Origin of the sequence: Brenneria alni, assembly GCF_003666245.1 — a bacterium.
Classification (GTDB): domain Bacteria; phylum Pseudomonadota; class Gammaproteobacteria; order Enterobacterales; family Enterobacteriaceae; genus Brenneria; species Brenneria alni.
Genome location: NZ_MJLZ01000008.1, coordinates 1 through 57,671 on the forward strand (window position 1 = coordinate 1; position 57,671 = coordinate 57,671).

Here is a 57,671-nt window from a genome sequence, read left to right on the forward strand (position 1 = left end):
CTGTAATACTGTGCCGCTTCACTTTAACGAAAATAGTAAACTCGTTCCCTAAAGAGTTGATGATAATAATTCTACTCTTTATTATGACTTTATCATTGTTTCTTATGAATTTTGTTAATTCAAATTCATTTTATGTTATCCCTTCGGCTTTGCTTGGTCTTTCCTATGGTCTTGTTTACCCTCTTATTCAAAATGCTTCTGTGAGAAATGCGGATACTGAAAGTGAAAGAAAAAGGAACTTAACCTTGTTTAGCCTGTTTTACTTTATCGGAGTTTACGCTTTTCCTTATGTTTTTTCTTTGATTGTGACAAGATACGGGTTTTATTATTGATGACGGTTGGTTTAAGGGCCGCAACAACGATCTCAGTTCCCGCAGTAAACTAACCAATGAAAGCACGCTGGCCGTCACCATAACCTGACGGCCAGCAATCTTATTTGTACATTCGGTTACACGCCGAAACCAATCACTTACGGAACGCGCTTCACCTTTTCCCTATGCTCTCCTCACCGGCCCGGCTCAGGGTCCGAAACGTGAACAGGAAATGAGGAAATGATGATGAATAAAGTATTAGTGATGATCGCAGGTGCAGCTTTGGGTCTCTCCTCTGTAGCATTTGCCGCGGATACCGCCCCCACCACCCCGGTACAAACGGCTGCTACGGCAACAACGTCTGCGCCAGCTAAAGTTATCCACAATAAAAGACAGGTAAAAAAGACCAATACGACAGAGCAAAAAGCACAAGCGACCAAAAAGCATGTGAAAAAAGCTAAACCTGCCGACCAAAAAGCACAGGCAGCGAAAAAACACGTGAAAAAAGCAAAAACGGTAAAACCGGCCCCTACCACACCGGCGGCTTGATAAGCGTTTACCTGATGCAGGTGCGGCGGCATAGAGGGCAGGATAACAACAATGGCCAGATTTTGTCGTCAATGCTAAACACCCGGTCAACCGAGTGTGAGGTTGCTGACAAAGTCGCTTGTAAGCCTGCGATACACGGGCCTAGCGTACCGAGTGGCCATTATGGGACACATCCTTGTGTCCCACCCTGCGGGTCAGCATAAATGCTGTTCAAATTTTGCTCCCGGCAAATTTGTCGGCGGCTTACGCCGCCACCCCCCCTCAGTACGCTCTCCCTAATAAGGAACTTTGTTAATGGTCTGACACCCGGTCAACCGGATGTTTATTTCATGGGAGTTCGGATGATGCCGTATCGTTACTCATTTGAAATCATGCTATCCCTGGTACTCATCTGTGGGATCGTCACCCTGCTCTTTTTTCTATAACTCACAGGTCAGTCCCTCTTGAATGTTAAAAAACATTATCAGTCCTAACCTCTTCCCGGCAAAAATGCATCTATAGTTATTTCAGTTAACCTGGTTAACAAATTGCTGACTTTTAACCTAAGGCACTATATTACATGCGCATATCAGCCTGGTTGCTATGTTCATTGTTCTTTCCCCCTCCTTTCAGTTGGGCTGAAGACGCCGTTTCCGAAGCCGCAAAACAGCAGATCTTATTTTTTAACCACGATGATCGGGATAGCGTTCCTGACGCAACACAATGGCCGTGGCAAGCTATCGGGCAACTTGAAACCGCCAGCGGGAATCTGTGTACCGCAACGCTTATTTCCCCACACCTGGCGCTCACCGCCGGGCATTGCGTGTTGACGCCACCTGACGGCCAGATTGACCCGCCAGTCGAACTACGTTTTTTGCCAACAGAGACTGGCTGGGGGTATGAGACAAAAGAGGTTGAGGCACTGGTAAATAAGAAACTCAGTAAAAGGCTGGAAGCCGATGGCGAAGGCTGGATTATTCCCTCTGCCGCAGCGCAGTGGGATTATGCACTCATTCGATTAAAGCAGACTCCGCCGGGGATAGCACCGCTGCCCATATGGCAAAAGAGTCGTCAGGCGTTAATACAATCACTCGCGCAAAATGGACAGCGTATTACTCAGGCAGGCTACCCTGAAGATCATCAAAATACGCTTTACCGCCATCAGGACTGCCTTATTACGGGCTGGATTCATTCTGCGGTGTTATCGCATCAGTGCGACACCTTGCCCGGTGACAGCGGTTCGCCATTACTCCTGCACACAGCCTCCGGATGGGTATTAATTGGCATTCAAAGCTCTGCGCCCGCCGCCAGCAACCGTGACAAAGCAGATAATCGTGCGGTTTCCGTTACGGCGATCCGTCAGGCGCTGGAAGCATTGGCTAAGAAATCGAAATCGTTACTGCCAATGCCTTAGTTTGCCGCATCATCACACGGTACTTTAAGCATTAGATTATATTAATTGTATGATACTAATTACTACGAGAAAGGGGGAGCCAGCATGTTAAGACATTTAAACCAGGATGAAAAAAAGCGTATGCAAACGCTGGATTTATTACAACTAATTGATATATCTCAAGATAATATTCTTAATAAGATCACCTCGCTGACTTGCCAGTTACTAAATATGCCAACCGCGTTGGTGACGCTGAGTGGCTCACAGAAACAGCACGTCAGGGCAAAAACCAATTTTGCCTTGAAGGAAATGGAAAAAATAGGCTCATTCGATCAATTCACTGTGCAGACTGGCTGTTTTCTTATCTGTCAGGATGCATTGCAGGATGAAAGATTTAAAGATAGCCCTTACGTTTCTGGTGCGCCATATATTCGCTTTTATGCTGGAATTCCGCTCTTTACCGATGAAGGTTATGCCATCGGTACGCTGTGTGTCATTGATTATACGCCCCGCACTTTCAGCATGAGCCAATTGCATACGCTACAGAATTTGGCCACTGTCGCTATGTCATTGATTAAATACCGTAATGCCATAGGCTTAATCGATGCGGTCACCATGCTGCCAAACCGCCAGCGCTTAATAGAGGATATTAATCAAATGACTGATATCCATGAAAACTATCTGCTTATACTTATCGACAGCATTAATATTTCTTACGCTTACGAAATGGGGCGCGCACTTGGTATGCCGACAGTCGAAAGTGTGCTGAAAGATATTGGCATGTTTCTGCGCCTGACCTTTCATTCACATGAAAATATTTATTGTGTTGCCGTGGGCCGCTTTGCCTTGCTGGTCAAAACCGATAGAAAAGAGCAGGTTTTGGCTAAACTAATGACCTGTGCCGACCGCATTCCGGAAAGTATTACCAGCCATGTGCCATTAAAATTGGAATTATTTGTCGGCTATACGGAATTTCAGATTCCCGTGAATGACCCACAGCGCATACTGCGTGAGTCAATGAGCGCACTGCATGATGCCATTAAGAATAATATCCCTCAGAGTGCTTACCACGAAGATAGCGATAAGGCGCAACAAACAGCCTTTGCCCTACTCAACGAACTTTCCGATACATTGCAGCATAACAAACCTGGCCTGTATTTGGTTTATCAGCCCAAACTGAATATCAAGACCAGAAAAATCATTGGTGCGGAAGCACTTATTCGCTGGCATCATCCCGATCTGGGTGAAATTTTCCCCGACAGTTTTATTCCTTTGGCAGAGGGAACTACGCTGATGCGTCCGCTTACCGAGTGGGTCATTCAGCAAGCTGCTCAACAGGCAAAGCTCTGGCGACAGGCAGGAATATTATTTCCGATATCCATTAACATCGCCGCCAGTAATTTCGCTGAAGATAATTTTATTACCCGGCTGATTACCATCCTCAATAACCACGGGCTGACGACTTCTGATATTGAAATTGAATGTGTGGAAACGCAAAAAATAGTGGAAAGCTCTGAGACGCTCGCCACTATTGTGGAGTTAAAGCACCGGGGCTTCACTATTTCACTGGATGATTTTGGTACTGGTTATAGCAATTTGAGTTACCTGAAAAATATTCCGGCAAGCATAATAAAGCTGGATAGATCGCTGATCAAAGATATTGATACCGATAAAGATGGTCGAACTATCGTGGAATCGGTCATCAGCATGTTGCATAAACTTGATTATGATGTTCTGGCTGAAGGCGTTGAAAATAAGGAAACGCTGGATTACCTTGCCCAATTTGAATGTGATGAAGTTCAGGGCTATTATTTCTCGCGCCCGCTCTTGCCTGCGGATTTCACTATCTGGATGAATAAGCATGAAACCTGTTGACGTATTTCGTATGATTTTAACCTTCATAACGGGTTTGTTTTAATTCATCGTAATCACATTGCATATCTTCCCATCATTCACTACTACTTAAGTATCCCTTTCTCACTTAACGTTGCAGCGTAGTTAGCGGGGCTCACTTAACCGGCCTGACAAGCAGCGTTCCAATCTGCCCCAGGCAGATTTGTCACTCGAATCACTAATAAAGGCCGATGCATTTTTATGACCATTTTTGATGACCGACAAGACATGAATGATATCAGGCAAGCCATTACTCTGCTGGAAGCCCCTTCAATTACGATACAACTGGCGAATCTGGTTGGCGGGCCAATTGAGTGGAGCATGTCTAAACTGCCTAAGTGGGTAAAAAACAAGATACAGGATGTGGTTCAGGCCGCTTTGCACAAATCCGTTGATGCCGCGCTGTATACCCTGAATGACGACCCGAAAAGGGCATCATCGCCTAAAACACATAAGCTGGCGGCGGCCACTTCCGGAGCAGTCAGTGGTTTTTTTGGCGCGGCAGGATTAATCGTCGAGCTTCCCATCAGCACCACGATTATGATGCGCTCAGTCGCTGATATCGCCCGCAGTGAAGGTTTTTCGCTGGCCGATTTTTCCGTCAAGGCCGCCTGTGTTGAGGTTTTCGCGCTCGGCGGCCGCACCAAAAGCGATGATGCGGCAGATTCCGCCTATTATGCTTCCCGCACGGTACTGACCGACATTACCAAACATACCACGCGTGAATTAATCGACATAGCCAGTAAGAAGAGCGCGGAAAAAGCCTCGGCGAGGATCACATCCTCACAGGCAGGAAGAACGCTGGCAAAGCTGATTGATGCCGTGGCTACACGGCTGGGCATTACTATTACGGAAAAAATGGCTGCCCAAATCGTCCCGGTTATCGGTGCGGCAAGTGGTGCGGCAATTAATACGTTGTTCATCAACCATTATCAAAATATGGCGAAAGGCCACTTTATTATCAAACGTCTGGAACAAAAATATGGTGAAGATGAAATCAAGTCGGTTTATGTCCGGCTAAAAGATGAAATTAAACCAGCCGGGTCTGTCATTTAAATCTGAATCAGGACGTACTCCGAAAGCTATCGCTGCAAAATAGCTTTCCGAAACGGTAATATCCCTTTGACTAAAAATAGCGCCTTTCGATTGTAAGATTTTGGGTGTTTTTTATTGGTGATTTAATACCGGAACCCGTATCAGACTTCGATACAGAGGTTATTAGCGGAATCATCCAGGCCCATTAAACAACGCCCCTGACAGCAGGCCGGTTTTTTAATTCGTCTGACGGTAACACGGCATAACCAGGTTACCGTCACATCTATCCTCTCACATCATCATATTGATCTGTTGTTTGTTACCTGGGCCCCGGTCTTGCCTGATGCCCCAGACTAAACGAGCCTGAGTAGTCAAAAGCGTTATACGATTCGCTGCCACTGGTTCTGGCTGCACCGCTTGATTCGCCCCTCTCGTAAGTTGGATTAACGATATCCTCCGCATCTTTTTTGATTTCATTTAGTTCATGCCAGGACTCAATCAGTGGAGCTGTTCTCCTATCACAGAGTTGAAGCTGTAAGTCAATGGCTCTCCGCCTCAATTGATCCGTCGCCGGGGTTCTGAGTCTCTTATCCAGATCTTGCATCTGAGAGACTAATCTAGAACATTCCTTATACAACTGTTTCCGCTCCTCCTGTTTCGCCTGATTGTTTCGGGGCTGCGCTGTTGCTCTGGTTGGTGTATTATCCGGCGACGGAGGGCTGTTTGGTCGTAAACATCTCATAACTCTCTCCTGTTTTTATTAAGAAAAAGGTATCCATATCCACAGCAAAGCGCCTCCTCAGTGCAGTCTACCCAATAGATTTCAGGCGGCAACTGAGCGAATCCCCAGGAGCTTACAGTAGCAAGTGACTAGGGGGAGTGAGGGAAGCCAACACACCTGCAACTTGAAAGATGACGGGTATACATTGAATCAGCGGGTAATCATGCCTGAACCTATGAATATGGATTTATCATTAACCTCACTTAATATGTGGACTCAGGCTCTGTTTAGTTGCCAAACCAACAATATTTTTTATCCCCGCCCCTAAAAAGCCAACCTGAAACCTATTGGCGAGAGAAAATAATCACGATGCAACCTGTTCCATCGCCTGCAATATCCGCTTGTCCGAGATCGGAAATGGGGTTCCCAACTGTTGGGCGAAATAGCTCACCCGCAGTTCTTCAATCATCCAGCGAACCGCTTTCACCTCATCGTCGTCACGGCGCTCGGCTGGCAGTTTATTCCACCACTGCCGCCACGCCTGCTGCACGTGTTCCACCTTCAGCATTTGCGCCCGATCGCGGTGTACATCCTGCGCCAATTTTTCCAGCCGACGATCAATGGCCTGTAAATAACGCATTACATCCGGCAACCGCTGCCAGCCATTGGCGGTGACAAAACCCCGGAACACCAAACCACCGAGCTGGCTTTTAATATCGCTTAACGCTAACGCCATCGCCATATCCACCCGGCCTTTCAGTCGTTTATTGATGGCAAACACCGCCGTCAGGATCTGCTCTACCTGCCTGGCAATATCGACAACCGACGCATTGAGTTCTGCCCGCACTTTTTCATGCAGGCGCCGGAACGCCTCCTCCTGCCAAACGGGGCCGCAAAACTCGGAAATCAGCTTATCTACCGCGCAGGCAATGCAGTCATCAATCAGATCGAGTACTTTGCCGTAAGGGTTAAAATAGAGACCCAGTTTCGCCTTATTTGGCAACTTCTCATGCAGATACTTAATCGGTGACGGAATATTCAACAATAGTAAACGCCGTAGACCCTGTCGCATAACCTGCTGTTGCTGATGCGGCGTATCAAATAAACGGATCGCCACGCTGTCTTTTTCATCCACCAATGCCGGATAGGCCTTCACTGAATAGCCGCCGCGTTTCTGCTCATAGCAGTCCGGCAGGGAGCCGAAACTCCAGACATGTAAACCGCGCTGTTCCAGCCCACTGTCGGCCACCGCCGATAACGTCTGCTGCACGTTGTCTTTAAGCCGCTCTTTCAGCGCATTGAGATCTTTACCTTCCCGCAGGGTACGGTTTTTCTCATCCAGCACCCGGAATGTGATTTTAAGATGATCGGGAACCTGTTCCCACTGCCATTCATCACGCGGCACCGTGACGCCGGTCATCAACCGTAATTCCCGCTCTAATGCGTCCAATAGCCCTCTTTCCAGCGGCGTGGCCCGTGCCAGAAACGCTTCAGCATAATTGGGCGCCGGCACAAAATTACGGCGCATCGGTTTAGGTAATGATTTGATCAACGCAATAATCAGTTCACGACGCACGCCGGGTATCTGCCATTCAAACCCCGCTTCCCGTACCTGATTAAGAATAGGCAGCGGGATATGCACCGTTACGCCATCAGCATCCGTTCCCGGTTCAAACTGATATGACAGACGCAGTTTCAGGTTCCCCTGATGCCAGAAATTGGGATAATCCAACGCACTGACGTTATCTGCGCCGTCCTTAATCAGCATACTTTTTTCAAAGTTCAGCAGATCGGCATCCTGACGGCTGGCGGTTTTCCACCAGTTATCAAAATGACGGGCAGAAATAATATCGTGCGGCAAACGCTGATCGTAGAATGCGAATAGCGTTTCATCGTCCACCAGAATGTCACGGCGGCGGGATTTATTTTCCAGTTCCTCAACTTCGGCCAGCAGCTTCAGATTGGCGCGGAAAAAGGCGTGCTGCGTTTGCCAGTCACCTTCCACCAGCGCATGGCGAATAAAAAGCTCACGCGCCAGTACCGGGTCTACCTGGCTGTAATTCACCTTGCGCGCCGCCACAATCGGCAGGCCGAACAGGGTGACTTTTTCCTGCGCCATCACCGTACCCTGCGCTTTTTCCCAGTGAGGATCGCTGTAACTGCGCTTAATCAGGTGCTGGGCCAGCGGCTCAACCCATTCAGGATCGATGCGGGCGGCAATACGCCCCCATAGCCGGCTGGTTTCCACCAGTTCGGCAACCATCGTCCATTTCGGTGGTTTTTTAAATAAACCGGAACCGGGGAAAATCGCAAAACGGGCATTGCGCGCCCCACTGAACTCTTGCTTTTCAATATCTTTCTGGCCGATATGCGACAGCAATCCGGTCAGCAATGCGCAGTGGATGCTGCGATAATCGGCAGGCTCGCTGTTAACCGGCAGCCCCAACTCTTTCACCACCTGACGCAGTTGGGTGTAGATATCCTGCCACTCGCGCACCCGCAGGTAATTCAGGTAATCAGTGCGGCATAACCGACGGAACTGACTGGATGACAAGGCTTTTTGCTGTTCATGCAGATAGTCCCACAAATTGACGAACGCCATAAAATCGGACTCTTTGTCGGCAAAACGCCGATGCTTTTCATCCGATGCCTGTTTTTTATCCATTGGCCGTTCTCGCGGGTCCTGAATGGACAGCGCCGCGGTAATCACCATCACCTCGCGCACGCAACCGGAGTGACGCGCCTCCAGCACCATGCGCGCCAGGCGCGGATCGATAGGCAACTGAGCCAGTTGCCGTCCCATAGGCGTTAACTGATAGTGACCATTTTCTGCCAGTTGGATGGCACTCAGTTCTTCCAGCAGCCGTACACCATCCTGAATATTGCGCTTATCCGGCGCTTCCACAAACGGGAACGCCGCAATATCGCCTAACCCCAGCGCCGTCATTTGCAGAATGACGGACGCCAAATTGGTACGCAGAATTTCAGGATCGGTAAACTCAGGGCGGGACAAAAAATCCTGCTCGGAATACAGCCGGATACACACCCCGGCGGCGACACGTCCACAGCGTCCTTTGCGCTGATTGGCCGACGCCTGCGAAATGGCTTCAATCGGCAAACGCTGTACTTTGGTGCGGAAACTGTAACGGCTGATACGTGCGGTGCCGGGATCGATAACATAGCGGATACCCGGTACAGTCAGCGAGGTTTCCGCCACGTTGGTCGCCAGTACGATGCGGCGACCGTGGTGCGACTGAAATACCCGGTTCTGTTCCTGATTCGACAAGCGGGCATATAGCGGCAGGATCTCGGTGTGGGGTAAATCCAACCTGGCCAGGGCATCCGCTGTATCGCGGATTTCCCGCTCACCGCTCATAAAGATCAGGATATCGCCCGGCCCTTCGCGCCCCAGCTCCTCCACTGCATCAAAAATAGCCTGTAGCTGATCGCGGTCGCTGTCTTCAGCATCCTCCACCACCTGACGATAACGTACATCAACCGGGTAAGTGCGCCCGGAAACCTCAATGATGGGCGCATGATCAAAATGGCGCGAAAAACGCTGGGGATCGATGGTGGCAGAGGTGATAATCACTTTTAAATCAGGACGTTTTGGCAACAATTGACGCAAATAGCCCAGAATAAAATCGATATTCAAACTGCGCTCGTGCGCCTCATCGATAATCAGGGTGTCGTACTGCATCAACAGGCGATCCTGCTGAATTTCCGCCAGCAGAATACCGTCGGTCATCAGCTTCACCAACGTGTTGTCACCCACCTGATCATTAAAGCGAACCTTGTAACCCACGCACCCGCCCAGCGGCGTATCCAATTCCGCCGCAATGCGATCGGCTACCGTTCTGGCGGCCAGCCGGCGCGGCTGGGTATGGCCGATCAGCCCACGGACGCCCCGCCCTAATTCCAGACAGATCTTCGGTAGCTGTGTGGTCTTACCCGAACCGGTTTCCCCGGCGACGATGATCACCTGATGGTCGCACAGCGCCTTGAGGATATCGTCTTTTTTCTGGCTGACCGGCAGTTGTTCAGGGTAATTGATCGACGGGCAGCTCGCACGCCGGTTTTCCACTTTCTGGCGGGCAACGGCGATCTCACCTTCAATGTCTTGTGCGATAGCGGTTTGCGCCTGTGGGTTGCCAACTTTCGCTGCCCCTTGTAAACGACGGCGCAGACGTTGCTGATCGCGGAGCATTAACTCATTTAACTGCGAAGATAATGCGTTGAGAGGTGATTTCACGTTGCTATTCCTTAATACTTTTTGCTATGGCGGAATGTCGGCACGCCCTTATTTTTCGGCGGGCATGGTAGCACATCGACGGTCGCGGCTCTAACCAGCGATACCGAATCCTTGTTCAATAAAATCGAACAATGTGCTCGAAATATTGCACTTTCAACCGACTTATCAGGCGAATAAGATGTGACTCATCAGGGGGGCGACTCATCAATCTGTCCCAATCTCAATAAATAAGGAATTGGCATGAGCAAAGTATTGGTTCTGAAATCAAGCATCCTGGCAGATTTTTCTCAGTCAAATCAACTGGCTGACTACTTCAGTTCGCAATGGACGTCTGCCCATCCCGGCGATAGCGTTACCGTTCGTGATTTAGCCGCACAGCCTATTCCGGTTCTTGATGGCGAATTAGTCGCGGCGCTGCGCCCCTCTGATGCGCCGCTGACACCGCGTCAGCAGGAAGCATTAAGCCTGTCTGATGAGCTGATTGCAGAATTGCAGGCGCATGACGTTATTGCGATTGCCGCCCCCATGTACAACTTTAACATTCCGACGCAGTTGAAAAACTATTTTGACCTGATTGCCCGCGCCGGGGTGACATTCCGCTATACCGAGCAAGGCCCTGAAGGTCTGGTTAAAGGCAAGCGCGCTATCGTGCTCACCAGCCGCGGCGGTATTCATAAAGGTACGCCAAGTGACCTGCTGGAACCCTATCTGCGGCTGTTCCTGGGTTTCATTGGTATTACCGATGTTGAATTTGTTTTTGCCGAAGGCATTGCTTACGGCCCGGATATGGCGAAAAAAGCCGCTGAAGACGCTAAAACAAAGTTATCTCAGTTGGCTGCCGCTTAACCTAAAAGAGTCATCATTACTACCTTGGTATTAATTTTTGTGTCTGGCTGTTTATTGCGCGCCCTGCGGCGCGCTTTTCTTTATCGCTTCACCTGTCGCGTTTTCTGATTTTTCCAGCAGTTGTGTAGCATCTTTATCCGCCTTGATATAAATCTCATGATCGATTTTGACATTCATATTGATGGTTATCGGCTCTTTGGACGCGGCCACTTCTATTCGCGGTACACATCCTGCCAGTAAAAACACAGCGCCGAGCGTTGCCTTCGATGCATACAGATTTTTCATCATCCTATCCTGCCTTTATTCATTCGCCTGCTGCTCCAGCGTATCCTGCAAATTATCGCCAAAACGTAAACTGCGCCATAGCTGGAAGATATTCTCCTGATGACTGTAATTGAGTATCACCTGCGTGTCGGCACTGAGTGTAGGATTTTTCCCCTGAATCTGCGAGGTAAGCGATAACGTCCCCTGATTATTCAGCTCAACCGTTGCATAGGAACGGCCAATTTCCAGATAACGCAGCCAGTTGATTGCCGCTCCGCTGGCCATATTTTTACCTTCGAGATCATCGGCCATTTGTTTGTCCAGCCGCAACGTCAGGAAGCGATCGTTGCTAAACCGACCGCCCTGAATCAACATTTGCCGGTGGTTAAAATTCAGCGGTAATACCCCGCTCACCCGTCCAGATATCGCAAGTTGTTTCAATTTCAATAACGTCAACAGTTCGCTGAGTTCCACGCTTTCCACATTTAATAATGCCGCCTCCCGCTGTGGCCAGCGCAATGCGGAAAGGCTGATATGCCCGCGTAATACATCCATACTGGCCTGCGACATCGTCAGTGGCTGTCTTTCGCTGTAAGGATAAAACCCATGCAGATCGACACGGATATTGGTCATGGTGAACAGGTTATCCAGGCTCTCAATGCGCAGCGTGGCTGGCTGTTTCACGCCTAATTGCCAATGTTGATCCTGAAGACGATAAGGAAGAATAAAGTTAACCCCGCTGACCTCACCGTCCTGCAACCACAGGCCGCCATTTTTCACTACCCAGTGTCCGCCTGCGCGGAAGCCTTCCCCGCGGGCCGCAGAAAAAGCCGATTGGGCGTAAAACTGCCCGGCACGGATATTCATTTTCAATCGGGGAGACAGTAGCGGCTGAAATACTTTCAACGGTTGTTGCGGCCACCATGCGCCACCCCGCAGGCGCTCCCCATCCCAGCGTCCGCGCAGCGCAACCGGGCCAATATCCTGCGCCCGCAGTTGTCCTTGCCATAGAAAATCGCCGGGATCGCGCCCTTGCAGCTTAAGCGTCAACAGTGACGGCGGAAGATAACCACCGTTACTGAAATCCACCTGTTGCGCCGCAAGCTGTAAGGCCCCCTGAAAATTTGCCCCCGATCGGTCACGCTGCCAGCGCACGGGTTCGGCGATCGAAAGCCGTGGCCGATGCACCCTCACTAACCCATAGCGCAGTTGATCCAGCCCGCTGGAAAGCTGGTCGATCTCAATAAGGGTATCCTGCCAGCGACCACGGCCGGCAACATCCCATTTCCCTTTTAGTGGCGGCAGTTGTCCACTGCCCCAGTAGCGCCATTGCCACTGTCCTTTATCCGGCCAGAAGTCTTGCGCCTTGCCATCAAGATGCAGATTAAATCGCCCCCAATAGACGTCCCGCGCTTTAACAATTGCCTGTAAACGACCATTAACCCCCGTGGCGCCGACCCGTAACCCGGCCAACGGCCAGCGGGCTTCTTCAAGCCGTAGCTGTGGCGTCAGCCTTCCCCAGGCCCGTAACAACGCGCCCGGTAAAATAGACAATTCAGGATTTAACACCGAGCCTTGGATCATGCCCGGGAGTGATGCCGTCAACGAAACATCCGACAGGTTAGCCTGGCCGGTCAACTGGAATCGCAACGCGCTGTTTATCAGCCCCAGATTGCCCGGCCCCAATACCAGCACCGCGTTGGCTTTACCGTTATGCCCCTGCGTTAACATGTTCATACGCGCATCAATACGGGTTTTATCCAGCCCATTGCGCCAGTTTTGCAGTGTGATGGATACCTGTCCGGAGAGGGGTTGCGTGGCATAAGGCCAGCGCCAGAAACCATCATTCACCTGAATGGTTTCGTCAGTTAGCCGCCACGGTAACGACACCAAAGGTTGGTTGTCGCCGTCTGCATTCAGCGAAAATTCACCCTGCTTGCCTTGCCAGCGTAATAGCACAGAGAGAGGTTCCTGGGTTTGCCCGCTATCAAGATGACCTGTTAATCTTCCCTGTACGGGTGGCTGCGACAACGTATCAGCCAAATCCATCTCCCCGCTGACCTGTAACCGGGAATAACCTGCCGGGGTAGCCAACATACCGTCTCGCAATACCAGGTGCTGATTTTTCAATTCGGCCTGAAAAGCCAGCTGATCGCCCTGATAATGGAGTATTTGTTGCCTGTGACCATCGGTACTTAACTGCACCTGCCCGGCATAATCCTGCCAGGGTTGCAGGATAAATTGATCGATGGTGATATCTGCCGCAGGCAGACGCTGTTGCCACTGAGAGAGTTGCGCGGGTGCAGCGTGATTATTTGCAGGCAATAGCGACAGACAGTCGCTATCCAGCGTAACGACGTCCATACCGACACGCCACCGGCCTGACTGTCGATGCAGCGAGATGTCACGCACATTAAGCAACGGACAGTCACCCACCTTCAGACTAAAACCATCACTTTGCAGCCCCCGATTATGCCAGCCTGGAGAGGAATGCAGCGTGAAGCTAATCTGTGGCGGCAGCCAGAGAGCCAGCAGCCGTGGTAACCACCGGGGCAGTGTCCACCATGATACGACCAACAACAGAAGTACCAGTACCAAGCCTATAAGTGAGTATTTTTTAATCATTAGTGGATGTTAAGGATCCTATTCAGGCCAGAGAGCATGTGGCGCACCGTTCTATTATTATGGATGAATTATTTATCCTTACTTCATATTCTCAAGCTGTTATTGTTAGTCGGGCAACAGTTTGTCTGTTCAGTATTTTCTGATAGCTTAACCTAAGTATTTTGCGGAGAAACACGCTATGAAACTGGCAGTTTACAGTACCAAACAATATGACCGTAAATATTTAGAGCAGGTCAACCAGCAGTTTGGCTATCAGATAGAGTTTTTTGATTTCATGCTGACGGCACGCACCGCGAAAACAGCGGACGGCTGCCAGGCGGTGTGCATTTTTGTTAACGATGACGGCAGTCGTAACGTGTTGACCGAACTGGCGCAACTCGGCGTAAAAACGGTGGCGCTGCGCTGCGCCGGTTTCAATAACGTCGATCTCGATGCCGCCAAACAACTGGGGATAAAAGTGGTTCGGGTTCCGGCTTATTCACCGGAAGCGGTTGCCGAACATGCTGTCGGAATGATGCTGTGCCTTAACCGTCGCATTCATCGCGCTTATCAACGTACCCGTGATGCGAATTTTTCACTGGAAGGGTTGATTGGCTTCAATATGCACAACCGAACCGCCGGTATTATCGGCACCGGGAAAATCGGTATCGCGGCGATGCGTATCCTTAAAGGATTTGGTATGCGCCTGCTGGCGTTTGATCCCTACCCTAATCCTCAGGCGCTTGAACTGGGCGCTGATTATGTGGATCTGAAAACCCTTTACGCCCGTTCGGATGTGATTTCACTACACTGCCCGCTGACGCCGGAAAACCATCATCTACTTAATCAGGCCGCCTTTTCACAGATGAAAACCGGGGTAATGATCGTCAATACCAGCCGGGGGGGATTAATTGATTCACAGGCGGCCATTGATGCGCTGAAACAGCAGAAGATCGGGGCGCTGGGCATGGACGTCTATGAGAACGAACGCGACCTGTTTTTTGCCGATAAATCTAACGACGTTATTCAGGACGATGTTTTCCGTCGTTTGTCTGCCTGTCATAACGTGTTGTTTACCGGGCATCAGGCATTCCTGACCGAAGAAGCCCTGACCAGTATTTCACAAACCACGCTGCAAAACCTGCATCAGATAAGCCGGGATGAAGACTGCCCTAATCTATTGAATCCCTAAGCCAATATCGCTCTCCCTGCGGCAGTCTAGTGCTTACGCAGGGATCAGCCGGCCGGACAGGTCCCATTCATCAATGACCGTTCATCACAACGTTTGCCATTGGCCAGTTGGCAGGTTCCCACATTGGCGCCATTTAATTGTCTGGATAACGCCATCGTTCCCCCCATTAATGAACAGCTAACATCAGCAGGCGAATTGCTTTTTAACAACGCAACAGCATTATCGTTATAAAATGCACGATCCTGCTGATTTACGGCAGTGGTTTTTTCACTATTGCTGCAACCAGATAGTACGAGGACAACCACAGTGAATAACCATTGATACACTTTCATTCTCTGGCTCCGGTACGTTTGCAATAACGGGAAGGGTTAATTAATTTGCACTACTTTATTTACCACAGCTTATTTCACCGTCACACTGATAAATCACCGTATGCGGCATAAGATCAAAGAATAGCGTCGGGATAAAGGCGCGGCGAGCAAGAAAAGGTAAAATACCGCCGAATACGATAAATCCTTCTGGTATTCAACCGCGCAATCCGTACCATACTGACGATAACCTGCGCCGCGCATTTCATGCAGCGGCGTTCGCTTTGTTCACTGTTAATTGTGCTTACAGTAAGAGATGCCCGTGGTCAGTCAAAAACAACAATACAATCTCAACAAGCCTCACTCCCAAATATAAATAATTGAAAATATTATATTTTGTTTATATTTCAGAGTGTTGACTAATAATTCTCATCACCATAAGTTACCTTGTGCACCCCAAAAAATGCCCCTTTTTTGCCCTTTCCCCTTTATTTTGCCCCTAAATTTGCCCCTAAAATTAAGGATATTTATGTCATCCACCGCCTTCATCATCTGCCTGATTCTGGCTGCCGTTATGATCACCATTCACCCAGTGTTTTCAGTCCCGTTCATCATCGCCGCTTTTCTGATAACCGGTAAGTGTCGAATGGATCTGAATAGCAACACCAGCATTATCCTGGGCGTAACCGGTTTTCTGCTTTTTCTGACACTTATCATGTGCATCAGAAGCTGGTTACGATAGAATATCTTCGCAAAGCAATTGATTTATAAATAATATATAGGGAAATTAATATGAAATACCTTTTACTCATTCCTGTTCTTTTATTGACTACCGCATGCACAACTGTCTATAACCCGGCCACCTGTTGGGGAAGAATAGAAATAGGGAGGCATGTCTACGATCAGCCTATATATGAGCAGCGAGACGGTTTTTATGAAAAAGAATACCTTGTAGGTGATGCTTTTAAATATACATGGGTTGAGAAACATGAGTTCAAAGACTTGTCTGACTGCGAGGGTAAGTTTAATTAGCCTGACCATGCCGAATTCCGCCAGGGATGTAAAATCCCTGGTTTGGTCATGATTCATCCTGTGTTTTCGTCTCTTTTGTTAACACCGCGCTACTGATAACCGGTACATGCCGAATGATTCTGGATAGCAACACCAGTTTCATCCTCGTCATTACCGGTTTAATGACACCACCTGGACACTCGATAATTTATTACAGGTCGCTTCTTAGTGTTCAGTCAAAATACGGGTTAACCCGTTCCACTGCCAGTTGAACCAGCTTGTTCCTCTTTGCCATCAGGCGATCAATCCTTTCCCTCTTCTGCTCAGACGTTAAGATGCGGTCAGCGCGGGTAAGCTCAATCTGAGCATTGAGTTGTTTCACCTGCTTCTGCGTCGCCGTCAGCGCCCTGCGTTGCGACAGTTTCCCCTTGTTTTCCTGCAACAACTCATTGGCATTATCCTGGCGCCCCTGTTTTCGGTAATCATTAATCGTGCTGTTGATCTGGTTAGCCTGAGTCATCATCCGGTAAAAGTCTTCGGTGAACTGTGTGGACTTGGCCGGATCAGAACCGCGAGCGAATGCTTTAATGACGGGCATTTCGTCAAGGCGCAGTGAGGGTGACTCGCCGCTATCTCCCAAATTACGCATTACAATGTTTGTCGCCCCAAGTATGTAGGCTCCCAACGTACCGGTATAACCGGTAATGATGTGATCCAGCATCTTAGGTGACAAATTAGTGGCTTCTCCAATCTCGCGCATAAGCAGACTGGTTTGGTCGTTATAGCGAGCCCCGGCAATCAGGTTGCTATCTGCCATGTTCTCAATCGGCCCGCCTTTGAAGAAGTCATAATTGACATAGGCTTCCGCGATCGGCATAGCAACTTGCGGAATTGGGTTAAACGCCATCGTTTCAATGAAATTATGGGCTACCAACTTGCCGAATTTGGCCGGACTGTCCTTACTACCCAAAGCGCGAACAAAGCGCTCCGGTATCGTCGCGGAAAGCAAACCTAACTCGAATGGCTTCGGGACTCGCCAGTGTTGATCGCCTGTCCAGAAATGCCAGTAGGTATCCTTATCCCAATCGGGCAACTCCTCGTACTCTTTTCGATCCCAGTTAAGCGCCAACAATGCCAGTGACGCGGCCATAATGTAGCTGCTGCGCTTTAACACCTCTTGAGGATTATCTTTTATTGCCCGACTCAGTTTGCTTAACCCCTGCATCCTGGCATTAAAGAATGGCAACATATCGCTGAGGTTAATCATTAAATTGCTGGCCCCCATCATGCTGAAGTCCATCAAATCGCGGGATTCAAACGCTGCCTGCGCCCTGCTCTTGCCTGCTTTAATCGCGGCGTCATAAGTGGCAATGCGGTTGGCATTCTCGGCCCCTTCACTGACCTTCTTGTATTTTTCCATCGCCCAGCCGACCTTATCCATCGCCTCTTTACTACTTCGCACAATGGACGATTCAAATTCACGAATCTGGCTATCGTTATATCCCTTACGGCGTAGAACTTTGCGAATACTGGAGGCGGTGCCAGCCGGATCATACACATTGGAGTAACCACCGCCGAATGTCGCGCCGGCGAACATCATATCCACCAGCGTGTCGTCTGTGCTCATGGCTTTTTTCAGACCTTTCAACGAATCTAGGCCAAGCCTGAAGCCATCCTTGTTAATGGCCCATGAATGAATAGCATCACGAACAAAGTTGCGGATGATAAAATCCGGCATAGCCGTGGTGCCGATGGTTAGTACCCGTTTGGCCTGCCGTGCTGCTCTCATAAACAGTGAATTGCTGCGCTCCAGGTCAATCATGGTGAAAGCACGGTACAAATCCGGGTCATTGATGCGGGCAAGCTGCTCTTTACCGTCAACGAAAACCTTTACCGTGTCTTTCTTCAGGCGCTGATAGTCGATCTGGTTGGGATTCTCGATAATGTCGATTACCCCGGTATCCCCCAGATTGACGACCGAACGGCGCATGGCCTCATTCTTCATTGAAGCATCAACAGATTTCGCAACATAGTTAAACAGGTTTTCAATCGGGTCTTTAATGGTGAGATCAGAGCCTTTCAGCTTGCGGATCGTGCTGCTCTGATTGGCAATTCCGCGTGTCGTCCAGGGGCCATGCGTTTCACCGTTTTCGGCCTCACGATAGTAAGGTAAATACCAGGCATCCTCCCACATGGCCCGACTTTCTGGATCTATCAGCCCCATATCCTGCTGCAAGTCGATAATGGACTTGATGAACGCATCGTATTTTTTCTTCTGCTCCGCAAACAATTTTTCATTGCCGCGATTCAGAGACTTCATGTAGGTAATTTCATCAGCGGTGAAGTTATTTTCCCTGCCCTCCGCCATCAGGCGTTCGGAGCGGTGGCCAGCGATCCATTTGAGGAAATTTTCTCGATGGTTGCCGAGCCCATCCAGAATGCCTATAAGTGAGTCAGCTTTTCCGGTGCCGGGGATACGTTCAGTAATGCCCTCGGTTTTGTTGTAACGCACCAGACCATGTTCCAGAACAGCAGCGGTCACCGATCTAGATCCCGCAGACATACGCGCCGCCGTGTAGCCGGAAACAGTCGCATCTGATTTACCGACCGCATCCTCGGCATATTTTAGCGGCGCCAGGCCGTCAAAGGTTTTGGTATTCAACTTGCGGAAGGTTTCTTGCCACCATTGTTTAAGCTCCGTCTTATCCTTGTCGGTCGCTATCTGATAGAAGTCTTTGGCTTTATCAAACCAGCCTTTTTCGACGTTGAAGCCCATTTTCCGGGAGGTTTCAGCATCCATTGCAGGATTACCGGAGCGTGAATAGAGCGTCTTGTTCTTGCGGATATCGTCGGAAGAGAGTATATTTTGACCTGATTCTGCGGGGTCGCCCTCCTTGGGCAATTGGAGCCCCTGCGAGTATCGGCGACTGGCAGAATCGGAACCCTGGTAAGAACGCTCCTCCTTGGGCAATTGGAGCCCTATGGATAGAGGGTTACCAGGGTTTTCTTTTTCCCGGCGATATAGCGCCAGACCTTCCCGTTCCATCGTGTTAATTTTCTTCCCTTCTTCGGTTCCGTAAACAGACGCAATACGATTGATCTCCATATGCTGACGCACCGCATTCATGTGGACGGCAGACAGCACGGGATCGCCATTGGCGTCATTGGCTTCCAGTAGTACCACTACCGCATTATCTTCTGTGCGCGAACGATAAACCGCCACTGGGTCATGCATCAATTCCGGCAGACGCTCTATCACGCCCATCGGCACGTCGTGCTTAACACCGTTGGTAGCCTTACGCACGGTGTCGCGAGTGATCACCATATCCAAATTCGGTGCGCCTAATGCCCGCAATACCGGCGGCGTCCGCCCGATAGTAACTGGCGTGTCTGCGGAGCGGAGCGATCGCATAGCTTTACCCAAATTCTCGCGGAACTGTTCCGCTTCCGCCGGCAGCGGTTTGAGCGGATCAACGTTATCGTTGCTCTGGGAATAAAGCGCATCAGTACGTGAGAAGGTGTTATCAAACTCGCGGGTGCCAGGCTGCTCGTTAGCATACATGGCCGTCTTCTGGAACCGTCCAGTGATGGTGCGCAGGATATTGCGGATCTCCGCTGGCGTGATATCCATCGGATTCAGTATCCCTGCTTTGCGCAGCGCATTGGTCAACAACGTAACAAATCGATCCCACACGCCACCCAACTTTGTTAACTCGGCGCGTTCGGCCATATGCGCCAGAAACTCGTTAGCCTGCGTTTCCAGTGATTCCTGTCCGTAAGATTGTTCTACCTGGCGCCAGACACCCTGAATGGTGTTGTTTTTGCTGTCGCGTGTCTGGTGAAGCACCCGCATTATGCGATCGTACTCCACATCGCCGATAACCGAGGCCAGACCATGATGGGCGATAATTTCATGTCGCAATTTGGCGCGCAGTTCGCGGGGATTAGCGATATTGTCGGCGATGACAATCACCCGACTGAGTTCCGGCTGATAGATGGCATGAACTGTGCCGAACTCTTCAGGAATACCGTTCGGCATCATGGCAGCGGCTTCTGCCTGTGTCTGTACCGCTTTAACCTTGATCTTGGCGGCACCGTTAAGATTGGAAACGAAAAGATCCGACGCCAGTTGTACACGGTTTCGCGTCATACCTTGAGCGGGTTTGCCGCCGTCTTTGCTAAAGCTGCCATCGTGAATGATGTTGCCGCCGCCAATATCGGTGGCAGAAACAACAACGCCTCCGGGCTTGGAGGCGTTTTGCTGCTGATCGCTATCTCGTCGGAACTGATCCTGATCGGTTTTCGGGAACGTTTGTTGCTGTCGCCGTCCGCTGCGAATACCGGCGGCTACCGCGTCAACGGCATCATAAAGTTCGCTGATTTTCATCGGGCCTTTAACCAGACCGCTACGGCGTAGAGCCATCTGGAAAGCATGCAGGACTTCGGAGGGAATAATCCGACGACGAGTGCGAGCATTGCGTTCGGCGCGCTCCAGTTCGGCTGCGTGAGCGAAAACCTCTTCTGCCTGAATGGATTCCTGCCGATCGCCGTAATTCTGTCTTACTTGTTCCCAGAGTGATCGGAATTTAGGGTCTTCACGCGTTTTGAGAAGCGAATCAAGAACCAGTCTTTTATCCGCTGGCTTAAAGGTGTTGATTCCAAAGTGGCCAAGCACTTCGTGACGGAGTGTTGCTCGTCCGTCCGCCGTGTCACGAATGCTGGCAGCGTTAAGTACGATCCTTCCTTTTCCGGCGGCATGATACGCACCCGGGATTCTTCCGATATTTTCTCGCGTTGCTTGCGGACCATAGGCATCTTCCTGTCGAGCATACACCCGGATATCAAGCGGAATGTTGCCATTGTACTCACTCTGGAAATCATCGGCAATGCGACGAGCTTCTTCTACGGTCAGACCGTCTTTGCGATCGTTCTGGCGCGAGTAGAGTGTACCGGAGTTTTTCTTAGACGAGCGTTTGGCAACCAGATGTGCGGCAAAATCATGCTCCGTTTTTGTCACGTTATAGAGATCGCCATCATCAGAAACAATCCGGTATAACGTTTTGCTCTTCCCGTCACCAGACGTCCTTTGCTTGGTTTCCGGGCGCCAGCCGCGTCCAATCAATCTCTGAACAACCTCCGCCCTTGTCAATGGGCGGTCAAATTCAGGGTAATTCACTATTTCCAGTAACGCTTTGTCCGCCTTCCCGCGCTGCATGGGAGTGAAATTCTGCGCACCAAGAAACTCGTTAATTGGCGCACGCTTCTCGGCCTCCACCGCCTCCCTCTCTTTGTGATCCGCTACACGTTTGCCTCTGGATACCGCGTTGCGTTCATCCCGATCAGCCAACCGGTCAGCGTAGGATACCGCCTCTTCACGCGTTTCAAAGAGTCTTGGCGCCATCTTAATCGGACTATTTGGTTCCGCCTGAACTGCCCATGCCTTCACCGGCTCGCCGGTGTCTCGGCGCGTCGCGTCTACCGGGAAAAGAGGATAGCCACGGTGATTTATCTCACTGCTATCCGTGATTTCTGATTGAGCGGTGCTGTCCGCCTCGGTTGGGTTCGGTGCTTTCGGTGGCAGACGCACACCGTAACCATCCCCAACAGGCTCCACTGTAGCCCCCGGCATTTTCGCCCAGCGGGAAGCAAGGGCAACTCGTTCACTGGAATAGGGCTTGTTGCCTGCGAACAATTTCAACTGACCGACCAGTTCTCCTCGAGCATAGGCTTCGGTTTGCGCATCGACCGGTACGCCGGCGACACGGTGGCGTTGATCTGGCAGGCCATCAGGCTTGTCACTATTAGCCCCCATCGCTTCTGTAAATTCCCGTGTCTGCCGCTGGGCGCGCGTCTCGCCCTGGCTGAATTGCGGCGGCTGGCTGGCCTGTCCCTCGTCGATCGTCGGCGCACCGGCGAAGATGATATTTTTATCTTCAATGGCATTTGACGGTACAGTTTCTCCTTCAAAAGTCCGCGAGGCTCGGCCAACTTCTTTACCGCCAGTCTGGCTACGCTCTGCCGGGATGTACTCTTCACCTCGCACCTGGCGGCCAGCGTCAAACTGCGGCCCCGGCCCGACTTGCGTTTCATCACCAACCGGCAGGCGAACTTCACCCGGCATGGCGATCACTGACGTTTGACCTGGTGCGGGAAGGCGAGGTTGACGTGATGCCCTGATTTTTTCAGCCTGATCCAAAATGGCTTGTTCTTCCTGCGTGTACCCCTGATCACCCTGTTCTATCTGCTGGCGAATTAACTCGTCGGCGGTTGGTGCGGGCTGATGTTCACTGAGCGTACGCTGCACTTCACTATCTTCCGCAAATCCCTGCACTCGAGGATCCTGACGAAGATATGCGGGCGTGTCGCGGAATTCATCAATACGACTTTGCGGCGTACCAGTAACATTCTCTGGATTGAATTGCGGCGCATCAGCCCCACTGGTAACCGATATAACCGGCTCTCCATCGCGCCACTCGCCTTGGTATCCCGGCGGCGGGCCGTCTTCTCCCAACTTTGCCACCGGGATGCCCGAACCACTGCCGGTTTCATTACCCGAGTTCTGCCATTCAGGTACGTCCACTTTGAGCCCGCCAACATCCATCCGCCGGGCCAACGCGGATTGGGCGGCCTGAAGTTGTTCCTGCTCGTCGGAGGTTAGTTCTTCCTTCTGGTTCAGGTTCTGGAAAGCAGTCAACAGATCGCCGTCCAGCATCTGCCCGTACTGTTTTTCCAGTTGCTTTTGCTTGTCCTGGCGCTGTTGCTCGGCTACAGGATCGGTAGACTGCTGTTCAGTCGCCCCTTTTCTTCCACGCATTCCACCGACGGCGCCAAATCCCCCACCCATGCCTGCGCCAACCACGGCATTATTAAGGCCGGTTTTCAGCACGTCTGTCATGGGGTCGATATTCTGTCCGGCTGTGTCGATCAACTGTTCATTCTGAACGTAGCGCTGCGTCGCGCCCTGAGCGAACTCCGTCGAGCCTTCAGCAGTAGCGCCCTTCGCCATACCTGAGAGAATTCCTCGCGCCGCCGCTCTTTTTGTGACGAGCGATATCAATGTGTGGTCGCCCAGCATTGCCGCGCCGATATTAACCGCTAATGCTTTAGGATCGAACGTAGCGGCATTTGCCGCCTTTTCCGCCACCATACTGCGAGCCATCGTCAGTTTTTGCGTATCATCCATATTGGAGTAGTTCGGATCAGTATCAATATCACTGAACGCCTGCTGGAAGGTGGTGCTGCTCATCAGTTCATCGAAAGATAGCGCATTGATCTCGTTGCGCATATCGATGCCACCCTGCCCCTGCTCGGTAGCAGCTTGCGAACCAACGAATGTACCTTTCCCCGCGGCTGCGGCGGCACGATCCGCCGTCGCCTTGGCAACTTGTCGCGCAGATTCTTCCGGCAATTTTTGACGCAGTTTATTGAATGCCGCCTTCTCGACCATTTCCCGCACAGCGGCCGATCCCAGCCTTGCGGCACCCGCACTGGTGAACATAGTGGCCATACTGGGAATTGCGTTCTGCATCCATGCACTGGGGTTGAATAACCCCTCGCCTGCACTGATACCGGTAATATTACCGTCTTTATCACGGTCAATGGTTGCAAAATCCTGAGCGGCAGCCTGTTTCGCCCCCTCGGTGCGTGAATCCAAGATGGATTGCGCTGCGCTTCCGGCCAGTTCGCCAGCGCCCTGAATAGCGGCGGTGCCAGCACGCGACAGAGGATTGCCGTTGTTCTGGCGCATGACGCTCATCATTTGATCGTCGATGCCCCACGGGTTGGGATTTTCCTCCGCCCCCTCCGTAGTAGCAGCATCAAGGATTTGATCTCCGGCTTTGAATATCTGTCCAACGCCAGCCACCATGTTGAGAGGCGCGGCAGCGAGAGCCTTAAAGTCGTCGCCCCAGGTTGATTTGGGACGTTCGTGCGGCGCCTTATTCCAATTTTCAAGCGTGAAGTCTTGGGGATCATATGCGGGAACTTCACCGGGCTGCTGAATATTCAACCCCTGCCGGTTGTCGTTCGCTCGCTGCGCTTCCGGGCGAAGTTGTTGCGGGTCATTAGCCATTGCGACTCCAAAATTTAGGCATAAAAAAACCGCCGAAGCGGATTATTTGGGAAGATAGATTGAGGCGAAAGATGCTCACTGCTCTAGACCAGGCACCAGTAATTGAATCTCCGATGCCATGCGTTCGCGAACTGTATGCAGGATTTGCTTTCGGCCTCCAACACCCCACTGATTCATCCGGCGAGCGCAGGCGCTGATCTCTTTTTTTTCAGTGTCAATCAGCAGATCAAGACGATTAAGGCGATTCATCGCGGAAATGCCGCTAAGTACCGCCTCTCTGAATGTTTCGTATACACGGATTTCAAAGCGGGGATTAAGCCAAGCAGCATAACGAATGGCGACAAGTTCATGCCCCCAAGACCCTTGCTCGTTGCCTCCTTTAATGGTTTTTACCGATGCGATTTTCTTCGCATCGCTCAATTCACGAACAAATGCTTTGATTTGCTTTGTCTTGAGAAACTCGCCGGGTCTTTGGGATTCTGTTGCCTGCCCGTTCGCTACTGCTGCGGCATGGAGATCATTAAGGCTATAACGTCCCGCTTCATCAACACGAACGGAAACGCCGTTTACTGCTACGGTTGGATATTTCATAACGTTTACCTTGCTTTGAAATGAACCTTTGCCGCACAGGAAATCAGCCCGTCGAGGCTCGCCAGCACTAACTGACCTCCTCAAAGGCTCATTCCAAAGGGTTGGGTTCGACGTGAGTGAATGCGCGGGCGGTGCGCATAAAAAAACCGAGTCAGCTTTTTAGGGCGTAACTCGGTATCTTTGGGGAATTTAGCGCTTATCGACGATGATGGGAAGAGGTTTATCCCCGCGAGTGCGGGGAACACTTATCCTTCTCGTTTCCTCGCCCCAGCTTCCACTTGATGAACGAGAATAGACAGATGGGCCAGTATACTTTCAGCCTCGAAATCGTCCGGGCGCGCAGGTCCGATCCTGCCCTGACACACGAACGAGTTGATGATGATCGCAGCATCTTCCAATGTATTGATGGAAGTACCATCAATACCGTCAATATTCCCAGAATCTTCGTCGCGCATTTGTTTCTCCAGTTTAAAGAACACAGGCCCTATGTTACCGGCATCTACACTAGCCCCGATTTCTCTCCAGTCCGCGCCGCACAGTGTTGACGATGGCGCAGGAGTCCCGGATGCGATCCATTAGCTCGTAGGCCAGCGGTGAGCGCACGGCTTTCAGCGCCGGGTAAAGTTCACTGCCCCACACCCGCCAGATATATTCGATATGCCCGCAAGCAATTCCGATGTTGTGTATTTCCATGCTTAGATCCACGGATGGTTCTGGCGTGGGCAGGAAGACGGGCGGCATGAGTTCGCCTTCCAGCGGTACGCGCGCCGCCAGCGACAGAGCCTCCGCAAACTGGCTTTCCTCAATTTCCTTGTAACTGACGCCAAAGTGGGATTTCAACGCTGACCACATCGTAATCATCGCTTTAGCTTGGCGATCTTTTGGTAAGGCCTTGCCGCGATTCATCACCAACTGCTTGATGGCCTCCTGCTGTTCGAAGGTAATTTTACCGAGTAAAGCTTTCTTGGTTTTGCTGTATACGCCGTTCTTACGAATGGATGGCAGTACTTCAGCCGTCACCCATTTACGAAACTTATGAGGAACAGAACCTGGTTTAATGGCATCGCGGCAGCGAAGAACCAGTGTATACATGCCAGACTCGGATACAGTTGCTACTTCTTGGTTTCCTCCAAGGGTGTAAGTTAAAGTTACACCCTTTTCATCTTTATCAAGCGCGGTAAGAGCTTTCCGTGAGTTGGTGAGAGAAAGAGCATCACAAACATCCTTCGCAACGAACCACGGCTCGCCGCCTTTGTTTATGACACGGATCTCTTTCTCGCCAAATGTAAAAGTGGTGAGTTCTCCAGCGATCATGGGGACTGTGCTTGTTGCGCTGTTTGCTGTTACACTATTCATGTCTATTTCCTTGTGGGGATTGGACAAATCAGAAGCCCTGGCTATTTCGAGTAGTCAGGGCTTCGCCATTTTTATTCAAATGCTCGACAAGAACCTGAATAATTTCAGAGTTCATCGAACGTCCATTACGCGCTGCAATGCGCTTTAATCCATCTTTAACTTGTTGAGGAATCCGGAGATTCGTCTGTGGCATTGCCCTAGTCGGCATCATGTTCACCTCTGCGCCTCAGTGATAGTACGGTACTACGACTTGAACTGTAGTATTACCGAACTATCATGTCAATATGATTTTTTGAGGCTAACAAATGGCTAGAACAGATCCACAATTCAACGTTAGGATGCCAGCTGAACTAAAGGAAAAATTAGTTCGTATGGCCGAATCCCGTAACCGCTCGATAAATGCGGAAATCATCAGCGCCATTGAAGCTGCGGTACAATTACATGAGTTGACGGAAGGGCTACACGGGACTGAGTACATTACAACCACCATAACTGTCAAAGATCCCCGCGTTATAGAGCAGCCAGATCCTGCTCACTCATCGGAAGATTTTCTCCGGCTCATGCTTGAAAAGCTCAATGACATTGAAAAGAAAATAGACAATAAGGAATAGACATGTATTCCATGAAAAAATTTTTACTTTTATCTTGTTTTTTTATACCTCAAGCTACACTGGCCGAAACCTATGAGATTTCAGTAACAAGAGATTCAAGCAACGTTTATCGCATTGATGGGAAAAACTCTATCATTCATACTAAATATTGTTATGTATATGCTTATTCTGAAAATGCCTATCTTCGTACCGATGGGTATAACAATCAGTTAATATTCATAGATAGCAAAGATTCATGCGATGTGTCAGGAGTTTATGGGGAAAATGAAATAAAAAATGGATCATACGAAGTAAAAGTCAGCCGTGAAGATGATGACTGGTATAATATATGGGGAACTGACCACTTCATAAAAACATCAATGTGTCTTAATCTTGCGTTAATGGACGATGCCATACTAAGAATAAATGGCATGCGTGGAGATCTTATTTTTAACAATGGCAGCCAATGCCAAGCAGAGAATATATATTCTAAAATAAAACTTTAAAAAGGAATTTCAAAATGGCTAACTTATTTAAACTATACACACTTCTTTCATCTGCGCTAATTTTATCCTCTTGCGCATCAAACCCACGCATAGAATATCTATCAGGAGAACAACGCAGTAAAGCTATCAATATGGCTGTATATAAAAACAACCCTTTCTCTGATGCCACCATAATAAAAACTGTAGACGGATTATCCTGTAACCGGAACAAATATCAAGCACAGGATATTTCTGAATCAGAGGCTATGGACGGGGTAAAAATAAAAGCGGCGATGCTAAATGCTGATGCCGTCGTAAATACTATTTGCCAGAAAAATTCAGATACTGACTGGATAAATAATTGTTGGGCATCAGTGAAATGTATCGGTGATGCTGTCACTGTGCCCCAAAATTAAGAATTACTGTCCGGTGTAGTAAGGTGGTGCCACTGGCTGCCGAGACTGAGCGCGCTCACGCAATTTCTGGGCTGTGTCGGCATCCTTCGCCTGGGTATCCCGTTTTTGTGCTTCGGCATACTTCGCGTCAAGATGCTCCTTAGACAGGTTATAGCCTGGAGTGGAAGCCGCGGCGGCGGCAAGCTGTTTAGCATAGGCGATCTTGCCCGGATCACCTGCGGCCCATTGCTGCAACACCGGCGTAGTCCGATCTTCTGGCTGCTGACCATGGGCTTGTTTAACCTGATCAAGCAGTTGGTCATACTGAGCATTGATGGTTACAGCGTTGTCTGGATCTTTAGCAATCGCTTTATATCTTTCTTTTTCAACATCAAGCAGATCTTTACGCAGCCCTTTCGCTTCTTCACGCACGGTAGCCTTATCTGGCGGGTTAACCATGTTATTGATGAACTGTGCACGGTTGCCATCATTTAGCTGGACGACCATCTGTCCGTAACCGCGAACCTCATCCATCAAGCGTGTGACAGGGATCGGCGCTATCGTATCCTGCGGATCAGAAGAACCATATCGGGTCATTGGCTTGAGCGCTGTCGAACCATCGCTGTACGTGACTTTCAGAGTTGGGATTACGCGCTGACCATCTTCAGTCAGACCAATGTGAGCAAGCTCTTTACCCTTGATGGTTAAACCAGTAGCCGGATCTTTGTCGCCAATACCGCGTTGAATATGCGGCGATAATACTTCATTGACGGCGCTGATCGCTGCTGGGTCGTTGTAATCCATATCACCATTAATAACCGCTGGCATAACCCGGTTGATTTCCATTACGTTCTTGATGGCTTTTTCGCCAAAGAAGCGTTTGGGGTGAAGGGAATTATCCGTTGAAATCAGCTTGTAGAGGTCTGGATCGATGTTTCCCGTTTTTTCAAGCTGGTCATAGAACATTTTGATGGTAGGCATTTCATCTTTAAGCCGCTGCTGGCGCTTCTGCTCAGAACGTTGATAGGCCAACTCTTCGCGCCGCAACTTTACCCCTTCGGCTTGCATGGCGTAGGTGCGATCTGAATTTCGCTTATTCAGTTCAAACTCGGTCTGCCACTGCCCATCCCCCACCCTGTAACGCTCTGCCTGCGTTTCCCGATCTTTGGTGTCGGACTCTTTACGGTAATCAAACGTCTCTCGCTCAAAGTCATAGGCACGATCCGCGTTTTTCTGTTGCTGCTCCAACGACCAGCGCCGCAGTTCCGATTCTTCACGCCGACTGATAGCTGAATCAACCGTGTTAAACCCGGCCAGAAACCCATCAGCCAATCCTCTTACATCCGCCATAAATCCTCCGATTAAGAAAACAGTGATCCGGCCAATAGCCCAACGGCGGCACCGATGCCCATACCGATAGGGCCAGCCCATGATCCATAGGTCGCCCCCATCGCTGCCGATGAAGCCCCAATGGATGCACCAGCCGCCGCCCCCATCCCCGCGCCCATTCCCATCGTCTGGTTCTTCATCATCTTCTGCTGCGCTTTCAGTTGCTCGTTGGCCGCCTCGCGCTGCTGTTCAGCTTCCGACGCCTGCTGCATGCCAGACATTGCCTGTTGGCGCGTTTGCGCCGCGATATCGATTAACCCATATCCCGCCATAAATGCCTCATTTAGCCTGCACGTGGCCTTTTTTAACCAATGCGAGGCCTAGCCTCTTGGAGAACTCGTCCATGCCCATAGCGGTGAGAGTTTCCTCTATATCCCCCCTCGCCAAATCTTTATCAAGCCCCGTGATTTCCGTGCCTTTCACCTGTTTATTCGTCGATTTTTTTTTCAACACATCAATCAGTCCGTAGTTATTAGCCATTATGAATCATTCCCAATATCAAGAAGACTGCGCAGAGACGTGGAGCCACCAGTGAGAATGGATAATTGCCGATCAGTTTCCGCATCACGAACGCCATTTTTTGCACCCGCAGTTGCGAGGGCTGATTTCAGCCCCAGGCTGTTGTCTTCGCTATTGGCTTGTTGCGCTGCGCCATAACGGGCCTGCTGATTGGCCGCACCGACGGTCGAAGTGTTCAGTGCCTGTTGCTGGGTTGAACCCACTCGCGCCAACTCGTTATTCATCATCTCCCCACTGGTAGAGTAATCCATTAACTCTTGTAGTTTGGGATAATAGCGGTCTACCCAGTCGGCATACTGCTGCCGGGTGATGTTGGCAAAAGTGTCCGAAGCCACGCCCATGATTCACCTCAATATTTCAAGTTGGAATAGTTGTTGCTATTCCATGAATTGTTTCCACTAAGCCCGCCATATACGCCGCTGGAACCGCTGCTGGGTGTCGAAGTTTGCAGGTCGGATAATCCGTAACTGGTCAGCGCACCGCCCACCGCTCCAACCAATTGCTGATTAGCCGCCTGTTTTGACAGTGAGCTCTGTGCGTCAGAAATGGCTTTCTGTTGTGACGCAGAAGCTATCCCCTGATAGCCTTGTAGCGCCTCCGCTTTCTGCCCTGCGCCGATCGCCTGTGCATCTTGCAACCCGGCAATATATTTATTTTGCTGGTCCGTCTGAGACCGGGCCGTCGCGTCAATTGTGCCCGTCACCTGATCCTCAGCTATATCGCTCAACGCCGACTGGAATTTGCCGCTGCTCGGATCAACACCTGCAGACGTCAGATTATCGGCGGTCTGCTGTCTTGCCTGGCTAAACGCCTGCTGGTATCCCAGATTGACGTCACCGGCAATGTCGGTGTAGTTCTGTTCACCATTCAGTGAGTCCACCTTATCCATGAATAGGTTTTCGTAAGGCTTTAACTCGTTCTGATACAAATCCCATTGCTGCCGTGCCACCTCTGCCGCCGCTTTTTGCTGCGTGGTTTCTTGAACTTCACTGCTACCGCCTCCTCCACCGCCCATATCTCACCTCACATCGGTATTTTGAATTTCATTAACGCGCCTTCATCGGCCAGCCGTTCCCAGCCGAGGCGCTGCGCCACCCTGATAAACCCTTTCCGTGCCGTACTGAATTCAACCCAACGACCGCCAATCATGCGTGTTAGCGTCTTTACTTCTTCCAGATAGCGGGAAATACTTCCCGGTTCAGTGCTGGCCGCCAGCCAGATAAAAATATATGGAATGCCGTCACGCGATTTTGGAGCCAGAACGATTCGTCCGTGCTCGGTTCCAAAGCAAAACGCCTGCTTTTTACGGCAGGCGTCTTGGATTTTATTAATTAACTCAGGATCGTTTGTATCTGAAATCACACGGTCAGTTAATGTTTTAATATTCATGTAATTAATATCCAGTCACATCCACAATCATATATTGTGAATCCGAGCTATTTCTTGTTGCATTAGCGCCACCACTTATATAGTTCAACGATTGATACATATCAACATGCCGGGAGATTTTATCAGCTGAAACTTTTATCCCATCATAGTACCACGTTAAATCCAACTCACCCCCATTCACACGTGAAGTGTAACAATAGCTAATTTTATTAGTCACTACCGCAAGTTTTTTATTCATGTCAGTATCGATAACCACATCAGCAGGAAGTCTACCAAATTCATCATGTTGGTATGTTGGGTAATTCTGTATAGAGTGAACTCTCAAATACTTTTTATCACTGTCGAACGTAACATAACCGTCCTTATTTCTAATAATAAGAAGGCCTGTTCCGGTTTTTGTGAGTTCCCCCGCATCAAATATGAAGTAGTTGCCAGAAAAATTGGGATTATCCCCCGATGCATCCACGAAAATTACGATATATGTATATATATTGTTTATTTTTTTTACTGAAAGTAATGATGCATGATGAGTAGAGCAAGATACAGCCAGAACGGGTGGCAGGTCTGATTTTGCAGAATATGTAATTAATGCTATCCATCCAACCTCAACATCCCATTGAGCAGAGAGCGTCCCTTTTTGAGCTAAGTATAAGTTGAAAACCTCAGAGTCAATCAACGTTACTCCATCATCGTTTGTTACTCTAATGAACGCCATAACTAATATATCCCGTACACACAAAAGCAACGTACATCTCTGACCGTACTTACGGTAATATTATTACCGTCAATTACTGCTGCCGGTGGCGTGCTCCACACACCAATATCGAATTGTATTTGTTCCGCAGATGCTGACACCCATAATCGCCCACCATAGACGTTAGGGATCGTAACTGTTTTAGATGAGCTTGGCTCTACAGTAAAATAGCCGAGTGTCTTTGTTATACTATTAGATAAATCGAGAATAACTGTTCCACTCTCATCTCTAATAATAAAATTAGCCATTATAAGCCTATCTCTATTCTATTTATGTTGTTTTCGTCCCTTAGAATAATTTCGTTATTAGTAATATTAAGGCCAACATTATCTGTATTAGACTTAATACTGATCTGCCCTGCTGCCGAAATACTAACCAATTGCCCAAATGTCGCATTCCCCAGTTCATCAACCGTAAATCCGCCACTTTCTATCTTAGCGGTTTTGATATACGGAGAAACAATTTCAATCCCGACTTTGACGCTATCTGCCATAATAGTTTGCGCCGCCAGAATTTTAATCACTGCTTCTTTTGCTACAAGTTCATCGAGCACCACTTTTCCATCAACCACTGCAAATGGAATGGCGTATGTACCATCATCGTTCGGGTTGTTGGGGTCGAATATGAAAACTTGACCAGCGGCGATTGCTACCTGGCTGATGGTGTTTCCGTTGCTGTCCGTTGACGCCACGATCCCGATCCCGGCAGTGATATCCCCTGCTTGCGCCCTGGTGCTCCACATTGCCTTAACACCGTCAAGATCTGCTATCGCCTGCGTGTTAGTCTGTACCGCCGATGCATTCTCTTCTATTTTCCCGCTCATTTCTTCAATCAATGGCGAATTATTTAACTGTTCATTGATTACATCAATAATTGATGTTGGGTCAGCATGGGTTTCAGCATAGGTCCCAGACGAATCGTTATAGGGACCGGGTTTACCCAGAGAATTAACGTGGCGGATCCAGTAATACCCCTTCCATTCCGGATCGACCGGATCGCCATATACTCCCGCCGCTGTCGATGCAATAAGTACGGCGTTCGCCAGATTATCTTCCGGGCTACGATAAATTTCTGTCAGCGATCGCCCCGAATACTGCGGCATATCCCATTCCAGCAGGACGTGGGCAAAACCGCCCGTTGCCTTAAAATTGGTTGGCTTTGTTGGGGTCTGCACCTTGCCGTTTGATGATTCGCCGCTGCCACCGGTGCTCGGCGTCAACTTCAGTTTGCCACCCAGCGTCCGCAGGTTTGCCAGTCCCAGACTTGCCAAGTCGGCATAGGTTACCGCCCTGCTGCTGCCGTCGCCGCGCTGGCCGGTCAACGTCTCGATATTGTCCGCGACCGCATCCACGCCGCGCCCAGATCGCCACTTGCTGCTCATGCTGGCATCTCCTGCATTGATGTGGCCAGCGTGATGCGATCTATCTGGGCACTGCCGTATACCCCAATTTGCCAACGCTTGCCACGCAGCGGCGGGAGTTTTAATAGCGACTCACGAATACTTCCAGGTGGCAGGTGAAGAACTGATTTACCATCAGCATGTAGAATGACGCCAATCTGCGACAGCGCCCCGCTCATTATTCGAAGACAAGAAAATGCGGTATTCGATGGAGCAAGATAGATCTTCGACCGCCAACGGCAATTAACCGGCAACGCGCCATCGCCCAGCGTATAAAGTTGCTTTCCTTTGACGATATACAGCGTATCCCCTGACTCATCGTTGTAGGCAGCGTCGAACGTGGTGGTAATGCGCCGGATATCCATGCTGACCGGATCGAAAATAAACCCAGCGACACCTGTATCAATGTCATAAAGTGCCAGATATTCATTTTCTACCCGCCATGCACGGATAGTTGACGGATTAAAATCCCTGCGCCATTGCTTTGCTTCAATGATATTCGCTGTGGCAATTTCAGCGGCACCTGCGGCACTGACGGATACCAATCCATTGGGTGAGGCATACAGCGCAAACCCATCCATCGTGACCATGCTTTGCCGGGACACACAGGACAAAGCTATAATCGGGTGATTGGAAGTGATATTGGATGGTGTGATACCAGAAAAAATGTATGGAATACCTTTTGTTCCGACAACCAGTGTAGTACCGACAGGGGTGATAGCGACGATCTCATCCTGCGTCGTCTGCTTGTTCGAGTCCTTCCATGCGTACGGTAGGTAAGCCTCACTGAACATCACCTGGTTACCCATAAACCCGGCAGCAATACCATTGCTCATCATACACAGGCCAATCATGCCATCGGGAGGCATGAAATAATCGTAGGTTTCCAGCGACGCGCTCAGTTCAGCATTGGTCAGATCGTCAACAAATGAGGCAACGGCAATCTCCAGTTCTGCCACCAGCAGATAATCGGCAGATTCGGTACTGGTTGCCGAGCGATAAATGCGTCGATGGGTGATATTGTTATTCTGCGCTCCGGGCGGTTGTAACGTCAGCGTGACGGTGCTGTTGGGGTAAACAATGGTTATCTCCGCCGATGCGGGGCCGGGAGGACCTTCTTCACCATACGCCGTAACATAGGTTTCGGTGTAATAGCGGGTTTCATCGTCCGTCGCGTCGTCCTCGTCTGCATCCTCCGGCGGCGTGATATCACCGATAACAATTGGATTGGCCGGTGCAGGAATGCCGAGACGGTAGTATGCCGCCGGGTAATTGCCATTGCCTGCCGTCGCAATTTGAGCGCCTGTAACCTTCGGAAATTCACCGTCTGTGTAATACACGCGCCCATAGTCATCGTTGGCGACCGGGCTGCGAATGGCGTCAACAATCTTATTCCAGGCAAACCAGAAATTGTCCCGATAGTGGAAAATGGTTTGCGGCGCGATAGGGAATGCCTTTTCCCGATCTTTATCGTCTTGCATCGGAGTGATAACGCCGTGCCGGAAATGGCAGCCCTGCGCCAATGTTGCATTGGATTCAGGCAATATGTGCCCAACGACACGCGGCATCTCGCCACGCATCGTGGTGATATCAATTGTCGCCATGAGTATCCTGAGACGGTATAAAAAAGGAATAAAAAAAGCCCCGCTGTTTAAGGCGAGACTTGGTATCTTTCTGGAATTTAGCGCGTATTATTGATGGGCGCAATATCAACGGTTAAATGAAATGAACACTATCGATTATCACGGAACGACGATCTGCGTACTCGACGAGAACGACATGCTAATGGAATGTCCTGCAGGTTCTTACGCAGTGATAGAAGACTTTGGGTTTTATGTCGTTGTGCGTGTCGGAGATAAAGAGGCACCAGCAATTCATACAGACCTTGTGCCGACGCTTGAAGATGCACTCGACATTATCGCCGAGCAACATGCGTTTTTTGCGTAATTGATCGGTTATAGCGATCAATTCACTGGCAGTGCATCATCAGTTGCAGACGTTTCCAATTCTGGCATCTGAACACGCACATCGATCCAGCGGCTGGCGGGAATATCGATTGGCTGGCCGTTCTCAACACCATCAATGTTATTTCGTGCAAATTCTGGTGCATCAGGGTGAGTACGATGATATGTACTGATGATTATTGAGCCGTCCGCTTCGATTGATGTGTCGGCCCAGATAAGCGGCTGTTTGTTAATATCGAGAGGTATCTCAATCCCGCCGTCAATTCCTCCCCACGCCGGATCAGAATTAAATCCCAAGCATCCGGAAATACGATATTCACCAATTCCTATTTTCTCTGCTGTTACACCAGCCGCTTCATCATTCGTTTCAATAGAACCGTCACTGAATAATTTAATGATTGGTGATGCTGTTTTCCAAAACCCGTTGGTGTCTGCCACAATCCCCGACCCATTAATTTTGGGGCTGCCGGTAAGATTAGGGCTTGTCAACGACTTGTTTGTCAATGTCTCTGTACGCGTCAATGTTGCCACGCTCGTCGTTGTGTCGAGGGGTATAGCCAGCGTGATCTGACCTGTACTATCACCGCGATCAGACCGGCAATATATGCGCATTTGCGTGGCATTATCAACGTAGACGCCCTTCCAACGCCCGACAGTCCCCGCAGCTATATTTGTCGCTGTAAGTTCAACGCCGGGGTAACTCGCTACTTCTACACGCACGTTCGATGTAAACGTTTTATCGCCAGCAATGGTCTGAGCGACACCCGATGTGACAATCGGAGAACTATTTGCTAATACACTACCCGCCAATAGATTTAAAGTGCCCCCGTTGTTAGCACCTGAGCCGCCTGTACATTGAATCCGCGCATCACGGTCAACAACTGTTGTGCCAGAGTTAAAGTCAATATGTGGCGAACTAGCAACGCCGTCAACACGCCCAATTTTTAGCTTTTGTGAACCGGTAGTGCCTAAAAGCTGGAATGATTCTGCACTAAAAGTCTTGGCACCAGTGATCGTTTGAGAACCATCCAGCATTACTGCTGTGCCTGATGTGGCAACAGCTATACCGTTAAGCGTAAACGACCCCGCTACAACGTTAAGCGTGCCTGTTCCCACGGTAGATGTAGTGCCTCCGCTAGCGATAAGCCGCGCCCCATACACCGCGACACCAGTACTATAAAAATCAACGTACGGAGTGCCTGTCGTTCCATCTGTGCGGCCTATAGCTACACCGCTTTGACCGTCAGTCCGTGCCACCGTGACATTCTGAGTAAACACTTTTTGCCCGGCTATGGTCTGCGCGGTATCAACAGTCACAGCTCCCAAAAGAGTATTCTGCGCGTTCGCTGCGGCAGCCTCTGCGGCGGTTTTAGCAGCCATTGCGGTATTGGCGTCAGCGGTTGCAGATGCGCTGGCATTCTGTGCCGCAGTGACGGCGGCGCCGAGGTTCTGGGCGTACTGTGCGGCGGTGTTTTTTGCCTCAGTTGCCGTGGCTGCCGATGTTTGTGCGCTATTATCAAGGTTCTGCATTGTTGCCAGTTTAGCGGCAACCTCGGTCTGAATATCCCGAAAATAAACAATGATGGACGGCGTTACTGCTTGTTCTAATACCTGTTGTTCCAATAATTCATTGATCGTGGCTGGTTCGGTATTTTCATTGACAGAAACTGAACCATACAGGGTGTTATGTCCACCGCTTTGAATAGAAATGGAGTATTCGCAAATTTCCAACGGGATCGAGTAACTACCATCCTGATTGGTAGTCGCTGATACAGAAAACCCGTTTAATACAGACGGTCCATTCGTTAGCGCACTGAAGGTAATTTCTGCGTTGGCTACGGGCTGGCCTGCCGGGTTAATTAATATACCAGAGATTAAAACACTCACGCCTGCGTACTCCCGTTGTATTGCGCCTGTTTTTTCTGTCCGGCAGCGGTATCAGTTTGGGTTTTAACGCCAAGCAGGTCGACAAAGGTTTGATAATGCTGAGAGGCAAACGCCGCGTTATTTCCGTTCTCACTGTCTTTACTGAAAGCACGAAATATAATCCACTCCAGTACAGGATTTACATACAGATCATCAATCGGAAATTCCCGAACATTAATCGGGCCAAGATCGGAAATACTGGCCGGAGCAGGCAAACGGGCCACGTTAACTTCAAGCTGAACCCCAGCAAGCGCACCAGGGAAGACAAAGAATGTTTGCGGTGTTTGCTCGTCATAACAGTAACGCTCAATTGGCCCGGTCATTGAATGCCAGTCTGGATACTGGTAATCCAGCGCATCACGCGGAAATGGCTGAATTGCGCGCCCACCAATTACCCGCGTTATTTCCAGTAAACGGATAGCCCCATCAGGGATTTGCTGCCGCGTTCCGGGAGCACAATCAAATATTTCAATAGACGATCCGGCATCTGGTCGCATGATAATGACAGCGTTAATGGCGTCATTAAAATAGTCCAGCAGTTCGGATTTGGGCCAGCGCAGCCATAGAGAATCCATCAGCAGGGTGTTGGCCCGGCCAATAATGTCATTGATCGTTGTCATCAGTAGAATTCGTGTCGGCGTACCGGGTTGTGGAACCCGGTTATTGGGGAATTATTAAGGGCATCACGATAGGCACGGCGGTAGCCATCAGTGAATAACGCTCGGAAATAGGCCGCTCGCTGCGGATCACTCCACGGCCTGCCGGGCATCAGGTATAAATCATCCAGCGCGCCTGCGGCAATCACATCAATGTAATCATCGGCCAGTGCGTCGGGGACTTCACTGGCGTTGCGCCGGGGTTCAACAGCAAAGAGGATTTCCACCCGTCCGAATGCACGGTTAAACGAGATATGGTTGGCGGATATCACGGCAAAGTCGATACCAGCCAGCAGTTCGCGTCCTGACGCATCGGCATTGTTCAGGCGCTCGCTGTAATCTTTCACCTGGAGGCGCTTGACGCATTTCACCTGATTATTTTCCGTCAGCGCATGCGTGGCGCCAGCGGCCACATTTTCAAGCGTCAACGTGTCACGACAAAACAGCGATTCACGGCAGAACGTGATAGCAGCCTCAAGCGCAGATTGCCGCATCATCAAATCTAACGGGCCGCTGATATGCTTGCGGATCACAGGCAGAAACACGTCAAGCGCAGCCATTATTCCACCCCGGATTTCGCTTTAATGGCTTCACGGACACGCACGCGGAACGCATCGACTTTTTCTTGCGCGCCTTGCTTTACCTCCAAATCTTCCGACTCAACCAGCGTTGCCAGTTGCACCGATGTCAGCTTCGCCAGATCAATATCATCATTACCAATCTTCACCACAAAGCTGCTCGCCGCCGCCAGCGCCTGCAATCGCGCCAGTTCGTCGGCTTCGGCTCTCGCTTTAGCTTCTTCGCTATCCGCTTTCTGTTCCAGTACGGATTCAACTTCGCTTGCCCGGACAAAGACGGTCGGGAAATCCAGTAACTGATGCGCGATAGCACTTTCAACATCAACGGGCTGAAGACGAGGAAATACCAGCCGGGAGCCGGTTAACGTATCCCGCTTTTTGTCCTTCGGCCCGATGTAAACAACGGAAATTGTTTCTGCCATTTTTCAGGTTCCTTAACAAAGAAAACCCGCCGCAGCGGGTGAGGTTGCTGACAAAGTAGCCTGTAAGCCTGAGATACACGGGCCTACCGTACCGAGGGGCGCTCCGGCGGCTTACGCCGCTACGACCCCTCAGCACGCTTTCCCTAATAAGGAACTTTGTCAATGGTCTGACCCGCCGCAGCGGGTGTATATGGAGATGAGGCTGATTAGTAGCCGACGGCGACATACTTCACGTTAACCACCAACCGCCCGGTTGCCGCACCGCCAGCAATGACAGCGGTAATTTTCTCGCCAGCGGTGACGGTACTGTATGGCGAAACCGGTACACTCCTGGCTACGGCTGCCGCATGACTGGCGGCGGCAACCAGCGTCTGATCGCCGCTTTTAATCGTCACGGTGACGTCGGCCCCCAGCGCTTCGCTGACCACATCAACAGAATAAATACGCATACCGATCGGCATTTCCAGCAATTCAACCACATCGCCGATTGCCGCCGCTGATAACGTAACGCTGCTCTCCGCAATGGACAGATTGCCCTGCGGCCCTTGATACACCGCATCCCGAATGGATGGCGCTTGAATAATTGCCATAGAATTTTCTCCGAATAAAACAGAAAGCAGGCCGAAGCCTGCCGTTAAGGGATGGGATTAGCGACCAGTGGTGATCGCCGAGTCAACAACGATAATGCCGTGGTCATTCAGGCGGCCATCTTTCTGTTTGAACTGGATCTTCTTCAGACCGTTCACCCAGCGAATCGACACTTCCGTACCGTTGCCGTGATCGACCTTCTCTTCGTGATAACCGAAGTGGCCGCCGCCTTCACCGGAACCATAAGCATTCGCCAGCGCCTGGCCGCCCAGCAGCAATGCGCGGTCAATGGTCGTACCGGCTTCTTTCTGGGATACCGTGGCCGCCAAATCATTATTAGACACGTCTACCACGGAGCCCGCATTAAAGCGGATCGGCATTCCGGTGTATTTACGCACCAGGATATTTCGCCACATCGCGCATTCGCCCTTAAACAACGGATGATCAAAGCCTTTAGAGCGTTGAATAGCGCGGGACAGCATCGCCTGCCAGTCCTTGCCAGAGGTAGAGGTGTACCAGTCATTCCACTGGCGCGGCGTCACGTTCAGGACGAAGTAAGGATCCTCGTTCGCCATTTCGTCTTTCGACATTTTGACCGGCTGAAGCGGATGCGCCATTTCATCAATGAACAATGACAGGTTATCCACTACCGACAGCGAGAACAGATCGGCTGCGTCCAGACCTTCAAACGTGGTCGCGTCACCGGCATAGAAGTGGCGGTCGTAGGTGGGCGGCAGTACATCATTAATCATGATTTTGCCGAACTCATGGTGACTGGCCAGCGGCAGGATGGTGTCATCAGCAATGAAGTCACCGCGGGCGCCAGCCAGATGAACAGTACCGCACTGATCTTGGAGGTCATTGAAGTACGTCCCCAGCAGAGTACGTGCGGTTTTGTTCAGGTTATGCTTGAAGCGCTGCTCTGACATTTTGCCGCCAGCATCCACCAGGTGACGGCCCTGATTGATCTTTAACGAGAAATCGGCGAATGCCAGATTTTCACCTCGGCCTGCCAGCTTCTCATCGCCCATCGTCGGACGCTTGGACAGCTTATGGACGATCTGCATATCCACTTCATCGCCTTTGTTCTTTTGCAGATCGGTGATGCGCACTACCGGCGCGGTGTAACTGGTTTGTTTAACGCCTTTTTTATCCGGCGTAACAGCTTTCGGCGCTTCCTGCTGTTCCGTCATGATGTTGACGAAAGAGCGATTGCGATTGGCTGCAGTAAACAGCGCAACCTGCATCAACTTATTCGCCTGGGCAGTGGTAATTGTCGTCATATTGACTCCCTAAAAATGAAAAACCCGCACGCGGCGGGTTATGAGTTAACAGTTTTCAATCAGATGACTTGTTCTAACAACGCCTCAATCTGTGCGTCTGTCATACCCGCAAACATGGCCTGTAACTGTTCAGGATCGGCATTCGCCGCCTGTTCGAGTGGTGACGCGGCGCTGCTGCTGGTTGTTGAACCGACATCTGACGGCGAGGCGGGTAATTGCGCAGCCGCTGTTGCCAGTGCGGCGGCGGCTTTTTTCTGAATCTCTTCGGCTGTCGGCTGTTTGGCATCCTGCGGAGGTGCACTCTCCACAGCTTCACCGTATGCAGCGCGAGTACGTTTAGCGACTTCGCCAAATCGTTCAGCGAGTGGTTTGCCTTTCCATACGGGGTCATTTTTGAGTGTTTCATCAATGTGAACGGCTAGCGTAAAGCGATCCGGATCGCCGGTCTGCCAGGCTTTCAAATCCGGCGTTGCGTCGAGAGCGGACATAACAGGGTCAGCACCGGAGGACTGCTGCGCCGCTGGCGCTGCCGGTTGCTGTTCCTGCAGGTACTCCACTTTCTGCACCAGCGCATCCAACACGCCAGCAAGTTCAGGAAATGAATCACGCACACCATCTATCTGCTCCGGCGTAATCTGGGTTTTTTCGGGTAACTGTGCAGGCTGTAATCCGGCTGCGTTGATTTGGCGCGTGAGCACGTCAAGCTGACGCTTCGTTTCCGCCAGTTCAGCGGCGGTGCGCTGACTGGATTGTGCCAGACGTTGCTTATCGGCGCGTTCCGCTTCCAGCACGCCATACGGAATGACATGTTTACCATCGCGGCTCAGAATGCCTTTAGGCAAACTATCCCCTTCCGGCCCGGCTGTTTCAGCCCCGGTCTGTTGAGTACCAACCTGTTGTTCAGCAGTTACGTCCGGCGTCGACGTATTGGTATCGCCCTTGTTTTCCTGCTGCGTTAATGGGTTGGTTTTCGCTGCCAGATCGCCAGCGTTTACAGTCGTATCTGCGGCGGACGTATCAGAAACCTCCACGTCACCGATGCTATCCAGCAATGCTTCCAGTTCTTCCGGGGTTTCGTTACCTGTTAAATTCTCAATATCGATGCTCACGTTATGACTCCTGCACGTCTATTTGTCGGATAGATCCGAAAGGGTTGAGGCGTATCGCTGCCCATGCGAATAAGCGCGCTGTTGCCAAAGCGCTTATCGGCACAAACAAAAACGCCCTCCGAAGAGGGCGAGGACGGACCAACAACAAGGGATAATCAGGCATAAAAAAACCGGAGCAGCTTTTAAGGCATACTCCGGTATCTTTCTGGAATTTAGCGCGTATTTATTTTTAGTGCAATACCTACACTGCAATCGCGTCTACCTGAGCCTGAATGCTCTGCATCATCTGTGATTTCAATGCCTCCACCTCCATATTCATGTTCTCCATATCCTGCAAAATTCGTCCGGTTTCCGCCTGCGTCTTTGCATCACCAAAGCGCTGGCTGTTGGTTAACGCCTGTTCGCGTTGCGCCGCTGCCGCTATACGTTGTGCCTCGGCTTCCAGCTTCGCCACCTTCCCTGCAATCTCGCGCATTGCCAGTTCTTGCTGTTGCATCTGCAATTGTTGCTGTTGCTGGGCGGCCTGTTGCTCTTCCGGCGTCATTTCATCTGGCGCTTTCGGCGTGCCCAATGCGCTGCGGATCCGTTCGATAAACTCGGCTTTCTTCGGTACATCCAGCAGTTCTACCCACATATCCAACACGGTAGCCTGTACCTGCGGCGGCAGGCCGGTGATAACCTGAGACATACGTTCAGCCAATTGTGATTTATAAGCTGGCGTTTGCTGAATCGGCGCCAGCGCAATATGCGCCCGTAGCCGGGAAACATCGTTATTCATGCCGCCATCGGATTCTTCATTGATGGTGACGGACTTGCGGCGGCGCGGATCGTCGCGATTAATTACCACGGCATAATTGCGGCGGCGTTTGAGGTCGTCCAGCAGATAGGAAAGCAGCAGTTGCCCAACCTGCTGGCAGGCAAACTGATAGTTATCGTTGATTTCCGCCAGCGTGGTCGCGCCCTGCTCAACCAGATTGCTGATTGCTACGCCGGAAGATGCATTTGACTCCTGCCCCAGAAAAGCGGAGTACACGCCCATGCCGTCCTGGATCAACTTCATGCTTTCCTGCATGACCTGAAACTGTTGCTGGGCCACCTGAAAATCCTGCTCAATTTTCAGCGCATCAGAGGCAGTAGTTTTGTTGGCTCGTTTGGGATTGAGATTGATCACCCCGTCCGGGCGCTCCGCTTCCTCGACCAACTGCTTGTCTGTCATATTGGTCGCGTCTTCATCTTTGATAATCCGCTTGGCCTGCAACAACCAGGTTAATTTAATCCGGCGGAAATTCACTTCATCCTGAGCGGGGATAGCACGGCAGGCGAGCCCATAGGGTGCGCCCGTTTTATCTTTGCGATACCCCCAGAACGGCACCAGCGGGAACATGCCCTGTGGCGCTTCACACGGACGGTCGGCAATAAAATGCGGCCCGACATACCACGCTTCACGAATACGGCTTACTCGCGCCATCGACACGGATACTCTGCCCGTCGCCAGCGCCACTGCGTGCATCACATTATTTTTATCGAACTGGATAATCCGTCCATTCGATAGCTCCATTACCGGCAAACGTTGATAGGTGCGGTAATAAACCACCTGCAACAGAACTCTCTTGCGATTCGATGATATCCATTCGCTATCCTGACGGCTCCATGAGTGATACTCCTCATAGCCGCTGATCAGGTTGGATTCCTGCCCTTCAGCCAGATCGGACTCAACAAACCCTTTCCACTCATGCACCGAGTAATCAATCACATCCGCTTTATGCGGGAACGTACCTTTTACCTCATCAACATCCATCCAGCGCTTGCGCATCAGCCAACGGCAATCGCTTAGATCCGCCTCACGGCTGAACCAGTCCCAGAACACTTCGTTACGATGAACCGTGCTGACCTTATAACGGTTGCCGAACGGATCGCTGTTCCGGCGCACCTCAACCCATGACAGTCCGGCTTTAATCTGATCGGCGTAGGCATCACTGCGAGCCTTGTTCAGCCCTGACAATCGGCAGGCATCAGAGAACTCGGCATTCACCGCCTCGGCCAGTTGTTCCATTTCTTCATTAGGATCGTCAGCAATGACCATCAAATCGGTACGGGTCTTGGCCTCCATCCCCAGCACGCCGTCAATGGTCGGCGCAATCAGGTTATGCATGGTCAGCGGCTGCCCACGCTCACGCAGCTTCGCCACCAACTCCGGCGCCAGTTGATCACCATCGTAATAAGCACAGGCGGTATTGGCTGTGGTGCGCCAGTCTGGTTGAGCGTCAATATCCGATGAAATATCCAGTAGTTGACGCTGTGTGAAGCGATCGCGATTATCCTGCTGCTGTGGCCGGGCCTCAGCTTCAATAATGGCTGTATTCATCAATGTGACATCCAGTGAGAGGGTTTAGATCGGTCGATAGGTTTGGGTTTCGGACGCGCCGGCATACGGGCGCGCATTTCCTGTGCGATGGCGTAGCTCATGACCTGATCGTCAAAACAGCCGGTTTGCGCATTCATCCGGCCTTTCGGGTCATAAACATAGGTGTTCAGTTCATTGATGGTGCCGATCCAGCGAATGCCAGACACGTTTTCACGTAACAGGGTTTTCAATCCCTCAACCACAATCGGCTTACTCTGCTTCGTGGTGAGCCAGCCGAGTTTAGGCGTCTCATCATCGTTATCGCGATCAAGGTATTGCTCGGCGTAAATAGCGCGCACCGGATAAATATCACGCAGCTTCTGCAATACTGCATGACCATGATTGTTACGTTCCGGGCCAATGAAGGCGGTGTTATACCAGGTGCCGATATGCGCCAGCAGTTGAGCGAACAACTCCGCATCCAGATGACCGAACCAGTGCGCCATCTGTTCGCCGTTAGATTTTTTCACCACGTCAAATGATGATCGGTCGCCGTTTTCCAGCCCCTCTGCAATGTCCGCGCCAATGGCGTAATCTTCATCAGGATCCGGCAGTTCCCAAACCAGCAGATGATTTTGTAACGTGCGCTGAAGCTCTTCTTTGTCGCCCCCGCGCAACGCCTGAACTTTTAAGCGCTGGCCTGTAACCGGTTCCACATCATAAACAATCGCCGGAGGCTTACACTTCCCTTCGGCTTTCATTACGTTAATCGCCGGGAACACGCGGCGGCCAGAGGTCAGAAAGGCTTCCTGCGGCGTGGAAGGAAATTCCTGTTTCATTTCCTCGCCCTGCTCAACCTCTTTGCGGATATACCATTGCTTTTGCTCATCACTCAGCGTGACGTGCATGGTTTCTTCTACCGCCGCGAAGTACTCCTGATGGTATTTGCTCAGGCGCAGGCCACCTGCCGGAACAGGCGCAACATATTTCGGATCGTCAAACCACGGATAGAAATGAAACTTATAATCCTGCATCGTCAACTCAATGCCGGACTGCGCCAATTCTAAAGCGCGGGTGCTCATGGTATGAAAATCGCCGCCAACGCCTTCCGCTGTGGACTCATCGAACACAATACAACCATCATGTACCGCGTTCAGCGTACCGGTACGCACCTCTTTGGCCTTCGCAGGATACTTGGCGCAGATTTTACCGTGCTCGGAAATATGCAGCCGTTGAACCGTGCCGGAGCGGAAGGACGTCGCCACCTGAATACTGGAACCATGCGAAAACAGGATGTAACCGCCGTTGGCACCGCTGCGCCGCTCATTGATCTTGAATGTCGAACGCAACCAACCCGGCAGATTGTCAAAAGGTATCGATATCTTGGTACGGAAAATTTCACCGGCGGCAACTTTGTCCTGCGCGATGATCCCGCATTTCAAGTTCTTGTTGAACAGCGCCTGGTCAAGCAGATAGATATCAATCGCGGTGGAAAATCCCAACTGGCGCGCCTTGAGAATGATGTTTCGGTAATGCATGTTCTGGAACAGCCGACGCTGCGCCGGACGCATCCTAAACGTGACCAGTTGGCCTTTCTCGTTCTCAATCTTATACAGATTGTTGAGCCGCCACCACGGATTGCTCAGTTTGGACAAAACAAAAAGGCGCTGCTGCGCCTCGGTCATACTGTCCAGTTCGTCTTCAACCAAACCGGCATCGTAATGCGGTGTTGTCATTGCGCCAGCATTCCATCATCCGGCATTGAGTGAATATCACGCACAACATCCGTAAGCGGCGTGGTTACATCTTTGCTTTCCGCCGTCAGTTTTTCCGTTTCCGCTTTCAACTTGGCGGTGGCCGCCTTGATGCGGTAGGTGTCGGCAGTCAGCCGGGGAACATTCACCGCATCAAGCTGCAATTTACTCAGGCTGTTTTCCAGCGATTCGATACGGGCAATGTTGCGATCAAGCCCCTGCTCGGCTTTGAGCATTTTGTCATACAGATCGATACGGGTTTCAACGTCCGGCGCGTTCTGTAAATCCTCCATTATTTTGTTCAACGTCTTGGTGACAGACAGTGCGCGGGCGCGGGTGAAAATTAGTTCGTCGCGCAGATCGGATTCTTTGGCGGCGTCGAAAAGTTCGTCGGCGTGGAGGTATTGGGCGTAGGCGCCGTGCTTTGTAGCGTATTGATGACCTTTCACAAACGGGCTGACAACATTGGGATTGCCGGGGTTGCCTTCCGTGAAGCGCCCTTTTTCATCCCGCCCGTTTAATCCCGCTTCTGGCCTTGAGGCGTCGGCACCGTCGTCGAACGCGTCCGTCGATTCATCTTCATCGTCCCGTTGTACATTCCCGCCTTTTGCGCATTTCTGCGCACTTTTACCTTTCTGCGCACTGTGCGCAGTTTTGCGCACTTTCTTCTGCGCAGAACGGGGCTTGATGTACCGACGTGCCGACTGATAGTTAAGACCATGTTCCTCACACCACTGTTGGGCGGTGATACCAGTCTCCGCATTATCAGCCAGAAAAGCTGCCAGCAATGCATCCCAATCGTGTTTTGCCATAACGTCCTACTGAATAAACATTATCGAACCACCTCTGGGAAGTGGCTCTGTAATGCCTTACTCCGAGCATTCCGGTTGAGGTTCGAACGCCAAGTCGATATTCCCTTTGCGGCTGCCAAAATTTCTAATGTGCTGGCCACCAACCGACCGCGCTCATCTCTGCGAGCAGCAGACATTAGGGCGCTGGATATTAGTTCGCGTTGTCTCATGCAAATCCTCAGTTAATGATTTGCACATACTGTATATAAACACAGCAACAGGAGCATCTCTACTTTAGTCCAGCTATTGCAATGCTCGGTTTGATTCCTCAGCCCCTCTTATGCCAGCCAATTGTGTGTTTGCTTGTTCAATGGCAGTCAGTAACGGGTCAATCCAATAAACCGCCTGCCCATACGTCAATCGGCAGTCGGAGGCAACGGCACCAGAACCGGCTGTGTCAGTTCCGCCGGCAGTGGCGTGCATTGCGCTGGCACGTAAACGGTGCGCGTAGTCGAGCAACCGACCAGCGACATCATCAGGCACGCACTGGCGGCCAGCCGGGTCTTTCTTGATGATCGTCCGGTAGATAATTTGTTTTTCATCGGATTGACCTTTGATGTTGATTGCGTACTGATTGGCTTGCCTTGCGATTTCGTTATAGCGCTGAAACTGGAACGCCTGTCCTGCGATGATCGACTGCTGACTGGCGCTGACATCATCGGCTTGGGCTTTATCGCGCTCCGCAATATCCGCATCCCAGCGCAATCCCTGCACATACCACCCGGCGCCGAACGCAGCCGCCAGCGCGCCGCCGATCAGCAGCAGCTTAGTTTTCGTGGATAGCATGGTTTACCTGTTAAAAAGTGAAGGGATTGATGATGGCGAGTGATTCAGATTTTGCGTAGCGTTATCAAATCACGGTTAATTTGAACATTTAATAACCAAACCGGAACGATATTCAAAAGTTTAAGCAAAGTGCCTTTTCTTTCTCGCGCCGAGTAACCAGTCCCGCCAGGATTTCTTTTCCTGCATAAATCCATCGCGGCAATTGATTGCAGGCCGCCGTGTACGCCTGGTTAATCAAGTGGCGATACATCGTAGACCTAAGAAATTTCGTGCATCCGACATTAAAAATAAAACTCCCAATCCCATCGAATACACCTTGCGGCAATTGCTTTCCCAGCTTTCGCTCTACATTGGCCTCAATACAGTTCTGTGCATCCAGTTGATCTTCAGCAAACCACTGCGCGATTTGCTGATCGCTGGCCTGAGCAACCATACCCGAACCTTTCCCTGTGTGGCCGATGCCTTGCGTAACGATTTTTGCCGGACACAAATACGGATCCCGACGGCAACCTTCGGCATTGCCCATCACTTCCATTGCAGCCTGGCTGAAGCGTAAGCTGTTTCCGGTCGCAGATTTATACTGTTCAGCGTTGTTCAGTACAATGCCAATAATCACGCTAACGGAACAGACAATGGCAGCCGCGATTTTACGTTCAGCCATTCTTATTCCCCAGCCTTCAGATTAAATTCCTTGCGTTTGTAGTACCAATTCAACGCAAACGTACCGATGGTGCATACCATGCCGACGATGATTGCCCAATCACTCAGCGTTAATACTGAAATAGCGTCAAATAACTGCCACGATGGTTGATTAGTTACCGATGAATATGCCTTTTCTGATACGCCTGCGCCCGTTAAAGCGGTCCCGGTTCCATATGACAACTTGCTATATATCGAGCTCATTCGCCTCATAGCCTCACCCCCGATTGTTCGGATGGCGCTGTGGTAGGAAATAAAAAAACCTGCTGGGCGAACCATGCAGGCTTGAGGACTGACCAATAAAAAACCGGAGCAGCTTTTAAGGCATACTCCGGTATCTTTGGGGAATTTAGCGCGTATAGAGATTCAGGTCAATTGGGTTTATATCACGTCTTCTATTTCATTATGAATTTGATTGCTCAGAACATTAGCCGCTTGGGATTCTTCGATATACAACCATCGCATACACCGCTTCACCAGATCCAGATACTCCGACCATTCGCCCGCCGGTATCACAGCCCCTGTGATAGCCATAGATTTTCGCAGATGCTCAAACGTTGCCGTAATCCGGCCATGTCCGCCACATTCATTACACAACACAACGGCTGGCCGTAACGTTTTCCCAGTGCCGTTACAGCGTGGACAAACATTGCTCTGCGCAGCCTGATGCTCAGACCATGTGCGTAATACCGCACGCTCGACTTCAACTCTTGCTAATAATTGATCTATCTGCTGGCCGATACGTTGATACTCATCATCGCTGACACGATCCCGACCGCGCAGCTTTTCCAGTTGCTTGATTTCAGCCTGAAGCGCATCGGTATTCTTACGTGTTTGTGATGATCGGATGCCATATCTGCGCAGTAACTTAGCAATGTGGTCGATTTGCGCAGGTAAATTCCGCTCCAGCACCATGCTTAACGCAAGTTGGCAGGCGGTGATCGCCAATTCTGGATGAGGCCGGGCATTTACCCAATTTGTAATAGCAGCCCGAATACGCTGTTCTGCATGGCTATCGTGCCGATACTTTGCCATCAGTAGATCGAAACCAACAGAATGATGGTGTTGTGCTGCGGCGAACGCCCCCAATATCTGCTCTTTGGTGAGGATTGCACGTCCGCGCCCCACATTCAGTGATTCAATGCTCATGCAGCGCGGATCGTGCATTTTGACAAGTTGTTCTATGGCTATGGTCATTTGGTCAGTCCCGGCGATGGTCATGGGACTGATTCTATGTAGTTGCCCCCTATATTGCAAAAACCGCAACGATCATTCTAACCATATCATTTATTGCAAAAATGCCCCATCACACCCGCACCAACCTCTCTCGACTCACTTTACCTTCAACAAATCCCGTCGGCTGGTAACCGAGGTCGGTAGCAATGCCGTTGGCGATGGACCGAAACGTATTCCCACGCCCTTTCAATTCAACACAACCGCCGAAAACGGTATCGTAGACACGCACCTGCACCAGGTAACGATATTCATCGGTCGCTGGAAGGTCCGACAAATTAACTGAGGGACTGTGATTAGCATGTTGGTCGCTGGATCTCTGGCTGATTTTTTCAACCTCACGATCCAGAACATCCAACACCCATTTGCGGAATTCTTTGGCTACCGGTGTGCGGGCGAACATGGCGATCAGGTGGGCACCACGTAGGGAGAAGATGCGTGCTGTTTTTTGGAGGTTTCCCGAGACCGTCAATTTGACCGTCTCGGACATCTGTGGTGAAAACTCGTCGCTATTGCGTGCATAGACGCGGCTAATGGCGTTGTCGTTTTTGTATCCCAACGCATGGGCGATGTCGGCAGCAGAAAGCCAAGTTTGGTTATTGCGAATGATGACGTCGAATTGATGATCGTGGAATGTGAGTTGATCAGCCATGATAACCTCCTGATATGTTTTCAGTTTGCGGCCATCAGTTAGTAGCTGGTGGCCGGGTGTCAACTAGAGCCATATCAGAAGCTCCGGGCATATTTCCCTTGCGGGTATTGTATTACGCCTCTCCACCCGGCCTTTGGGTGCGATTATGCCGAATTGCAGGCATAAAAAAGCCGCAAAGCTATCGGGTGCGGGTGACCGCTGATATGTTCTAGTGCAGTCACTATGCGATAGCTGGTGCGGCGTTGTCAAGGTTGTGGGTACTACTTCTTGTTCTTGCACGGAAAAGCCTGAGACAACGCCAGCACCGACAGATCCAAGGCTGATTTGCTCCGGCTTTCTGGGTGACTCATCACATACTTTCCAACGACATCACTCACTTGACTAACAGTAAAATTCCCGGTTGACGGGATACAAAAAAGATACCCATTACCAAACTCGAACACACCAGCCACGTACCCTATAAGTTGGCGCCTATTAAGATAGTCACTGTCAGTTGCCGTTCCTAATACGACTCTATTGTGGGATTCTGCCCACTGATTTAATTCGTTTCCGTCATAGAACCCAGCACCAGCCGAAAAAGACATTCCCAGCAGCCCCACCAGCAATAACCTTTTCATACCATCCCCAGAGAAGAGAAATAATCCTCAAGATACACCGGGTTACGGCATGAAATCCACATCAAGACAGGTATTCCTCTATCTCCGCCCGCGCCGCATCAAATCCATAACAGATCTCGGCTCGGTAGCCAGCAGAACGCATCAATTCTTGCCACTCCAATTGTCCGGGCGTGGGCTTGCCGCCAGCGGCTTTCATTTCAATCCATAGTCCGGCATACCCGCCGCACGGCAGCGCCAGCAACAAATCGCTGACGCCAGCACGCATGCCCAACCGTTTAGCGTCAGCCGCCGCCTTCGGCCCGCGCTTTCCTTCATTGGGGATATGAATCAGGTAGCGCCCCGGACGGATGCCGTTGACTGTGGCCATAGCCGCCCATTTAATCAGCGCCGCCTGCTCTTCCAGTTCCGGCTGATGGTAAACCTTTCGTGTCCTGCCGCCGCGCATTTCCAGTTTTGCCCGCGTTCCTATGGCATCCAGCGCGTCGATTGAATTACGCAAACTTGCCTCCTTTCGCCGCCAGCATCTCTTCTTCGAACCAGATACGCCAGGTAGCATGCAGCGCGGCCAGATAAGTTTCCTCCTTTTCGCCGGGGCGCCAGTCATACGGCACACGTCCGTCGATCACGTCGTGGCACGCGGAGCACCCAAACACGGCAAAGAAATCATCTGACTTATACGCCATTCCGTGCGTTGTACTGGGCAGATGGCACAATACGGTGGTTTCCCGGTGGCAATTACAGACGCCAGGGATCTGGAGGGTACAAACGCGACTGCGCGCTGAGTCGCACAGGATCTTCGCACGATAGGCCGGTGATTTAAGCATCGTTCTTCCCTTTAATAGCTTCAATATCACCCACCCGCTTCAACACAAATTGCAGCTCCTGATTAGCAGAGTGAATCTGCCCATTAATCTCAGCGAGCCGATTCTGAGCATTTCGCACTCGCCCTTTGCAATTAGCCTCTTCGCGCTTCAACTTCTCCAGCCCCTCTCGGTGCGATTTAATTTCCATTCGCAGCGAACGCAATTCCCATTCAACTTTTGTTTCCTGCTTCGCCAGCGCCAGCAGATGATCGAACGGCTCCAGCACTGCGCCGCACAGACGACATTTCACCGAACGTTCATGTTCAGAGACGATAACCCGCTCATGCCGGCACGTTCTCCCCTCCGGCTTCGGCGCCTCAACAAAATTCCGCATTTCTTTGATGTCGGCGTTGTCATCAAAGCGTTTGGTAAACTGCAAAACGTTGTCGCTGTCGTCTGGAAAATCCACATTATCGGTCATTGGTCAGCCCTCAAAAATTCATCAACTGGTTAACGGCGTTTTCCATTTCTGCTTCATCAGAGAAATACTGGCTTAACGTCTCATTCCAGATAACGCCGAAAACGCCACGGTAAACCTTGCCGAACTTTTCTTGCCCCATGTTGGCAAACGCGATACTCCAACGCTGTTTCAACGTGCCGCCGTCTGGGTTCGGAGCCAGATCGTAAAATCCGGCTTTGATCATGACGTGGTTTAGATAAGCGTCTTCGGTTTTCACTGCTTCAGCATCAAAGCGTAGCTGGCGCTGTGCAGTAACTTCCCCCAATACCTCATTGGCAATCTCTTTGGTCACATTGTTATACAAAGAGTCATCACCGGCGGCCTGCGCCAATCTTTGGGCTACCTTATGGGCAATCCACTCTTCCGATCTGCTGACAAACGACCATGCAGGCTCCCAATAGGCAAAACCTAGCTCGAGCAATTTCCAGAATTTGCGGTGATGTTTAATGTTGCGCCGGTCGCCGAGAGGCGTTAGTGAGATGGGAGTGCCAATTGGCACCCCTTTCATTACTTCGCGGTCATGATCGGTACAATATTTAATGCCGCCGCCAGGCAGCAGCACGCCCAGCGCTTCGGTTTTGTGCTTTTTCGGGGATTTGCTGCGAGTTGCGGTGGTCATGATTCCTCCCCAGTCCTGCACTTTTCGAACCAGAAAACGACAGGGGCGCCAGTCGGCTTAACAAGACCAAATATCTCAGCGGTTCGATAGCTACGCGATGCCCTGCGAGTCACATCAACCTGTGTTGCTATCCGTTCCCTGAATAACTCCACCGAGCAACTTGCTTTGTACAGATTGCATGGAATGCAGGCGGGATAAAGATTTTCCAACGTGTTATTTTCCGGTCTTTCCATCGCGTAATTTTTGCTGATATTTCGCAATACTGGTTCGACGTGATCGACATGAAAACGACCAGTTAAAGATTCCCCGCAGTAAGCACAGTGTCCACCAAACTTCATACGCACGAATTCACGCTGTTTTTTTGTGAGTTTCATGCAGCCACCTCCTGCCGTTCTACACACAGTTCCGGCAAATTAGCCCGTACCAGCGCTTCGGCAAACGGTGGCGGCACAGCATTACCACAACGTGCCACCTGCTTATCTTTCGCGTATTTCACTCCCCGATAATCCTGATCGATAATGTACCAATCGGGGAACCCCTGGGCGGCATACAGTTCATGCGGTTGCAACATGCGCATGCCGATATCCACTATTTGATAATCAATACCCTCGACAGTAACCAGGCCAAAGCGATCGCGACTGGTGACAGTGTGCAGCGGATCATCGATGTTTAGCCCTTCCTTCTCGTTGCCGTAATACTTAAGCAAAAAAGCGCGTACTTCCCCAATGTGCAGACCTCCGGCGGTAATAGTCGGCATTGGCTCAGTTACGGGTTGTCCGTCTTTGCATGTGCCACGAAACTTAACCAAATGAGACGACACCAGAGCATGATGATTACCTGTTGTAACCGTAAGAGTAGGTGCGTCGACTGCGCCACCCGGATGCCCGGTATTATTCACCAATAGATGGGCCGCGACGACAGCATGATGATCGGTCGTCGTAACAGTATGTGTTGGCTTATCTAGAGGTACGCCGGGGCCGATATAGTTCCCGCCAAAGTGTTTCGCTAAAAACGCAGAAACCAGTTGGCTTTTTCCGCCAGCGCCCGCAGTGATCGTCCCGTTTGGCTCGTCGACACCGTGGGCTACACTGTTTCCGAACTGGCGGGCAATAACCGGGGCCACCAATAAATGTTCATTTTTACTGGTGATAGTCGTCAGCGGATCCTGCGCGTCGTATGCCATGCGGTCGCCGCCAAAACCTGTCTGACCGATTCGCGCAATAACTGGCGCGATAAGACAGGAATGATTGGTATTGCAGAGCGTATGCATCGGCTGTTCGACCGAACGCGGTTTGGCTGAATACTTTGGCCCACCAGCGCCAGCAATGAACGGTGCCAGTTTCGCTTCAACCATACCCAGAGCGTGGCCGTTCCCACCAGGACGATTGGACGAACCAGCAGTAACTGTTGGCATGGGGTTCGCCACTTCTTGCCCGGTCGCACCAGTACGGAATTTCGTTAAATGAGGTGTAACAACAGCAAAGCCATGCGTACGGGTAATCGTCTGCAATGGTTCATCCAGCGGCTGGCCGCGAAAGCAATCGTATTTCGTCTGATTGCTGGTGTGGTTGCACTTCACAATAAACGGCGTCGGGTTATCGAGCACGAATCGCTGAATACCGCGGGCGATACGCTTCAATGTATTTTCCGCCAGCGGGCGTTTGCGCTCGAAAATCGACGGGCAAGGAATTGACCAATCGATACACTCCGCCGCAGTTCGCCACGGTTTCAACTTACCCGCCTGCACTGCTGGGGATTTTGGATCGCCATGCGTTGCCTCCGGCCATGTAACCGGATTACCGTCGCAACGCATCACCATAAAAAAGCGTTTGCGAATCGTCGGTGCGCCGTAGTCGCAGGATCGCAGTTCGCGATAATCGACGTAATACCCCAACCCGCGCACCAACTCCTGAGCCTGTTCGCTGCTGGGTGCGATCTCCAGAAACTCGCACACCTCGGCCAGCGCCGGGTGATCCGCCTGAATGCCACTCGACAGTATACCGACGAATGCCGCGAACGTTTCCCCGGCGCGCGCCGGATCCGGACGTTGTGTGCCATCGGCATCGGTCAGTAGCGGCCCCCAGGTCTTAAACTCTTCAACGTTCTCAAGCATCATCACTCGCGGGCGGGTAGCCAGCGCCCAACGCAGAACGATCCACGCCAGCCCGCGAATTTCTTTTTTAACGGGCTTCGAGCCTTTGGCCTTTGAGAAATGTCGGCAGTCAGGCGAAAACCACGCCAACCCCACCGGTTTCCCTGCGCTGGCAGCGATCGGATCGATATCGAAAACACTCTCGCAGTAATGCAATGTGTCCGGGTGGTTCGTGCTATGCATGGCGATCGCGTTCGGATCATGGTTAATCGCAATATCCACGCTACGCCCGATCGCCATCTCAATGCCCGTTGAAGCCCCGCCGCCGCCGGCAAAATTATCGACGATGATTTCCCTCATGATGCCGCTCCTTCTTCTGCGGTTACGAACGAGCCCATTTTCTCAGTCAGGGAAGTGGCGATAGTGATAATCTCTGAATCCAGTACCCTATCCAGGCGCAATCGGTTGATGTGGTTGCGGAGTTTGTTTTGCAGTCTTGCGGACAACATTTCCGTTGCCGGGATCTGCTCGAACAAAAAATTGACTTCAGACGGCCAGACGGTGTTGCCGGTGTCCGGCACTGGAATAATTTCTGGAATATTTTGGGGTTGGTTTCGTTGCACCAGCCGGGCAGCCTCACGGCGAATCTGCGCCAGAAATGCCTCTCCCTGCGCCAGCAACCGATCGCGCTCAACATACGCCATTGCCGAGCCGCGCCATGTCTTGTCGAACACGGCAATCGCTGCGGCGAATCCGGCAGAACTGGCAATCTGTTTTGCGTCTTTCGGGATAAACCATGCTGGTAGTTCGAACCCGATGCGCCCACGAATGAACGCGATATGATCCGCCTGCTCCGGCCACCACACTTCGGACGTAGCCGCTTTGATGAGAAACACGTACCGCCCGCCGCGCTCCCGCTGCTGGGCTGCGTAGTCCATGATGTGCCGCATGCCGGTGATATACTGACCATCGTGCTGACTGGCACGGCTGTACGGAGGATTAGCGAATGCCGCACCGTTCAAATTAGCCAGACGCGCGGACCAGTCCTGAGCCAGCGCATTATCACGCGCCGTGTAATAGGACTGGCATTTTGCATTGTCCGGTTCCGAGAACAGATCCAGCACAAGCGGACCAAAAGCAGCGTTAATACCCCAGAACAATGCATCGGGCGTCTGCCACTGATCGCCAACGTGCTTCAGTTCGTGATCCGGCTGACGTTTGTAGCTGTCCAACGCCAGAACGTATTCAGACTGTGAAAAGTCGGTCATTCCACACCCTCCCCGGCCAACACTTTACGAATGCCGTCCTGCTCGGGCGCGGAGATTACGCCTTCACTCTCCAGTGCTTCGATAAGTCTGGCCGCTCGGTTGTAACCGATACGGAAATGGCGTTGTAGCTGGGAAATTGAGGCTTCTGTTTTGCCTGCGAGAAATTTAACAACATCAGCATAGAGCGGGTCTTTATCCAGATCGTCGCTATCGGCGGTAATAACCGTCATCGCATCACTACGTTTAGACTCCCCGCCCAGCGCCACCACCAGTTCACGGAGCAGCGCGGCCAGTTCCCCGGTCAGCAGCACAAAATCAGCATCGAAACGTGCGACTTCATCTTCGCGATCGATATCGTCATTCTGCTCCCGCAGCACATCGGAAAATTTCAGCTTTTTCAGGCTACCGTCATCGCCCAAAACGAACGAGATCCGCTCCCGCCACTCCAGCTCCAACTTGGTGACCAGCTTTCCGGCACGGATGTGATTGGTAATTTCGTCAGCGGTCAGATCTTGGTGTTTGCTGCGCAGTACGCCGCCCTCTTCCAGAACCCCTTTCAATTCAGCCTCATCCTGTAACGCAAACCCAACTGGTGCGGCGCCGTTTCGTACCCACTCGGTCAGCGTCAGCTCGATCGGCGTATCCAGTGTCAACGGCACCACCGGCAACGAGCCGAGGCTTTTACGCAGCAGCGCCAGCGCGTCTTCGGCTTTTTTGCCGCTGGCGGCATCCACAACGATTAACCCGGCCCCTGAGTTAATCCAGACGTTGGTGGTATGGTACTTACTGAACGCCCGCGGCAGCAGCGTCTGAATAACTTCGTCTTTCAGCGCGTCTTTTTCCGTCTTTTTCATACGACGACGCTGTTCGGCTTCCAGCTTTTCCACTTTGGCCGCCATCTCGCGCGCAATCACCGGCGTTGGCAAAATTTTCTCTTCACGCTGCAACGTGAGAAGAATCTGCCTGTTAGCCTGGTATGCCAGCACATCAAGCAGCGGATCTATCGGCGAAACCCAGCCGGTTTTTGCCCGGTCATGGCTGCCGCATGGCGTGAATGCGAACGCCGTCAACTTCTGTTCCAGATCAACCCAGTCCAGCTCTCGCGACAGGCGATAAATCAGTGCATTTTTGAAAGTGATGCTCATTGGTCAGTCCTCATGTGGTCGTTATATTTTTCCGGGCATTACGCTGCCGGAGCGCGTCTAACCAGGCTTTGCCTTTTGCCTCGGTCTCAGGCGTGGACAAGCCCTTTTCTGCCACCGTTGGCGGTGGACGTTTTAAGTTTGGGATCTGCACTTTGGGTGCCGGGATTGGCTGCCCAGATAAAATTTTCTTACCCCATTTGCTCAACTGCCGTTCTGCGAACTTCAGCAATTCGCCGTCGGTGTGGTTGTACTGATACATCGCCTGCCGCATGTCGGTGACGATCCAGTACATAACCGGATGGCTCCACGGAAACTCCTCGGCGGACGAGAATTGCCCGCGATTTTTGCTGTAACGCCGAAACTCCGCCATCACGTCTTCTGCGCTAGGCAATCCGGCGAGTTGGGTCGCCCCCTCCCTGCACCAGACAACAAACTGGCCTGGCGATGGCAGGAACGGAGACTCACT

The 57,671-nt window shown here is 51.0% G+C and carries 53 protein-coding genes and 2 pseudogenes (1 of these 55 running past the window's edge); 11 read left to right on the forward strand and 44 right to left on the reverse strand.

What is annotated here, in order from left to right; translation table 11 throughout:
- From BIY29_RS05455 to BIY29_RS05480, 5 genes are all read left to right on the forward strand, one after another.
- The coding region (locus BIY29_RS05455) for an MFS transporter (protein WP_121574141.1) at window positions 1–332 on the forward strand (332 nt) is incomplete at its 5' end.
- A gap of 225 nt (window positions 333–557) precedes the next feature.
- Window positions 558–860 (forward strand): acid resistance repetitive basic protein Asr, encoded by a 303-nt coding sequence (gene asr / locus BIY29_RS05460; protein WP_121574233.1) that lies wholly within the window; start codon window positions 558–560, stop codon window positions 858–860.
- A gap of 559 nt (window positions 861–1,419) precedes the next feature.
- Window positions 1,420–2,253 carry a trypsin-like serine peptidase gene (locus BIY29_RS05470; RefSeq protein WP_121574142.1) on the forward strand — a complete coding sequence of 278 codons (834 nt, stop codon included), beginning with the start codon at window positions 1,420–1,422 and terminating at the stop codon, window positions 2,251–2,253.
- Between the two features lie 84 nt (window positions 2,254–2,337).
- A complete protein-coding gene (locus BIY29_RS05475) occupies window positions 2,338–4,107 on the forward strand; it encodes a sensor domain-containing phosphodiesterase (protein WP_121574143.1) in 1,770 nt (589 codons plus the stop codon).
- Between the two features lie 219 nt (window positions 4,108–4,326).
- Window positions 4,327–5,181, forward strand: coding sequence for an EcsC family protein (locus BIY29_RS05480; RefSeq protein ID WP_121574144.1), 855 nt, complete (start codon window positions 4,327–4,329; stop codon window positions 5,179–5,181).
- A gap of 1,064 nt (window positions 5,182–6,245) precedes the next feature.
- Here the strand turns inward: BIY29_RS05480 and hrpA are convergent.
- Window positions 6,246–10,133 (reverse strand): ATP-dependent RNA helicase HrpA, encoded by a 3,888-nt coding sequence (hrpA, locus tag BIY29_RS05490; RefSeq protein ID WP_121574146.1) that lies wholly within the window; start codon window positions 10,131–10,133, stop codon window positions 6,246–6,248.
- Between the two features lie 240 nt (window positions 10,134–10,373).
- Here hrpA and BIY29_RS05495 point away from each other — a divergent pair, with 240 nt between their 5' ends.
- Window positions 10,374–10,979, forward strand: coding sequence for an FMN-dependent NADH-azoreductase (locus tag BIY29_RS05495; protein WP_121574147.1), 606 nt, complete (start codon window positions 10,374–10,376; stop codon window positions 10,977–10,979).
- A 51-nt stretch (window positions 10,980–11,030) separates the two neighbouring features.
- Here BIY29_RS05495 and BIY29_RS05500 read toward each other — a convergent pair whose 3' ends face one another.
- Together BIY29_RS05500 and BIY29_RS05505 are read right to left on the reverse strand one after the other, a co-directional pair.
- Window positions 11,031–11,264: a YnbE family lipoprotein gene (locus tag BIY29_RS05500; protein WP_121574148.1), complete on the reverse strand. Its 234-nt coding sequence runs from the start codon at window positions 11,262–11,264 to the stop codon at window positions 11,031–11,033.
- Between the two features lie 15 nt (window positions 11,265–11,279).
- The gene (locus tag BIY29_RS05505; protein ID WP_121574149.1) at window positions 11,280–13,868 is read right to left on the reverse strand and encodes a YdbH family protein; all 2,589 of its coding nucleotides are present in this window, start codon (window positions 13,866–13,868) and stop codon (window positions 11,280–11,282) included.
- 178 nt (window positions 13,869–14,046) lie between these two features.
- Between BIY29_RS05505 and BIY29_RS05510 the strand changes: the two genes are divergently transcribed.
- Window positions 14,047–15,039: a 2-hydroxyacid dehydrogenase gene (locus BIY29_RS05510; RefSeq protein WP_121574150.1), complete on the forward strand. Its 993-nt coding sequence runs from the start codon at window positions 14,047–14,049 to the stop codon at window positions 15,037–15,039.
- A gap of 44 nt (window positions 15,040–15,083) precedes the next feature.
- Here BIY29_RS05510 and BIY29_RS05515 read toward each other — a convergent pair whose 3' ends face one another.
- The 6 genes and pseudogenes from BIY29_RS05515 to BIY29_RS05550 all read right to left on the reverse strand — a co-directional run bounded on the left by BIY29_RS05515 (window position 15,084) and on the right by BIY29_RS05550 (window position 26,587).
- Window positions 15,084–15,371, reverse strand: a complete 288-nt coding sequence (locus tag BIY29_RS05515; RefSeq protein WP_121574151.1) for a putative hemolysin — start codon at window positions 15,369–15,371, stop codon at window positions 15,084–15,086.
- A 1,219-nt stretch (window positions 15,372–16,590) separates the two neighbouring features.
- Window positions 16,591–24,429 carry an LPD38 domain-containing protein gene (locus tag BIY29_RS05530; protein ID WP_121574154.1) on the reverse strand — a complete coding sequence of 2,613 codons (7,839 nt, stop codon included), beginning with the start codon at window positions 24,427–24,429 and terminating at the stop codon, window positions 16,591–16,593.
- A gap of 75 nt (window positions 24,430–24,504) precedes the next feature.
- A complete protein-coding gene (locus tag BIY29_RS05535; protein ID WP_121574155.1) occupies window positions 24,505–25,020 on the reverse strand; it encodes a KilA-N domain-containing protein in 516 nt (171 codons plus the stop codon).
- 245 nt (window positions 25,021–25,265) lie between these two features.
- Entirely contained in the window at window positions 25,266–25,475 is a 210-nt protein-coding gene (locus tag BIY29_RS05540) for a hypothetical protein (RefSeq protein ID WP_121574156.1), read from the reverse strand.
- Between the two features lie 504 nt (window positions 25,476–25,979).
- Window positions 25,980–26,334: pseudogene (locus tag BIY29_RS20970) on the reverse strand (BRO-N domain-containing protein); the annotation flags it as partial.
- Between the two features lie 70 nt (window positions 26,335–26,404).
- Window positions 26,405–26,587, reverse strand: coding sequence for an Arc family DNA-binding protein (locus BIY29_RS05550; RefSeq protein ID WP_240629983.1), 183 nt, complete (start codon window positions 26,585–26,587; stop codon window positions 26,405–26,407).
- Window positions 26,588–26,681: 94 nt separating this feature from the next.
- On the opposite strand from BIY29_RS05550, the gene BIY29_RS05555 reads away from it, so the two are divergent.
- The 3 genes from BIY29_RS05555 to BIY29_RS05565 are packed head-to-tail and all read left to right on the forward strand — an operon-like array spanning window position 26,682 to window position 27,867.
- Window positions 26,682–26,987, forward strand: a complete 306-nt coding sequence (locus tag BIY29_RS05555) for an Arc family DNA-binding protein (RefSeq protein WP_121574157.1) — start codon at window positions 26,682–26,684, stop codon at window positions 26,985–26,987.
- Window positions 26,988–26,989: 2 nt separating this feature from the next.
- Entirely contained in the window at window positions 26,990–27,472 is a 483-nt protein-coding gene (locus BIY29_RS05560) for a hypothetical protein (protein ID WP_240629977.1), read from the forward strand.
- A 14-nt stretch (window positions 27,473–27,486) separates the two neighbouring features.
- On the forward strand, window positions 27,487–27,867 hold the full coding sequence (locus tag BIY29_RS05565; RefSeq protein ID WP_147437140.1) for a hypothetical protein: 381 nt from the start codon (window positions 27,487–27,489) through the stop codon (window positions 27,865–27,867).
- A 3-nt stretch (window positions 27,868–27,870) separates the two neighbouring features.
- Here the strand turns inward: BIY29_RS05565 and BIY29_RS05570 are convergent, their stop codons facing one another.
- The 9 genes from BIY29_RS05570 to BIY29_RS05610 all read right to left on the reverse strand — a co-directional run bounded on the left by BIY29_RS05570 (window position 27,871) and on the right by BIY29_RS05610 (window position 34,900).
- Entirely contained in the window at window positions 27,871–29,196 is a 1,326-nt protein-coding gene (locus tag BIY29_RS05570) for a hypothetical protein (RefSeq protein WP_240629980.1), read from the reverse strand.
- An 11-nt stretch (window positions 29,197–29,207) separates the two neighbouring features.
- Window positions 29,208–29,507: a bacteriocin gene (locus tag BIY29_RS05575; RefSeq protein ID WP_121574159.1), complete on the reverse strand. Its 300-nt coding sequence runs from the start codon at window positions 29,505–29,507 to the stop codon at window positions 29,208–29,210.
- Between the two features lie 7 nt (window positions 29,508–29,514).
- The gene (locus BIY29_RS05580) at window positions 29,515–29,715 is read right to left on the reverse strand and encodes a hypothetical protein (RefSeq protein ID WP_121574160.1); all 201 of its coding nucleotides are present in this window, start codon (window positions 29,713–29,715) and stop codon (window positions 29,515–29,517) included.
- Window positions 29,715–30,095 carry a hypothetical protein gene (locus BIY29_RS05585; protein ID WP_121574161.1) on the reverse strand — a complete coding sequence of 127 codons (381 nt, stop codon included), beginning with the start codon at window positions 30,093–30,095 and terminating at the stop codon, window positions 29,715–29,717. Before BIY29_RS05585 ends, BIY29_RS05580 begins: the two co-directional genes overlap by 1 nt.
- Window positions 30,096–30,103: 8 nt before the next feature.
- Window positions 30,104–30,769 carry a hypothetical protein gene (locus tag BIY29_RS05590; protein ID WP_121574162.1) on the reverse strand — a complete coding sequence of 222 codons (666 nt, stop codon included), beginning with the start codon at window positions 30,767–30,769 and terminating at the stop codon, window positions 30,104–30,106.
- Window positions 30,770–30,777: 8 nt separating this feature from the next.
- Entirely contained in the window at window positions 30,778–31,143 is a 366-nt protein-coding gene (locus BIY29_RS05595; RefSeq protein ID WP_121574163.1) for a hypothetical protein, read from the reverse strand.
- Between the two features lie 4 nt (window positions 31,144–31,147).
- Complete coding sequence (locus BIY29_RS05600) at window positions 31,148–31,858, reverse strand: hypothetical protein (RefSeq protein ID WP_121574164.1); 711 nt, start codon at window positions 31,856–31,858, stop codon at window positions 31,148–31,150.
- 286 nt (window positions 31,859–32,144) lie between these two features.
- Entirely contained in the window at window positions 32,145–33,248 is a 1,104-nt protein-coding gene (locus tag BIY29_RS05605) for a phage tail tip fiber protein (RefSeq protein ID WP_338067779.1), read from the reverse strand.
- A gap of 26 nt (window positions 33,249–33,274) precedes the next feature.
- Window positions 33,275–34,900 (reverse strand): hypothetical protein, encoded by a 1,626-nt coding sequence (locus BIY29_RS05610; protein WP_121574166.1) that lies wholly within the window; start codon window positions 34,898–34,900, stop codon window positions 33,275–33,277.
- A 121-nt stretch (window positions 34,901–35,021) separates the two neighbouring features.
- On the opposite strand from BIY29_RS05610, the gene BIY29_RS05615 reads away from it, so the two are divergent.
- Window positions 35,022–35,243, forward strand: coding sequence for a hypothetical protein (locus tag BIY29_RS05615; RefSeq protein WP_121574167.1), 222 nt, complete (start codon window positions 35,022–35,024; stop codon window positions 35,241–35,243).
- A 17-nt stretch (window positions 35,244–35,260) separates the two neighbouring features.
- On the opposite strand, the gene BIY29_RS05620 is transcribed toward BIY29_RS05615, so the two are convergent.
- The 26 genes and pseudogenes from BIY29_RS05620 to BIY29_RS05745 form a co-directional block, all read right to left on the reverse strand.
- Window positions 35,261–37,147 carry a phage tail fiber protein gene (locus tag BIY29_RS05620; protein WP_121574168.1) on the reverse strand — a complete coding sequence of 629 codons (1,887 nt, stop codon included), beginning with the start codon at window positions 37,145–37,147 and terminating at the stop codon, window positions 35,261–35,263.
- The gene (locus BIY29_RS05625) at window positions 37,144–37,806 is read right to left on the reverse strand and encodes a phage adaptor protein (protein ID WP_121574169.1); all 663 of its coding nucleotides are present in this window, start codon (window positions 37,804–37,806) and stop codon (window positions 37,144–37,146) included. The genes BIY29_RS05620 and BIY29_RS05625 overlap by 4 nt, the downstream gene beginning before the upstream one ends.
- Window positions 37,806–38,402: a hypothetical protein gene (locus tag BIY29_RS05630; RefSeq protein ID WP_121574170.1), complete on the reverse strand. Its 597-nt coding sequence runs from the start codon at window positions 38,400–38,402 to the stop codon at window positions 37,806–37,808. Before BIY29_RS05630 ends, BIY29_RS05625 begins: the two co-directional genes overlap by 1 nt.
- The gene (locus BIY29_RS05635; RefSeq protein WP_121574171.1) at window positions 38,402–38,842 is read right to left on the reverse strand and encodes a hypothetical protein; all 441 of its coding nucleotides are present in this window, start codon (window positions 38,840–38,842) and stop codon (window positions 38,402–38,404) included. Before BIY29_RS05635 ends, BIY29_RS05630 begins: the two co-directional genes overlap by 1 nt.
- Before the next feature lie 206 nt (window positions 38,843–39,048).
- Window positions 39,049–39,432, reverse strand: coding sequence for a hypothetical protein (locus BIY29_RS05640; protein WP_121574172.1), 384 nt, complete (start codon window positions 39,430–39,432; stop codon window positions 39,049–39,051).
- 57 nt (window positions 39,433–39,489) lie between these two features.
- Window positions 39,490–40,713: a N4-gp56 family major capsid protein gene (locus BIY29_RS05645; protein ID WP_121574173.1), complete on the reverse strand. Its 1,224-nt coding sequence runs from the start codon at window positions 40,711–40,713 to the stop codon at window positions 39,490–39,492.
- A 59-nt stretch (window positions 40,714–40,772) separates the two neighbouring features.
- The gene (locus BIY29_RS05650; RefSeq protein WP_121574174.1) at window positions 40,773–41,822 is read right to left on the reverse strand and encodes a hypothetical protein; all 1,050 of its coding nucleotides are present in this window, start codon (window positions 41,820–41,822) and stop codon (window positions 40,773–40,775) included.
- A 241-nt stretch (window positions 41,823–42,063) separates the two neighbouring features.
- Window positions 42,064–44,187 carry a portal protein gene (locus BIY29_RS05655; RefSeq protein ID WP_121574175.1) on the reverse strand — a complete coding sequence of 708 codons (2,124 nt, stop codon included), beginning with the start codon at window positions 44,185–44,187 and terminating at the stop codon, window positions 42,064–42,066.
- Window positions 44,187–45,851, reverse strand: a complete 1,665-nt coding sequence (locus BIY29_RS05660) for a terminase large subunit (protein WP_170158888.1) — start codon at window positions 45,849–45,851, stop codon at window positions 44,187–44,189. Before BIY29_RS05660 ends, BIY29_RS05655 begins: the two co-directional genes overlap by 1 nt.
- Window positions 45,852–45,898: 47 nt before the next feature.
- Window positions 45,899–46,732 carry a terminase gene (locus tag BIY29_RS05665; protein ID WP_121574177.1) on the reverse strand — a complete coding sequence of 278 codons (834 nt, stop codon included), beginning with the start codon at window positions 46,730–46,732 and terminating at the stop codon, window positions 45,899–45,901.
- A 282-nt stretch (window positions 46,733–47,014) separates the two neighbouring features.
- Window positions 47,015–47,557 carry a hypothetical protein gene (locus BIY29_RS05670; RefSeq protein WP_121574178.1) on the reverse strand — a complete coding sequence of 181 codons (543 nt, stop codon included), beginning with the start codon at window positions 47,555–47,557 and terminating at the stop codon, window positions 47,015–47,017.
- 112 nt (window positions 47,558–47,669) lie between these two features.
- Window positions 47,670–48,218 carry a lysozyme gene (locus BIY29_RS05675; RefSeq protein WP_121574179.1) on the reverse strand — a complete coding sequence of 183 codons (549 nt, stop codon included), beginning with the start codon at window positions 48,216–48,218 and terminating at the stop codon, window positions 47,670–47,672.
- A gap of 2 nt (window positions 48,219–48,220) precedes the next feature.
- Window positions 48,221–48,469 (reverse strand): HP1 family phage holin, encoded by a 249-nt coding sequence (locus BIY29_RS20910; RefSeq protein ID WP_121574237.1) that lies wholly within the window; start codon window positions 48,467–48,469, stop codon window positions 48,221–48,223.
- A gap of 168 nt (window positions 48,470–48,637) precedes the next feature.
- Window positions 48,638–49,453: a TIGR02642 family protein gene (locus tag BIY29_RS05685; protein WP_121574180.1), complete on the reverse strand. Its 816-nt coding sequence runs from the start codon at window positions 49,451–49,453 to the stop codon at window positions 48,638–48,640.
- 109 nt (window positions 49,454–49,562) lie between these two features.
- Window positions 49,563–50,141: a BRO-N domain-containing protein gene (locus BIY29_RS05690; RefSeq protein WP_121574181.1), complete on the reverse strand. Its 579-nt coding sequence runs from the start codon at window positions 50,139–50,141 to the stop codon at window positions 49,563–49,565.
- Window positions 50,142–50,401: 260 nt separating this feature from the next.
- Window positions 50,402–50,758 carry a Rap1a/Tai family immunity protein gene (locus BIY29_RS05700; protein WP_121574182.1) on the reverse strand — a complete coding sequence of 119 codons (357 nt, stop codon included), beginning with the start codon at window positions 50,756–50,758 and terminating at the stop codon, window positions 50,402–50,404.
- A 61-nt stretch (window positions 50,759–50,819) separates the two neighbouring features.
- On the reverse strand, window positions 50,820–51,257 hold the full coding sequence (locus BIY29_RS05705) for a VRR-NUC domain-containing protein (RefSeq protein ID WP_121574183.1): 438 nt from the start codon (window positions 51,255–51,257) through the stop codon (window positions 50,820–50,822).
- The gene (locus BIY29_RS05710; protein ID WP_121574184.1) at window positions 51,250–51,582 is read right to left on the reverse strand and encodes a nuclease domain-containing protein; all 333 of its coding nucleotides are present in this window, start codon (window positions 51,580–51,582) and stop codon (window positions 51,250–51,252) included. The genes BIY29_RS05705 and BIY29_RS05710 overlap by 8 nt, the downstream gene beginning before the upstream one ends.
- Window positions 51,575–52,042, reverse strand: coding sequence for a hypothetical protein (locus BIY29_RS05715; RefSeq protein ID WP_121574185.1), 468 nt, complete (start codon window positions 52,040–52,042; stop codon window positions 51,575–51,577). The genes BIY29_RS05710 and BIY29_RS05715 overlap by 8 nt, the downstream gene beginning before the upstream one ends.
- A gap of 10 nt (window positions 52,043–52,052) precedes the next feature.
- Complete coding sequence (locus BIY29_RS05720) at window positions 52,053–52,700, reverse strand: DUF1367 family protein (RefSeq protein ID WP_121574186.1); 648 nt, start codon at window positions 52,698–52,700, stop codon at window positions 52,053–52,055.
- Window positions 52,697–53,074 (reverse strand): HNH endonuclease, encoded by a 378-nt coding sequence (locus BIY29_RS05725; RefSeq protein WP_121574187.1) that lies wholly within the window; start codon window positions 53,072–53,074, stop codon window positions 52,697–52,699. Before BIY29_RS05725 ends, BIY29_RS05720 begins: the two co-directional genes overlap by 4 nt.
- Window positions 53,071–55,152: a DNA cytosine methyltransferase gene (locus tag BIY29_RS05730; RefSeq protein ID WP_121574188.1), complete on the reverse strand. Its 2,082-nt coding sequence runs from the start codon at window positions 55,150–55,152 to the stop codon at window positions 53,071–53,073. Before BIY29_RS05730 ends, BIY29_RS05725 begins: the two co-directional genes overlap by 4 nt.
- Window positions 55,149–56,060, reverse strand: coding sequence for a phage N-6-adenine-methyltransferase (locus tag BIY29_RS05735; RefSeq protein WP_121574189.1), 912 nt, complete (start codon window positions 56,058–56,060; stop codon window positions 55,149–55,151). Before BIY29_RS05735 ends, BIY29_RS05730 begins: the two co-directional genes overlap by 4 nt.
- Window positions 56,057–56,290, reverse strand: coding sequence for a DNA translocase FtsK (locus BIY29_RS20520; protein ID WP_240629987.1), 234 nt, complete (start codon window positions 56,288–56,290; stop codon window positions 56,057–56,059). The genes BIY29_RS05735 and BIY29_RS20520 overlap by 4 nt, the downstream gene beginning before the upstream one ends.
- Before the next feature lie 12 nt (window positions 56,291–56,302).
- Window positions 56,303–57,205: pseudogene (gene rdgC / locus BIY29_RS05740) on the reverse strand (recombination-associated protein RdgC); the annotation flags it as partial.
- Window positions 57,206–57,215: 10 nt separating this feature from the next.
- Window positions 57,216–57,671, reverse strand: partial view of a replication protein P gene (locus BIY29_RS05745; RefSeq protein ID WP_121574191.1) — the 3' portion only. The gene runs 291 nt beyond the window's last position; the window shows 456 of its 747 coding nt (coding positions 292–747); its start codon lies off the right edge, out of view; the stop codon is at window positions 57,216–57,218.

Excerpts from the sequence above, each read along its gene's own strand:
- BIY29_RS05665 (WP_121574177.1), bottom strand. The coding sequence starts at position 46,732 with ATGGCAAAACACGATTGGGATGCATTGCTGGCAGCTTTTCTGGCTGAT.
- BIY29_RS05475 (WP_121574143.1), top strand. The coding sequence starts at position 2,338 with ATGTTAAGACATTTAAACCAGGATGAAAAAAAGCGTATGCAAACGCTG.
- BIY29_RS05595 (WP_121574163.1), bottom strand. The coding sequence starts at position 31,143 with ATGAATATTAAAACATTAACTGACCGTGTGATTTCAGATACAAACGAT.
- BIY29_RS05715 (WP_121574185.1), bottom strand. The coding sequence starts at position 52,042 with ATGACCGATAATGTGGATTTTCCAGACGACAGCGACAACGTTTTGCAG.
- BIY29_RS05710 (WP_121574184.1), bottom strand. The coding sequence starts at position 51,582 with ATGCTTAAATCACCGGCCTATCGTGCGAAGATCCTGTGCGACTCAGCG.
- BIY29_RS05560 (WP_240629977.1), top strand. The coding sequence starts at position 26,990 with ATGTATTCCATGAAAAAATTTTTACTTTTATCTTGTTTTTTTATACCT.
- BIY29_RS05500 (WP_121574148.1), bottom strand. The coding sequence starts at position 11,264 with ATGAAAAATCTGTATGCATCGAAGGCAACGCTCGGCGCTGTGTTTTTA.
- BIY29_RS05510 (WP_121574150.1), top strand. The coding sequence starts at position 14,047 with ATGAAACTGGCAGTTTACAGTACCAAACAATATGACCGTAAATATTTA.
- BIY29_RS05570 (WP_240629980.1), bottom strand. The coding sequence starts at position 29,196 with ATGGCGGATGTAAGAGGATTGGCTGATGGGTTTCTGGCCGGGTTTAAC.
- BIY29_RS05590 (WP_121574162.1), bottom strand. The coding sequence starts at position 30,769 with ATGGGCGGTGGAGGAGGCGGTAGCAGTGAAGTTCAAGAAACCACGCAG.
- BIY29_RS05730 (WP_121574188.1), bottom strand. The coding sequence starts at position 55,152 with ATGAGGGAAATCATCGTCGATAATTTTGCCGGCGGCGGCGGGGCTTCA.
- asr (WP_121574233.1), top strand. The coding sequence starts at position 558 with ATGAATAAAGTATTAGTGATGATCGCAGGTGCAGCTTTGGGTCTCTCC.
- BIY29_RS05735 (WP_121574189.1), bottom strand. The coding sequence starts at position 56,060 with ATGACCGACTTTTCACAGTCTGAATACGTTCTGGCGTTGGACAGCTAC.
- BIY29_RS05630 (WP_121574170.1), bottom strand. The coding sequence starts at position 38,402 with ATGGCTGCGCTTGACGTGTTTCTGCCTGTGATCCGCAAGCATATCAGC.
- BIY29_RS05670 (WP_121574178.1), bottom strand. The coding sequence starts at position 47,557 with ATGCTATCCACGAAAACTAAGCTGCTGCTGATCGGCGGCGCGCTGGCG.
- BIY29_RS20520 (WP_240629987.1), bottom strand. The coding sequence starts at position 56,290 with ATGACGGTTATTACCGCCGATAGCGACGATCTGGATAAAGACCCGCTC.
- BIY29_RS05690 (WP_121574181.1), bottom strand. The coding sequence starts at position 50,141 with ATGGCTGATCAACTCACATTCCACGATCATCAATTCGACGTCATCATT.
- BIY29_RS05660 (WP_170158888.1), bottom strand. The coding sequence starts at position 45,851 with ATGACCGAGGCGCAGCAGCGCCTTTTTGTTTTGTCCAAACTGAGCAAT.
- BIY29_RS05625 (WP_121574169.1), bottom strand. The coding sequence starts at position 37,806 with ATGACAACGATCAATGACATTATTGGCCGGGCCAACACCCTGCTGATG.
- BIY29_RS05540 (WP_121574156.1), bottom strand. The coding sequence starts at position 25,475 with ATGCGCGACGAAGATTCTGGGAATATTGACGGTATTGATGGTACTTCC.
- BIY29_RS05515 (WP_121574151.1), bottom strand. The coding sequence starts at position 15,371 with ATGAAAGTGTATCAATGGTTATTCACTGTGGTTGTCCTCGTACTATCT.
- BIY29_RS05555 (WP_121574157.1), top strand. The coding sequence starts at position 26,682 with ATGGCTAGAACAGATCCACAATTCAACGTTAGGATGCCAGCTGAACTA.
- BIY29_RS05470 (WP_121574142.1), top strand. The coding sequence starts at position 1,420 with ATGCGCATATCAGCCTGGTTGCTATGTTCATTGTTCTTTCCCCCTCCT.
- BIY29_RS05610 (WP_121574166.1), bottom strand. The coding sequence starts at position 34,900 with ATGGCGACAATTGATATCACCACGATGCGTGGCGAGATGCCGCGTGTC.
- BIY29_RS05645 (WP_121574173.1), bottom strand. The coding sequence starts at position 40,713 with ATGACGACAATTACCACTGCCCAGGCGAATAAGTTGATGCAGGTTGCG.
- BIY29_RS05535 (WP_121574155.1), bottom strand. The coding sequence starts at position 25,020 with ATGAAATATCCAACCGTAGCAGTAAACGGCGTTTCCGTTCGTGTTGAT.
- BIY29_RS05565 (WP_147437140.1), top strand. The coding sequence starts at position 27,487 with ATGGCTAACTTATTTAAACTATACACACTTCTTTCATCTGCGCTAATT.
- BIY29_RS05550 (WP_240629983.1), bottom strand. The coding sequence starts at position 26,587 with ATGATGCCGACTAGGGCAATGCCACAGACGAATCTCCGGATTCCTCAA.
- BIY29_RS05600 (WP_121574164.1), bottom strand. The coding sequence starts at position 31,858 with ATGGCGTTCATTAGAGTAACAAACGATGATGGAGTAACGTTGATTGAC.
- BIY29_RS05580 (WP_121574160.1), bottom strand. The coding sequence starts at position 29,715 with ATGGCTAATAACTACGGACTGATTGATGTGTTGAAAAAAAAATCGACG.
- BIY29_RS05575 (WP_121574159.1), bottom strand. The coding sequence starts at position 29,507 with ATGGCGGGATATGGGTTAATCGATATCGCGGCGCAAACGCGCCAACAG.
- BIY29_RS05615 (WP_121574167.1), top strand. The coding sequence starts at position 35,022 with ATGAACACTATCGATTATCACGGAACGACGATCTGCGTACTCGACGAG.
- BIY29_RS05505 (WP_121574149.1), bottom strand. The coding sequence starts at position 13,868 with ATGATTAAAAAATACTCACTTATAGGCTTGGTACTGGTACTTCTGTTG.
- BIY29_RS05720 (WP_121574186.1), bottom strand. The coding sequence starts at position 52,700 with ATGACCACCGCAACTCGCAGCAAATCCCCGAAAAAGCACAAAACCGAA.
- BIY29_RS05655 (WP_121574175.1), bottom strand. The coding sequence starts at position 44,187 with ATGAATACAGCCATTATTGAAGCTGAGGCCCGGCCACAGCAGCAGGAT.
- BIY29_RS05635 (WP_121574171.1), bottom strand. The coding sequence starts at position 38,842 with ATGGCAGAAACAATTTCCGTTGTTTACATCGGGCCGAAGGACAAAAAG.
- BIY29_RS05685 (WP_121574180.1), bottom strand. The coding sequence starts at position 49,453 with ATGACCATAGCCATAGAACAACTTGTCAAAATGCACGATCCGCGCTGC.
- BIY29_RS05675 (WP_121574179.1), bottom strand. The coding sequence starts at position 48,218 with ATGGCTGAACGTAAAATCGCGGCTGCCATTGTCTGTTCCGTTAGCGTG.
- BIY29_RS05640 (WP_121574172.1), bottom strand. The coding sequence starts at position 39,432 with ATGGCAATTATTCAAGCGCCATCCATTCGGGATGCGGTGTATCAAGGG.
- BIY29_RS05495 (WP_121574147.1), top strand. The coding sequence starts at position 10,374 with ATGAGCAAAGTATTGGTTCTGAAATCAAGCATCCTGGCAGATTTTTCT.
- BIY29_RS05530 (WP_121574154.1), bottom strand. The coding sequence starts at position 24,429 with ATGGCTAATGACCCGCAACAACTTCGCCCGGAAGCGCAGCGAGCGAAC.
- BIY29_RS05725 (WP_121574187.1), bottom strand. The coding sequence starts at position 53,074 with ATGAAACTCACAAAAAAACAGCGTGAATTCGTGCGTATGAAGTTTGGT.
- BIY29_RS20910 (WP_121574237.1), bottom strand. The coding sequence starts at position 48,469 with ATGAGGCGAATGAGCTCGATATATAGCAAGTTGTCATATGGAACCGGG.
- BIY29_RS05480 (WP_121574144.1), top strand. The coding sequence starts at position 4,327 with ATGACCATTTTTGATGACCGACAAGACATGAATGATATCAGGCAAGCC.
- BIY29_RS05700 (WP_121574182.1), bottom strand. The coding sequence starts at position 50,758 with ATGAAAAGGTTATTGCTGGTGGGGCTGCTGGGAATGTCTTTTTCGGCT.
- BIY29_RS05585 (WP_121574161.1), bottom strand. The coding sequence starts at position 30,095 with ATGGGCGTGGCTTCGGACACTTTTGCCAACATCACCCGGCAGCAGTAT.